This window comes from Sporosarcina sp. NCCP-2331, from assembly GCF_023707945.1.
Lineage (GTDB): Bacteria > Bacillota > Bacilli > Bacillales_A > Planococcaceae > Sporosarcina > Sporosarcina cascadiensis.
Map to the genome: position 1 here is coordinate 1 of NZ_BRCD01000020.1, position 55,399 is coordinate 55,399.

The 55,399-nt window shown below is 44.7% G+C and carries 68 protein-coding genes, 1 riboswitch and 2 other annotated features (1 of these 71 cut by a window edge); of the genes, 1 reads left to right on the forward strand and 67 read right to left on the reverse strand.

What is annotated here, in order from left to right; translation table 11 throughout:
* Positions 1-189 precede the first annotated feature (189 nt).
* The 67 genes from rpsI to NCCP2331_RS12405 all read right to left on the reverse strand — a co-directional run bounded on the left by rpsI (position 190) and on the right by NCCP2331_RS12405 (position 54,822).
* Positions 190-582: a 30S ribosomal protein S9 gene (rpsI, locus tag NCCP2331_RS12075; protein ID WP_153722588.1), complete on the reverse strand. Its 393-nt coding sequence runs from the start codon at positions 580-582 to the stop codon at positions 190-192.
* A gap of 19 nt (positions 583-601) precedes the next feature.
* Positions 602-1,039: a 50S ribosomal protein L13 gene (rplM, locus tag NCCP2331_RS12080; RefSeq protein WP_251671019.1), complete on the reverse strand. Its 438-nt coding sequence runs from the start codon at positions 1,037-1,039 to the stop codon at positions 602-604.
* Between the two features lie 173 nt (positions 1,040-1,212).
* Positions 1,213-1,950 (reverse strand): tRNA pseudouridine(38-40) synthase TruA, encoded by a 738-nt coding sequence (gene truA / locus NCCP2331_RS12085; protein WP_251671020.1) that lies wholly within the window; start codon positions 1,948-1,950, stop codon positions 1,213-1,215.
* 5 nt (positions 1,951-1,955) lie between these two features.
* Positions 1,956-2,753: an energy-coupling factor transporter transmembrane component T family protein gene (locus NCCP2331_RS12090; protein ID WP_153722585.1), complete on the reverse strand. Its 798-nt coding sequence runs from the start codon at positions 2,751-2,753 to the stop codon at positions 1,956-1,958.
* Positions 2,747-3,622: an energy-coupling factor ABC transporter ATP-binding protein gene (locus NCCP2331_RS12095; RefSeq protein ID WP_153722584.1), complete on the reverse strand. Its 876-nt coding sequence runs from the start codon at positions 3,620-3,622 to the stop codon at positions 2,747-2,749. Before NCCP2331_RS12095 ends, NCCP2331_RS12090 begins: the two co-directional genes overlap by 7 nt.
* Entirely contained in the window at positions 3,598-4,455 is an 858-nt protein-coding gene (locus NCCP2331_RS12100) for an energy-coupling factor ABC transporter ATP-binding protein (protein ID WP_251671021.1), read from the reverse strand. The genes NCCP2331_RS12095 and NCCP2331_RS12100 overlap by 25 nt, the downstream gene beginning before the upstream one ends.
* 250 nt (positions 4,456-4,705) lie before the next feature.
* Entirely contained in the window at positions 4,706-5,086 is a 381-nt protein-coding gene (rplQ, locus tag NCCP2331_RS12105) for a 50S ribosomal protein L17 (RefSeq protein ID WP_009499029.1), read from the reverse strand.
* 31 nt (positions 5,087-5,117) lie between these two features.
* Entirely contained in the window at positions 5,118-6,062 is a 945-nt protein-coding gene (locus tag NCCP2331_RS12110; RefSeq protein WP_009499030.1) for a DNA-directed RNA polymerase subunit alpha, read from the reverse strand.
* Positions 6,063-6,186: 124 nt separating this feature from the next.
* Positions 6,187-6,576: a 30S ribosomal protein S11 gene (gene rpsK, locus NCCP2331_RS12115; protein WP_009499031.1), complete on the reverse strand. Its 390-nt coding sequence runs from the start codon at positions 6,574-6,576 to the stop codon at positions 6,187-6,189.
* Positions 6,577-6,601: 25 nt separating this feature from the next.
* A complete protein-coding gene (gene rpsM, locus NCCP2331_RS12120) occupies positions 6,602-6,967 on the reverse strand; it encodes a 30S ribosomal protein S13 (protein WP_153722582.1) in 366 nt (121 codons plus the stop codon).
* Between the two features lie 24 nt (positions 6,968-6,991).
* Positions 6,992-7,105 (reverse strand): 50S ribosomal protein L36, encoded by a 114-nt coding sequence (gene rpmJ, locus NCCP2331_RS12125; RefSeq protein ID WP_076758849.1) that lies wholly within the window; start codon positions 7,103-7,105, stop codon positions 6,992-6,994.
* 39 nt (positions 7,106-7,144) lie between these two features.
* Positions 7,145-7,363, reverse strand: coding sequence for a translation initiation factor IF-1 (gene infA, locus NCCP2331_RS12130; protein ID WP_040759924.1), 219 nt, complete (start codon positions 7,361-7,363; stop codon positions 7,145-7,147).
* Between the two features lie 346 nt (positions 7,364-7,709).
* Entirely contained in the window at positions 7,710-8,363 is a 654-nt protein-coding gene (locus tag NCCP2331_RS12135) for an adenylate kinase (protein WP_153722581.1), read from the reverse strand.
* Between the two features lie 48 nt (positions 8,364-8,411).
* Complete coding sequence (gene secY / locus NCCP2331_RS12140; RefSeq protein ID WP_153722580.1) at positions 8,412-9,704, reverse strand: preprotein translocase subunit SecY; 1,293 nt, start codon at positions 9,702-9,704, stop codon at positions 8,412-8,414.
* On the reverse strand, positions 9,704-10,144 hold the full coding sequence (rplO, locus tag NCCP2331_RS12145) for a 50S ribosomal protein L15 (RefSeq protein WP_153722579.1): 441 nt from the start codon (positions 10,142-10,144) through the stop codon (positions 9,704-9,706). Before rplO ends, secY begins: the two co-directional genes overlap by 1 nt.
* Positions 10,145-10,176: 32 nt before the next feature.
* Positions 10,177-10,359: a 50S ribosomal protein L30 gene (rpmD, locus tag NCCP2331_RS12150; RefSeq protein WP_251671022.1), complete on the reverse strand. Its 183-nt coding sequence runs from the start codon at positions 10,357-10,359 to the stop codon at positions 10,177-10,179.
* Between the two features lie 13 nt (positions 10,360-10,372).
* Positions 10,373-10,873 carry a 30S ribosomal protein S5 gene (rpsE, locus tag NCCP2331_RS12155; protein ID WP_153722577.1) on the reverse strand — a complete coding sequence of 167 codons (501 nt, stop codon included), beginning with the start codon at positions 10,871-10,873 and terminating at the stop codon, positions 10,373-10,375.
* Positions 10,874-10,895: 22 nt separating this feature from the next.
* Entirely contained in the window at positions 10,896-11,258 is a 363-nt protein-coding gene (gene rplR, locus NCCP2331_RS12160) for a 50S ribosomal protein L18 (protein ID WP_153722576.1), read from the reverse strand.
* Positions 11,259-11,291: 33 nt separating this feature from the next.
* Positions 11,292-11,831: a 50S ribosomal protein L6 gene (gene rplF, locus NCCP2331_RS12165; protein ID WP_153722575.1), complete on the reverse strand. Its 540-nt coding sequence runs from the start codon at positions 11,829-11,831 to the stop codon at positions 11,292-11,294.
* A 30-nt stretch (positions 11,832-11,861) separates the two neighbouring features.
* The gene (rpsH, locus tag NCCP2331_RS12170; RefSeq protein ID WP_153722574.1) at positions 11,862-12,260 is read right to left on the reverse strand and encodes a 30S ribosomal protein S8; all 399 of its coding nucleotides are present in this window, start codon (positions 12,258-12,260) and stop codon (positions 11,862-11,864) included.
* 30 nt (positions 12,261-12,290) lie between these two features.
* Positions 12,291-12,476 (reverse strand): type Z 30S ribosomal protein S14, encoded by a 186-nt coding sequence (locus NCCP2331_RS12175; RefSeq protein ID WP_008298870.1) that lies wholly within the window; start codon positions 12,474-12,476, stop codon positions 12,291-12,293.
* Positions 12,477-12,496: 20 nt separating this feature from the next.
* Positions 12,497-13,036 (reverse strand): 50S ribosomal protein L5, encoded by a 540-nt coding sequence (rplE, locus tag NCCP2331_RS12180; RefSeq protein ID WP_153722573.1) that lies wholly within the window; start codon positions 13,034-13,036, stop codon positions 12,497-12,499.
* Positions 13,037-13,062: 26 nt separating this feature from the next.
* Positions 13,063-13,374, reverse strand: coding sequence for a 50S ribosomal protein L24 (gene rplX / locus NCCP2331_RS12185; RefSeq protein WP_153722572.1), 312 nt, complete (start codon positions 13,372-13,374; stop codon positions 13,063-13,065).
* Positions 13,375-13,410: 36 nt separating this feature from the next.
* Positions 13,411-13,779, reverse strand: a complete 369-nt coding sequence (rplN, locus tag NCCP2331_RS12190; RefSeq protein WP_153722571.1) for a 50S ribosomal protein L14 — start codon at positions 13,777-13,779, stop codon at positions 13,411-13,413.
* 38 nt (positions 13,780-13,817) lie between these two features.
* The gene (gene rpsQ / locus NCCP2331_RS12195; RefSeq protein ID WP_153722570.1) at positions 13,818-14,081 is read right to left on the reverse strand and encodes a 30S ribosomal protein S17; all 264 of its coding nucleotides are present in this window, start codon (positions 14,079-14,081) and stop codon (positions 13,818-13,820) included.
* A 17-nt stretch (positions 14,082-14,098) separates the two neighbouring features.
* On the reverse strand, positions 14,099-14,299 hold the full coding sequence (gene rpmC, locus NCCP2331_RS12200) for a 50S ribosomal protein L29 (protein WP_025783856.1): 201 nt from the start codon (positions 14,297-14,299) through the stop codon (positions 14,099-14,101).
* Positions 14,289-14,723 (reverse strand): 50S ribosomal protein L16, encoded by a 435-nt coding sequence (gene rplP / locus NCCP2331_RS12205; RefSeq protein ID WP_153722569.1) that lies wholly within the window; start codon positions 14,721-14,723, stop codon positions 14,289-14,291. The genes rpmC and rplP overlap by 11 nt, the downstream gene beginning before the upstream one ends.
* A gap of 1 nt (position 14,724) precedes the next feature.
* A complete protein-coding gene (rpsC, locus tag NCCP2331_RS12210; RefSeq protein ID WP_153722568.1) occupies positions 14,725-15,381 on the reverse strand; it encodes a 30S ribosomal protein S3 in 657 nt (218 codons plus the stop codon).
* A gap of 3 nt (positions 15,382-15,384) precedes the next feature.
* Positions 15,385-15,729 (reverse strand): 50S ribosomal protein L22, encoded by a 345-nt coding sequence (rplV, locus tag NCCP2331_RS12215; protein WP_037561627.1) that lies wholly within the window; start codon positions 15,727-15,729, stop codon positions 15,385-15,387.
* 20 nt (positions 15,730-15,749) lie between these two features.
* Positions 15,750-16,028 carry a 30S ribosomal protein S19 gene (gene rpsS, locus NCCP2331_RS12220; RefSeq protein ID WP_081243208.1) on the reverse strand — a complete coding sequence of 93 codons (279 nt, stop codon included), beginning with the start codon at positions 16,026-16,028 and terminating at the stop codon, positions 15,750-15,752.
* A 60-nt stretch (positions 16,029-16,088) separates the two neighbouring features.
* Complete coding sequence (rplB, locus tag NCCP2331_RS12225; RefSeq protein WP_153722567.1) at positions 16,089-16,919, reverse strand: 50S ribosomal protein L2; 831 nt, start codon at positions 16,917-16,919, stop codon at positions 16,089-16,091.
* Between the two features lie 33 nt (positions 16,920-16,952).
* A complete protein-coding gene (gene rplW, locus NCCP2331_RS12230) occupies positions 16,953-17,237 on the reverse strand; it encodes a 50S ribosomal protein L23 (RefSeq protein ID WP_153722566.1) in 285 nt (94 codons plus the stop codon).
* Positions 17,237-17,860 (reverse strand): 50S ribosomal protein L4, encoded by a 624-nt coding sequence (rplD, locus tag NCCP2331_RS12235; protein WP_153722565.1) that lies wholly within the window; start codon positions 17,858-17,860, stop codon positions 17,237-17,239. Before rplD ends, rplW begins: the two co-directional genes overlap by 1 nt.
* A gap of 25 nt (positions 17,861-17,885) precedes the next feature.
* Positions 17,886-18,515 carry a 50S ribosomal protein L3 gene (gene rplC, locus NCCP2331_RS12240; RefSeq protein ID WP_153722564.1) on the reverse strand — a complete coding sequence of 210 codons (630 nt, stop codon included), beginning with the start codon at positions 18,513-18,515 and terminating at the stop codon, positions 17,886-17,888.
* 35 nt (positions 18,516-18,550) lie between these two features.
* A complete protein-coding gene (gene rpsJ, locus NCCP2331_RS12245) occupies positions 18,551-18,859 on the reverse strand; it encodes a 30S ribosomal protein S10 (protein WP_153722563.1) in 309 nt (102 codons plus the stop codon).
* Between the two features lie 802 nt (positions 18,860-19,661).
* A complete protein-coding gene (gene tuf, locus NCCP2331_RS12250) occupies positions 19,662-20,849 on the reverse strand; it encodes an elongation factor Tu (RefSeq protein ID WP_153722562.1) in 1,188 nt (395 codons plus the stop codon).
* Positions 20,850-20,969: 120 nt separating this feature from the next.
* Complete coding sequence (fusA, locus tag NCCP2331_RS12255) at positions 20,970-23,048, reverse strand: elongation factor G (RefSeq protein WP_153722561.1); 2,079 nt, start codon at positions 23,046-23,048, stop codon at positions 20,970-20,972.
* Positions 23,049-23,095: 47 nt separating this feature from the next.
* Positions 23,096-23,566 carry a 30S ribosomal protein S7 gene (gene rpsG / locus NCCP2331_RS12260; RefSeq protein ID WP_153722560.1) on the reverse strand — a complete coding sequence of 157 codons (471 nt, stop codon included), beginning with the start codon at positions 23,564-23,566 and terminating at the stop codon, positions 23,096-23,098.
* A 34-nt stretch (positions 23,567-23,600) separates the two neighbouring features.
* Positions 23,601-24,020: a 30S ribosomal protein S12 gene (rpsL, locus tag NCCP2331_RS12265; RefSeq protein WP_153722559.1), complete on the reverse strand. Its 420-nt coding sequence runs from the start codon at positions 24,018-24,020 to the stop codon at positions 23,601-23,603.
* A 398-nt stretch (positions 24,021-24,418) separates the two neighbouring features.
* Positions 24,419-28,015 (reverse strand): DNA-directed RNA polymerase subunit beta', encoded by a 3,597-nt coding sequence (gene rpoC / locus NCCP2331_RS12270; RefSeq protein WP_153722558.1) that lies wholly within the window; start codon positions 28,013-28,015, stop codon positions 24,419-24,421.
* 421 nt (positions 28,016-28,436) lie between these two features.
* Complete coding sequence (rpoB, locus tag NCCP2331_RS12275; RefSeq protein ID WP_194841146.1) at positions 28,437-31,982, reverse strand: DNA-directed RNA polymerase subunit beta; 3,546 nt, start codon at positions 31,980-31,982, stop codon at positions 28,437-28,439.
* A 221-nt stretch (positions 31,983-32,203) separates the two neighbouring features.
* A complete protein-coding gene (locus NCCP2331_RS12280) occupies positions 32,204-32,806 on the reverse strand; it encodes a class I SAM-dependent methyltransferase (RefSeq protein WP_153722556.1) in 603 nt (200 codons plus the stop codon).
* Positions 32,807-32,936: 130 nt separating this feature from the next.
* Positions 32,937-33,299, reverse strand: a complete 363-nt coding sequence (gene rplL, locus NCCP2331_RS12285; RefSeq protein WP_153722555.1) for a 50S ribosomal protein L7/L12 — start codon at positions 33,297-33,299, stop codon at positions 32,937-32,939.
* Between the two features lie 66 nt (positions 33,300-33,365).
* A complete protein-coding gene (gene rplJ, locus NCCP2331_RS12290; RefSeq protein ID WP_153722554.1) occupies positions 33,366-33,866 on the reverse strand; it encodes a 50S ribosomal protein L10 in 501 nt (166 codons plus the stop codon).
* 30 nt (positions 33,867-33,896) lie between these two features.
* Positions 33,897-34,034, reverse strand: a sequence feature (ribosomal protein L10 leader region).
* Between the two features lie 43 nt (positions 34,035-34,077).
* A complete protein-coding gene (rplA, locus tag NCCP2331_RS12295) occupies positions 34,078-34,776 on the reverse strand; it encodes a 50S ribosomal protein L1 (RefSeq protein ID WP_153722553.1) in 699 nt (232 codons plus the stop codon).
* Positions 34,777-34,895: 119 nt separating this feature from the next.
* On the reverse strand, positions 34,896-35,321 hold the full coding sequence (rplK, locus tag NCCP2331_RS12300; protein WP_029053289.1) for a 50S ribosomal protein L11: 426 nt from the start codon (positions 35,319-35,321) through the stop codon (positions 34,896-34,898).
* A 174-nt stretch (positions 35,322-35,495) separates the two neighbouring features.
* Entirely contained in the window at positions 35,496-36,032 is a 537-nt protein-coding gene (nusG, locus tag NCCP2331_RS12305) for a transcription termination/antitermination protein NusG (RefSeq protein WP_153722552.1), read from the reverse strand.
* A gap of 108 nt (positions 36,033-36,140) precedes the next feature.
* Positions 36,141-36,326 carry a preprotein translocase subunit SecE gene (gene secE, locus NCCP2331_RS12310; RefSeq protein ID WP_153722551.1) on the reverse strand — a complete coding sequence of 62 codons (186 nt, stop codon included), beginning with the start codon at positions 36,324-36,326 and terminating at the stop codon, positions 36,141-36,143.
* Positions 36,327-36,382: 56 nt separating this feature from the next.
* On the reverse strand, positions 36,383-36,529 hold the full coding sequence (rpmG, locus tag NCCP2331_RS12315) for a 50S ribosomal protein L33 (RefSeq protein ID WP_153722550.1): 147 nt from the start codon (positions 36,527-36,529) through the stop codon (positions 36,383-36,385).
* 79 nt (positions 36,530-36,608) lie between these two features.
* Entirely contained in the window at positions 36,609-37,247 is a 639-nt protein-coding gene (sigH, locus tag NCCP2331_RS12320; protein ID WP_153722549.1) for an RNA polymerase sporulation sigma factor SigH, read from the reverse strand.
* Between the two features lie 82 nt (positions 37,248-37,329).
* The gene (locus NCCP2331_RS12325) at positions 37,330-37,845 is read right to left on the reverse strand and encodes an NYN domain-containing protein (protein ID WP_251671029.1); all 516 of its coding nucleotides are present in this window, start codon (positions 37,843-37,845) and stop codon (positions 37,330-37,332) included.
* Positions 37,842-38,597 (reverse strand): 23S rRNA (guanosine(2251)-2'-O)-methyltransferase RlmB, encoded by a 756-nt coding sequence (gene rlmB, locus NCCP2331_RS12330; protein ID WP_251671031.1) that lies wholly within the window; start codon positions 38,595-38,597, stop codon positions 37,842-37,844. Before rlmB ends, NCCP2331_RS12325 begins: the two co-directional genes overlap by 4 nt.
* The gene (locus NCCP2331_RS12335; protein WP_251671033.1) at positions 38,594-39,013 is read right to left on the reverse strand and encodes a Mini-ribonuclease 3; all 420 of its coding nucleotides are present in this window, start codon (positions 39,011-39,013) and stop codon (positions 38,594-38,596) included. The genes rlmB and NCCP2331_RS12335 overlap by 4 nt, the downstream gene beginning before the upstream one ends.
* A 4-nt stretch (positions 39,014-39,017) precedes the next feature.
* The gene (gene cysS / locus NCCP2331_RS12340; protein ID WP_251671036.1) at positions 39,018-40,418 is read right to left on the reverse strand and encodes a cysteine--tRNA ligase; all 1,401 of its coding nucleotides are present in this window, start codon (positions 40,416-40,418) and stop codon (positions 39,018-39,020) included.
* The gene (cysE, locus tag NCCP2331_RS12345; RefSeq protein ID WP_251671038.1) at positions 40,399-41,073 is read right to left on the reverse strand and encodes a serine O-acetyltransferase; all 675 of its coding nucleotides are present in this window, start codon (positions 41,071-41,073) and stop codon (positions 40,399-40,401) included. Before cysE ends, cysS begins: the two co-directional genes overlap by 20 nt.
* Positions 41,074-41,529: 456 nt before the next feature.
* Positions 41,530-41,743 (reverse strand) — a binding site (T-box leader).
* 55 nt (positions 41,744-41,798) lie between these two features.
* Positions 41,799-43,259: a glutamate--tRNA ligase gene (gene gltX / locus NCCP2331_RS12350; protein ID WP_251671040.1), complete on the reverse strand. Its 1,461-nt coding sequence runs from the start codon at positions 43,257-43,259 to the stop codon at positions 41,799-41,801.
* Positions 43,260-43,323: 64 nt separating this feature from the next.
* Positions 43,324-43,803, reverse strand: coding sequence for a 2-C-methyl-D-erythritol 2,4-cyclodiphosphate synthase (gene ispF / locus NCCP2331_RS12355; RefSeq protein WP_251671042.1), 480 nt, complete (start codon positions 43,801-43,803; stop codon positions 43,324-43,326).
* 13 nt (positions 43,804-43,816) lie between these two features.
* Entirely contained in the window at positions 43,817-44,497 is a 681-nt protein-coding gene (gene ispD / locus NCCP2331_RS12360; RefSeq protein WP_251671045.1) for a 2-C-methyl-D-erythritol 4-phosphate cytidylyltransferase, read from the reverse strand.
* Positions 44,498-44,524: 27 nt separating this feature from the next.
* On the reverse strand, positions 44,525-45,616 hold the full coding sequence (locus NCCP2331_RS12365) for a PIN/TRAM domain-containing protein (RefSeq protein WP_153722540.1): 1,092 nt from the start codon (positions 45,614-45,616) through the stop codon (positions 44,525-44,527).
* Between the two features lie 129 nt (positions 45,617-45,745).
* Positions 45,746-47,116 (reverse strand): DNA repair protein RadA, encoded by a 1,371-nt coding sequence (radA, locus tag NCCP2331_RS12370; RefSeq protein ID WP_251671047.1) that lies wholly within the window; start codon positions 47,114-47,116, stop codon positions 45,746-45,748.
* Between the two features lie 82 nt (positions 47,117-47,198).
* Positions 47,199-49,646: an ATP-dependent Clp protease ATP-binding subunit gene (locus tag NCCP2331_RS12375; protein WP_153722538.1), complete on the reverse strand. Its 2,448-nt coding sequence runs from the start codon at positions 49,644-49,646 to the stop codon at positions 47,199-47,201.
* A gap of 185 nt (positions 49,647-49,831) precedes the next feature.
* Positions 49,832-50,920: a protein-arginine kinase McsB gene (mcsB, locus tag NCCP2331_RS12380; protein ID WP_251671049.1), complete on the reverse strand. Its 1,089-nt coding sequence runs from the start codon at positions 50,918-50,920 to the stop codon at positions 49,832-49,834.
* On the reverse strand, positions 50,910-51,461 hold the full coding sequence (locus NCCP2331_RS12385) for a UvrB/UvrC motif-containing protein (protein WP_251671051.1): 552 nt from the start codon (positions 51,459-51,461) through the stop codon (positions 50,910-50,912). Before NCCP2331_RS12385 ends, mcsB begins: the two co-directional genes overlap by 11 nt.
* A gap of 11 nt (positions 51,462-51,472) precedes the next feature.
* Entirely contained in the window at positions 51,473-51,943 is a 471-nt protein-coding gene (locus NCCP2331_RS12390) for a CtsR family transcriptional regulator (protein ID WP_153722535.1), read from the reverse strand.
* Positions 51,944-52,859: 916 nt separating this feature from the next.
* Complete coding sequence (gene bioB, locus NCCP2331_RS12395; protein WP_251671052.1) at positions 52,860-53,864, reverse strand: biotin synthase BioB; 1,005 nt, start codon at positions 53,862-53,864, stop codon at positions 52,860-52,862.
* Positions 53,861-54,460, reverse strand: a complete 600-nt coding sequence (locus tag NCCP2331_RS12400; protein WP_251671053.1) for a biotin transporter BioY — start codon at positions 54,458-54,460, stop codon at positions 53,861-53,863. Before NCCP2331_RS12400 ends, bioB begins: the two co-directional genes overlap by 4 nt.
* Before the next feature lie 164 nt (positions 54,461-54,624).
* The gene (locus NCCP2331_RS12405) at positions 54,625-54,822 is read right to left on the reverse strand and encodes a hypothetical protein (RefSeq protein ID WP_153722532.1); all 198 of its coding nucleotides are present in this window, start codon (positions 54,820-54,822) and stop codon (positions 54,625-54,627) included.
* 162 nt (positions 54,823-54,984) lie between these two features.
* A riboswitch (SAM riboswitch) is annotated at positions 54,985-55,094 on the forward strand.
* Between the two features lie 80 nt (positions 55,095-55,174).
* Here NCCP2331_RS12405 and NCCP2331_RS12410 point away from each other — a divergent pair.
* A protein-coding gene (locus NCCP2331_RS12410; protein ID WP_153722531.1) for a bifunctional homocysteine S-methyltransferase/methylenetetrahydrofolate reductase crosses the window boundary here: on the forward strand, positions 55,175-55,399 show its start. 1,635 nt of this gene lie beyond the right edge of the window; the window shows 225 of its 1,860 coding nt (coding positions 1-225); the start codon lies at positions 55,175-55,177; its stop codon lies beyond the right edge, outside the window.

A 55,399-nucleotide genomic window follows, 5' to 3' on the forward strand; every position in this document is an offset into this window, starting at 1 on the left:
ATGACTGGACTCTTTTGTTTGTTTCAAGATCTCTTTTAAAAAACCTATGAATACATTTAATTCTCTGTACAGATTTAGCCATCCTTTTTAACAATCCAAATTCAGTGATTTTACTTTTTGAATTAGGAATGCAGGATATTAAAAAACCTCTCCTCGAAAATTCGGGGAGAGGCTGTACTAATAGATAAATTAACGCTTCGAGAACTGAGGTGCACGACGAGCGCCGCGAAGACCTGGCTTCTTACGTTCTTTCATACGTGGGTCACGTGTTAAGAATCCTGCAGATTTAAGTGCCGGACGGAAATCAGGATCTACTGTAAGCAATGCACGGGCAACGCCGTGACGGATTGCGCCAGCTTGACCAGTGTAACCTCCACCGTTAACGTTAACGTGGATATCGTAGCTTCCAAGTGTTTCAGTTGTAACCAGTGGCTGTTTGATGATTTCACGCAGTGTTTCGAATGGTACGTAGTCTTCTACGTCACGGTTATTGACGGTAATTTTACCTTCGCCAGGAACTAGACGTACACGAGCTACTGAACTTTTACGACGGCCAGTGCCGATATATTGTACTTGTGCCAAGTGTGTTTCCTCCTCTTAATTATCCGCGAAGCTCATAAGCTTCAGGTTTTTGTGCTGCATGCTGATGTTCTGCTCCAGCATAAACGTGCAATTTTTTGAATGTCTGACGGCCTAGAGGACCATTTGGAAGCATTCCTTTGATTGCAAGTTCAAGCATTTTAACAGGGTAGTTTGTACGCATTTCAAGCGCTGTGCGTGACTTGATGCTGCCTGTATACCCTGAATGACGGTAATAAATTTTATCTTTCAATTTGTTACCTGTTAATTGAATTTTCTCAGCGTTGATGATGATGACGTGGTCACCTGTATCAACATGTGGTGTGAACGTTGGTTTATGTTTACCACGTAAAAGTGATGCAACCTCTGAAGCAAGACGTCCAAGCGTTTGTCCTTCAGCGTCGACAACAAGCCAATTACGTTCTACTTCGTGACCTTTAGCCATGAATGTTGTGCGCATATTGTAATCCTCCTAAAAATATCAATCTGTTCCGTTGTTTTCTCTATCCCTAAACACAAATAAACTTCCGGGGCTTGTTTGTGGGGTTATTGAAATACCATTTATCATCTTACCTTCTAATCCACTAAAAGTCAAGCGTTTTTATGAAAACGCCAGGATTAGTTGCCATGACCTTAATACGTCACTTCCAGCAGGTACAAACCGTGTGCAGGCGCTGTTTTGCCTGCACTTTTCCGATCTTTTGTATCCAGAATCCTCTTGACGTCTTCCGGCTCATCCCAGCCGATCCCGACTGCCAGTAAAACACCTGCAATCGTGCGTACCATATTGTAAAGAAAACCGTCGCCTTCCACTTCCATCAGCAAGTGATCACCTTGCCGTTTAAGTGTCAGCTTGCGGATTGTCCGGACTTTATTCGACGTCGCAGTTTTTGCAGAACAAAAACTTGTAAAATCATGCGTGCCAATTAAATACTGCGCAGCTTCTTGCATCCGCTCAATATCAGGATCCCATCTTCCCAAATGAACCGCAAAATTTCGTTCAAACGGGCTTTGCACTTCATTGTAAGTCCATCTATATTGATACGTTTTCCCCGCTGCGCTATAGCGTGCATGAAAATCGGCTGCTGCTTCCTCTACCTCGACTACGCGCACATCTTTTGGCAGCAGCACATTCAGTGCCATCCGCCAGCGGTTGCCAAGATCAAGCGGCGTATCAAAATGGATGACTTGTCCGAGCGCATGAACGCCGGAATCTGTGCGGCCGCTCGCTACTGAGTGCACCGATGGATCTTTATGCAGTTTAACGAGCGCTTTATCAATTTCCGATTGTACTGTGCGCATATTCGGCTGCGACTGATAGCCCGCAAAATCGGTTCCATCATAGGATACCTTTGCTTTCATTCGTTTCAATGTGTTCACTTCCTAACCCAAGCCAAAACGGCCACTAATACAATAAACGCAATCATAACCGACGTATCTTTCATTTGCCACGACAACTGACGGAACCTCGTCCTTCCCTCTCCCCCGCGGTAGCCTCTCACTTCCATAGCGACAGCCAGATCCTCAGCCCGTTTAAACGCACTGACGAACAGCGGGACGAGCAGCGGGATAACAGCCTGTATCCGCTCCTTTATCGAGCCTGTGCTCAAATCGGAGCCTCTTGCCAGCTGAGCCTTCAGGATTTTATCCGTCTCATCCATCAAAGTCGGAATGAAACGAAGTGCAATCGACATCATCAGGGCCAGCTCGTGCACCGGTAGTTTCAACTTTTTGAATGGGTTCAGAAGTGTTTCCAGACCGTCTGTAATGGATATCGGTGAAGTGGTCAATGTCAGCACAGTGGTAATCAGCACCAGCACCAGGAACCTGATGGAAATGAAAATACCCATCCGTAATCCTTCTTCATAGATCTTGATGAATTTCCATTCAAATATAATCGGGCCTTCACGAGTGAAAAAAATATGCAGTAAAAGCGTGAAAACAATTAAAAACAGCACCGGCTTCAAGCCATTCACTAAAAAATACGGCTTAATTCGCGCCAATGCAATCACAAAAGCAGTGAAAACGAGCAGCACAGCATAAGAGGCGACATTATTCGCCAGAAACACGGCAATGACAAACAGGAAGACAAAAAGCAGCTTCGAGCGCGGATCTAGTCGATGCACGATCGTATTGCCGGGGATATAGCGGCCGATGATCATTTTTTCTAACATGGCCTATCTCCCTTTCCCCGCACAGCAGCAGCCAATTCCTGTGCCAGTAATTCTTCCGTTAATGCCAGCCTTCCGAGTTTCCGGCCAATCAGTTTTTCCATTCTATGCTGAAAACGTACCGAACGGGGAATGCCTAAACGATAGGAGTGCAGTATCTCCTGCTGACTGAAAATCTCTTCAGGGGTTCCTTCCATAACAGATGTTCCTTCATGCATCACAACAATGCGGTCACTATAGCGTGCAGCATCTTCCATACTATGGGTAACTAAAATAGTCGTCAGATTCTCCGTATCATGAAGACGGTGAAACAGCTCCATTATTTCTTTGCGTCCTCTTGGATCCAGCCCTGCTGTCGGTTCATCTAGCACCAACACAGACGGTTTGAATGCAAGTACACCGGCAATTGCCACACGGCGCATTTGACCTCCAGACAGCTCAAAAGGCGATTTCTGCAGGACCTCTTCCGGCAAGCCAAGCAGCTTCACTAGCTCATGTGCCCGGTCGCGAGCAATCTCTTTCGGCACACCGAAATTAATTGGTCCAAACATAATATCCTTTTCAACCGTTTCCTCGAACAGTTGATGTTCGGGAAATTGGAAAACGATGCCTACCCTGTGACGAACGTCCTTCAGCTGCTTTCCTTTCGTCTGTGCAGTAATGGTGGTATCACCGATCTTCACGATACCTTCAGAGGGTTTCAGCAGACCGTTCAAATGAAGGAGTAGAGTCGACTTGCCTGACCCTGTATGGCCGATGACCGACGTATAAGAGCCTGAAGGAATTGTAGCTGTCACATCTTGTAATGCCCTCTTTTCAAACGGCGAATCTTTTGCATATAAATACCCTACTTGCTGAAGTGAAATGTCCACAATTCATTCACCAACTCTTCTTCTGTCATATGATTCCCCTGAATATCCACGTTTGCCTGGCGAAGCAATTCTGAAACACGCAAAGCAAATGGAAGATCGAGGCCGATCGATTCCAATTCGGCTCCTTTTCGGAATATCTCTTCAGGTGTTCCGGTCATCAGGACGTTTCCTTCATTCATTACAAGGACTCGATCTGCCAGCAATACTTCTTCCAGATCGTGTGTAATAGAAATCACGGTAAGTCCAAATTCAGCTCTGAGTTTTTTTACAATCTCAATGACTTCTTCTCTGCCTTGAGGATCGAGCATAGAAGTCGCTTCATCTAATATTAAGAGCTCAGGCTGCAGAGCCAATGCGCCTGCAATCGCTACACGCTGCTTTTGACCGCCCGATAAATGATGCGGCTCATGATTGATATAACCTGTCATCTTTACCTGTTCAAGCGCCTCGTGCACGCGTCTCACCATTATCTCATGAGGAACGCCGTTATTTTCCAGCGCAAACGCGACATCATCCTGAACAGTGGAACCGACAAATTGATTATCAGGATTTTGAAACACGATACCCATTCGGGAACGGGTCTCCCATAAATTCTCTTCACTTAACTGTTCTAAAAAGAGATTCACTTCACCTGACGAAGGAAACAGCAAACCGATCAGCAGTTTTGCCAGCGTCGATTTACCTGAACCATTATGACCGACAACAGCCAGCCACTCGCCTTCATACAAAGTAAAAGAGACATCATCCAAAGCCTTGGGATGAATTTCTTTCGACTCTTCCTCGACAGATTCATATGAAAACGTCACCTGATGCATCGACGCGATTTCCTTCATTAAGTACACTCCTTTTACTATGCTAGATATTCTTATGTATAAAAAAAAAGCGCGTACCTCATCTAAGGAATGCGCCTTTCAAAACGTAAATGCCGGGTGCTCATGCCGACATCTCAGATGAGGTACGTAGAGCTAGACCAGTCGATTGCCCGCTGATCGTAACACTCAGCTTTTCAGTCGTATAAATCTTATATGTTTATAAAAGAGGGTGTGGCTGTGCATGACAGACACACCCTCGAAGTGTATGGAATTACACTAATTCGATGATAACTACTGGTGCGCCATCGCCGCGGCGAGGACCCATCTTCATTATACGTGTATAACCGCCTTGGCGGTCTGCATAGCGAGGTGCCACTGTATCGAAAAGTTTTTGAAGTGCAAACACAGTTGCTTCTTCGCCTTCTTCGTTTTCAACTGTCACCGTTTCACGACGGATATATTCAGCAGCCTGACGACGTGCATGAAGATCTCCACGTTTACCAAGAGTGATCATCTTTTCAACTACTGAACGCAATTCTTTCGCACGTGCTTCAGTTGTCTGGATGCGCTCGTGGACGATTAAATCAGTTGTCAAATCGCGTAGCATAGCTTTACGTTGTGAACTTGTGCGTCCAAGTTTTCTGTATCCCATTTGAAGTTTCCCTCCTTCAAGTATATGTCAGTTATTCTTCCGAGCGCAACTCAAGGTTTAGCTCATCTAGTTTAGCCTTCACTTCTTCAAGTGATTTGCGGCCAAGGTTTCGCACTTTCATCATTTCGTCTTCGGACTTATTAGCAAGTTCTAAGACTGTATTGATTCCCGCACGTTTCAGGCAGTTGTAAGAGCGAACAGAAAGGTCCAGCTCTTCGATAGTCATCTCAAGAACCTTTTCTTTTTGGTCTTCTTCTTTTTCTACCATGATTTCTGCAGTCTGTGCTTCGTCAGTCATACCAACGAATATATTAAGGTGTTCTGTAAGAATTTTAGCTCCAAGAGATACTGCCTCTTTAGGACCGATGCTGCCATCTGTCCACACATCAAGTGTCAACTTATCAAAGTTGGTACTTTGACCGACGCGAGTGTTCTCCACTTGGAAGTTGACGCGTGATACCGGAGTGTAAATTGAGTCGATCGGAATTACACCAATCGCTAGATCCTCACGTTTGTTTTGATCGGAAGGAACATATCCACGACCGCGCACAGCATACATACGCATACGTAAATGTCCATTCTTGCCGAGAGTAGCAATCGGGAGATCTGGATTCAATACTTCGACATCACTATCATGAGTGATATCCGCAGCCGTCACGACGCCTTCACCTTTCACATCAATCTCAATTACTTTCTCATCATCTGAGTAAATCTTGAGAGCGAGTTTCTTCACATTCAAAATAACCGTCGATACGTCTTCAACGACACCTTCAATTGTTGAGAATTCATGAAGTACTCCATCGATCTGAATAGATGTCACAGCAGCTCCTGGTAATGAAGACAAGAGAATGCGACGCAAGGAATTCCCTAAGGTATTTCCGTATCCACGCTCAAGCGGTTCGATAATAAATTTACCAAACTGTGAATCTTCACCGATCGTAACTGTTTCAATCTTTGGTTTCTCAATCTCGATCATTTATTTACCCTCCTCAAAACGTCTTCTGTATTGGTTAAACCATATTGAATTCACTGATAATAGATAACCTATTTCAACAGTATTAACAAAAAATGTCTTTCTTAATCCAATAGATTCAAACCTATTATACGCGACGACGTTTTGGCGGGCGGCAACCGTTGTGCGGAACCGGAGTTACGTCTCTGATTGCAGTAACTTCAAGACCAGCAGCCTGTAGTGAACGGATAGCCGCTTCACGACCAGCACCCGGGCCTTTAACTGTTACTTCCAATGATTTTAAACCGTGTTCCATAGCTGTTTTTGCTGCAGTTTCAGCAGCCATTTGTGCAGCAAATGGAGTGGATTTACGAGAACCTCTGAAGCCAAGTGCACCAGCACTAGACCATGAAAGTGCATTACCGTGGCTATCTGTAATTGTAACGATAGTATTATTGAACGTCGAACGGATATGTGCAATACCGGTTTCAATATTCTTTTTCACACGACGTTTACGAGTTTGTTGTTTACGTGCCATGTTGGAAAGAGCCCTCCTTTACCTATTATTTTTTCTTGTTAGCAATTGTACGTTTAGGACCTTTACGAGTACGAGCGTTATTTTTCGTGTTCTGACCGCGAACAGGCAATCCACGACGATGACGGATTCCACGGTTACTACCGATCTCCATCAAACGCTTGATGTTTAGAGAAGTCTCACGACGTAGATCTCCTTCTACTTTCAAGCCGTCAATTTGTTCACGAATTTTATCAAGTTCTGCGTCAGTTAAATCACGAACGCGAGTTTCTTCAGAAATATCAGCTGCAGTCAAAATACTTTTCGCAGTTGTTTTACCGATTCCATAAATATATGTCAATGAAATGACAACGCGCTTATCGCGCGGAACGTCTACACCAGCAATACGTGCCATATAAGTTGTGCACCTCCTTGTGTTTTAGCCTTGTCTTTGTTTATGTTTTGGATTTTCACAGATTACCATTACTCGGCCGCGTCTACGAATAACTTTACATTTTTCGCAGATCGGTTTTACAGATGGTCTTACTTTCATCCTGCCCAACCTCCTTCAATATTCCGGAGTGCAAAAGTTTTATTTAAAACGGTATGTGATACGACCACGTGTCAAATCATAAGGCGAAAGTTCCATTGTCACTTTGTCGCCAGGCAGAATACGAATAAAGTGCATACGAATTTTACCAGATACGTGTGCTAGCACCGTATGCCCGTTTTCCAACTCCACTTTAAACATCGCATTCGGCAACGTTTCAAGAACAGTTCCTTCAACCTCAATTACGTCGTCCTTCGCCATCAATCCTGTCTCCCTTCTATATCCAATAAAGGCTTTCACCATCGAGCGGCATCAGTCGCCTTCAAAAAAGCTTCCTTCAACATATGTCCAGTTTGCATGAGTGATGTTCGAAAGACGTCTGCCACATTTCGCTGTACGCATTGCTGCGAATGAGTTCCTTTATTGTTCTCACAGCAGTAACAACTACACATTATATCGTGTTTTACACGAAAATGCATGCAGGAACTACTGAAGAAGCAATCATACAAAACTCTCATTTGTCCTATACCGGGCACCTATGCTTTTGCAGCTCGTTTTCAACCATAACTTTCCGAACAGTGATGCAGCTGTGCCCGAAAAGGATTGATTACTTCGTGCTTTGTTGCAATACTGCATCCAAATCTTCGAATACAACATTGATGTCTTGTTGACCATCTATTTTAGTCAGTACACCTTTTTCGCCATAAAAGTCGAGTAAAGGAGCTGTCTGGTTCATATTTACTTCCAAACGATTCATGACAGTCTCAGGATTATCATCTGCACGCTGGTAAAGTTCGCCTCCGTCTTTATCACAGATATCTTCAACTTTTGGCGGGTTGAATAGTAAGTGATAAGATGTTCCGCATACTTTACAGATCCGACGTCCAGATAAACGAGCGACTAATTCTTCCGTATCGACTTCAATATCAATTACGTACTCGATTTTCTTCCCTAAGTCATCAAGCAAAGCATCCAATGCCTGCGCTTGAGGAACAGTTCTAGGGAATCCATCAAGAAGAAAGCCGTTATCGCAATCTGTTTTGCTCAATCGTTCACGTACGATACCAATGGTAACTTCATCAGGAACCAATGCTCCCTGATCCATGAACGACTTTGCTTTGACTCCAAGTTCCGTGCCTTCTTTAATGGCAGCACGGAACATATCGCCTGTAGAAATATGGGGGATTCCGTACTTTTCGACAATTTTGTCTGCTTGTGTACCTTTACCGGCACCAGGCAGACCCATTAATACGATATTCATACGTCGTTGCCCTCCATTTAGTTACACAATAGGTCAGGCTATTGCTTTTTATTTCATAAACCCTCTGTAATGTCTCTTCACTAACTGTGATTCCAGCTGCTTCATTGTTTCAAGGGCTACTCCAACCACGATGAGCAGGCTCGTTCCGCCGATTTGAGCGGATTGAGGAAGATTCGCCAGATTGATGAAGAAAATAGGCATAACAGCAACGACGGCAAGGAAGATCGAGCCGACGAATGTCAGTCTGTACAGAGTGCTGGTTAAGTACTTTTGAGTGTTTGCGCCTGGACGTATCCCCGGAATATACGCGCCTTGCTTTTTCAGGTTTTCAGCCATATTCTCTGGATTCACTTGAATGAATGCATAGAAGTATGTGAAAGCGATAATAAGTGTGACGTAAAGAATCATTCCAATTGGATTCGTGTAATCAAAAATCCGGATAATTGTTTTTGTCACGCTGTTCTCACCGAAAAATGGAGCGATTTGCTGTGGCGTTATGAAGAATGCCACTGCAAAGATTACTGGGATAACACCTGCAGCATTCAGTTTTAAAGGTAAGTGTGTTTGTTGACTTGCAACTGATTGATTACGTCCTGAAACACGTTTCGCATATTGAATCGGAATTTTTCGCAAGGCTTCTTGGAAATAAATAACTCCGACAACAATTGCTACTACCACGATCAGCAGTAGAATCATGGTGGCAATACGAATAAATAGTGCATCTCCAGCGTCTTGGATCTGCGTTACATACAATTGATTCACAGCATTCGGAATACCTGCGGCGATCCCCGCAAAGATAAGAATGGAAATACCATTTCCGACACCTTTAGCAGTGATTTGTTCGCCGAGCCATAATAGGAAAGCAGTTCCTGCAGTCAACACAATCGCAATCACGACATATGTAGACACACTGTTATCCGCGATCAATTTACCGCCGAACGTCTGGTTAAAACCAAACGACATGGCAATTGCCTGGATAAACGCAAGAACAATCGTGAAGTACCTTGTGAACTGTGCAAGCTTTCGTCTTCCAACGTCTCCTTGTTTAGACCACTCAGTGAACTTCGGCACTACATCCATCTGCAAGAGCTGCACAATGATGGATGCCGTAATATACGGCATAATCCCCATTGCAAAGATCGAGAAGTTGGAGAGCGCTCCCCCACCGAACGTATTCAAAAAACCAATGAATTGGTTATCTGATTGCTGTAAAGCAGTTGCATCAACGTTTGGAACCGGAACAAATGTCCCTAGTCTGAACACGATGAGCACTAGGAGGGTGAAAATTATTTTAGACCGGATCTCTTTCACACGCATGAAGTTAGAGATTGTCTGAAACATTATACCACCTCTGTTTGCCCGCCCGCTTTTTCGATTGCTTCTTTCGCAGAAGCGGAGAATTTATTAGCTTTCACTGTAATCTTTTTCTCAAGAGTCCCGTTACCAAGAATCTTGATACCCGATTTAGCGTTGCTGACAACTCCAGTTTCAATTAGCAGTTCCGGCGTTACTTCCGTGCCTTCTTCGAAACGATTCAATGTATCGAGGTTAACGATCGCATAATCTTTACGATTGATGTTCGTGAACCCGCGCTTAGGAAGTCGTTGGAAAAGGGGAATTTGGCCACCTTCAAAACCAAGACGTACACCGCCGCCTGAACGTGCGTTTTGACCTTTGTGACCTTTACCGGAAGTTTTACCAAATCCAGAACCAATCCCGCGACCAATACGCTTGCGATTTTTACGAGAACCTTCAGCTGGTTTTAACTCGTGTAATTTCATCTTATCGGCACCTCCTTATTCTAAAATAATACTTAAATTTCTTTAACGGTTACCAAGTGATTGACCTTTGTGATCATACCACGGATTGCGTCGTTATTTTGATGTTCAACTGTTTGATTTAACTTTCGAAGACCAAGTGCTTCAATTGTTTTACGTTGTGTTGGCTTAGAACCAATAACACTTTTCGTAAGGGTGACTTCAAGTTTGTTCGCCATTGTATTTCCCCCCTTAACCTAACAGTTCTTTTACGGATTTACCACGCAATTTTGCAATATCTTCTGCGCGTTTCAAATTCTGTAATCCTTCGATTGTTGCACGAACCATGTTGATTGGTGTGCTTGATCCAAGAGATTTTGAAAGGATATCCGTTATGCCTGCAAGTTCAAGTACCGCACGGACAGGTCCACCTGCAATTACTCCAGTACCTGGCGCTGCTGGTTTGATGAGGATTTGTCCTGCACCAAAACGTCCAATTACTTCGTGAGGTGTTGTACCTTTAACCATTGGCACTGTAACTAAGTTTTTCTTCGCATCTTCGATTGCTTTGCGGATTGCATCCGGAACTTCTTGTGCTTTACCAGTTCCAAAACCGACACGACCGTTTTTATCACCGACAACGACAAGTGCTGTAAAACGGAAACGACGTCCGCCTTTCACAACTTTCGCAACACGGTTGATCGTTACTACGCGTTCTTCAAACTCGCTTTTGTTCTGTTCATTACGACGCATGGAATATGTCCCTCCTTCTTAATTAAAATTCAAGTCCATTTTCGCGTGCTGCGTCAGCTAGAGCTTTTACACGGCCATGGAAAAGATATCCGCCACGGTCGAAAACAACCGACTTGACGTCTTTTTCAACAGCTTTTTTCGCAATTAGCTCGCCGACTTTAGCTGCAGATTCTGTGTTACCTGTAGATCCAGCATCAACATCTTTATCCATTGTTGAAGCACTAACGATTGTTACACCATTTGTGTCGTCAATCAATTGTGCATAGATGTGTTTGTTTGAACGGTAAACGTTTAGACGTGGACGCTCTGCAGTTCCGCTGATTTTCGTACGCACGCGTGCGTGACGTTTTTTACGGACAGCGTTTTTATCTTGTTTCGTGATCATCGTGGTCACTCCTTCCAAATACCTCAGGCGGTATTATTTACCTGTTTTACCTTCTTTACGACGAACAATTTCGCCTTCATATCGAATACCTTTGCCTTTATACGGCTCTGGCGGACGTACTTGACGGATGTTAGAAGCAAGAGCACCTACGTGTTCTTTGTTATAGCCGCGGACAATGATTTTCGTGTTCGCCGGCACTTCAACTTCTACACCTTCTTCTGGTGTGAATTCAACTGGATGTGAATATCCTACATTCAATACAAGTTTCTTACCTTGCATCTGTGCACGATATCCGACACCAACCAATTCTAGTGTGCGTTCGAATCCTGTTGATACTCCTACTACCATGTTGTTAAGCACAGAGCGAGTTGTACCGTGGATAGAACGATGATCTTTAGAATCAGAAGGACGAGTCAATGTGATGACGTTACCTTCTTGATTGATAGTGATTGCATGATCTAATTGTCTTGAAAGTTCACCTTTCGGACCTTTAACAGTTGCGAAGTTATCATCTGAAATTGTTACCGTAACACTTTCAGGCACTTCGATCTGACGATTACCAATACGGGACATTCTATTGCACCTCCATTCATTTGTCGCAAATTACCAAACGTAAGCGACGACTTCTCCGCCGATTTGTTTAGCGCGGGCTTCTTTATCAGTTACAACACCATTTGATGTTGATACTAGTGCGATACCTAAGCCGTTAAGTACTTTAGGTACTTCAGTTGACTTTGCATACACACGAAGTCCTGGTTTAGAAATACGTTTCAAACCATTGATAACACGTTCGTTATCCTGACCGTATTTAAGGAAAATGCGGATGATTCCTTGTTTGTTATCTTCTACGTATTCTACATCACGTACGAAACCTTCTCGTTTTAAGATTTCTGCGATTTCTTTCTTTACGTTTGAAGCAGGTACCTCAAGCTTCTCGTGGCGAACCATGTTCGCGTTACGGATGCGTGTAAGCATATCTGCAATCGGATCACTCATTGTCATTAGAATTAACCTCCTTCCCTAATTAGGGGTTTACCAGCTGGCTTTTTTGACGCCAGGAAGTTGTCCCTTATATGCAAGTTCGCGGAAACAAATACGGCAAAGTTTAAATTTGCGATATACCGAATGTGGACGGCCGCAGCGTTCGCAGCGTGTATATTCTTGAACTTTGTACTTTGGCGTACGTTTCTGTTTAGCGATCATAGATTTCTTAGCCACGTTTTCGCCTCCCTATTATTTTACTTTTGGAATGGCATGCCGCACTGTGTAAGCAACTCGCGTGCTTCTTCATCAGTGTTTGCAGTCGTCACGATGACGATGTCCATTCCACGTACTTTTGATACTTTATCGAAGTCAATTTCAGGGAAAATAAGTTGCTCTTTCACACCTAGTGTATAGTTGCCGCGGCCATCGAACGCTTTTTTAGAAACGCCACGGAAGTCACGTACACGTGGTAATGAGACAGATACTAATTTATCAAGAAACTCGTACATGCGCTCGCCACGAAGTGTTACTTTCGTTCCGATAGGCATTCCCTCACGCAAACGGAAACCAGCGATCGATTTCTTAGCTTTTGTAATAACGGGTTTTTGACCTGAGATAGTTGCAAGATCTTCAACAGCTGCGTCAAGTGCTTTTGTATTTTGTACAGCATCACCAACACCCATGTTGATAACGATCTTATCGACTTTAGGTACTTGCATTACAGATGTATATTCAAACTTGCTCATTAGAGCAGGAGTGATTTCTTTAGTAAATTTCTCTTTCAAACGACTCATCAGTCGGACCTCCTTTCATGCCTTACTTACTTGTCCAGTGCTTCGCCGGATTTTTTGGCAATACGTACTTTCTTACCGTCTTCCAATTTATAACCTACACGAGTCGGCTCGCCCGATTTCGGATCGATGACCATCACGTTTGAGACATGAATTGCAGCTTCTCGGCTTACAATTCCGCCTTGAGGGTTCTCTTGGTTCGGTTTTGTATGTTTCTTGACGATATTAATACCTTCAACAAGCACACGGTCTTTTTTGGGATAAGCAGTCAGGATCACACCTGTTTTGCCTTTATCTTTCCCAGAGATCACCATTACTTTGTCGCCTTTTTTAACGTGCATTCTATCGCACCTCCTTGACTGGCTCTGTCATTAGAATTAAAGAACTTCTGGAGCAAGTGAAATGATTTTCATGAAGTTGTTATCGCGCAATTCGCGAGCAACTGGTCCGAAAATACGTGTTCCGCGTGGTCCTTTGTCGTCACGGATGATAACGCAAGCATTTTCATCAAATGTAATGTAAGAACCGTCTTTACGACGAACTCCACTTTTCGTACGAACGATGACAGCTTTCACAACGTCACCCTTCTTAACAACGCCACCTGGTGTTGCTTTCTTAACTGTCACAACGACAACGTCTCCGATATTTGCTACTTTACGGCCTGAACCGCCAAGCACTTTAATCGTAAGTACTTCACGAGCACCAGAGTTGTCAGCAACTTTCATTCGAGTTTCTTGTTGAATCATCTAGGCTACCTCCTTCCGCAGTCTGCGTTAAAAACTTATTAGATGATGATCGCTTTTTCAACGACTTCTAGAAGACGGAAACGCTTAGTTGCGGATAATGGACGAGTTTCCATAATACGAACTACATCGCCAATTTTCGCTTCGTTTAGCTCATCATGTGCTTTCAACTTTTTAGAATACTTTACACGCTTACCGTATAAAGAATGTTTTTTGTATGTTTCTACCATTACCGTAACGGTTTTATCCATTTTATCGGAAACGACACGGCCTGTGTATACTTTGCGCTGGTTACGCTCAGTCATGGCTGCAACCTCCTTCATCAGTTATTTGCACTGATTTCTCTTTGACGTATTACAGTTTTCATGCGCGCAATCGATTTACGTACTTCACGGATGCGTGCAGTGTTTTCTAATTGACCTGTCGCTAACTGGAAGCGAAGGTTGAAAAGCTCTTCTTTCAGTGATTTCACTTTTTGCTCTATCTCTGCAGTTGTTAAGTCACGGATTTCATTAGCTTTCATTAGACTCACCACCAATTTCTTCACGTTTTACAAACTTGCTTGTTACTGGAAGTTTGTGCGATGCGAGTCGAAGCGCTTCACGAGCTACCTCTTCCGATACACCTGCAATTTCAAACATTACTCTACCGGGCTTTACAACAGCAACCCAGCCTTCTACAGCACCTTTACCGGAACCCATCCGGACTTCAAGAGGCTTCTTAGTATATGGTTTGTGCGGGAAAATATTGATCCAAACTTTACCGCCACGTTTCATATAACGAGTCATAGCAATACGAGCAGATTCAATCTGACGGTTCGTGATCCAACCTGATTCAAGAGCTTGAAGACCAAACTCACCAAATTGAACAGTAGCGCCACCTTTTGTTTCACCACGCATTTTCCCACGGAATACACGACGATGTTTAACACGTTTAGGCATTAACATATTATTTGCCTCCTTCCCCAGAGTTCTTCTTTACTGGAAGGACTTCACCACGATAAATCCATACCTTTACGCCAAGCTTACCATAAGTAGTATCAGCTTCAGCATGTGCATAATCTATATCTGCACGTAATGTATGAAGAGGGACAGTTCCTTCACTATAGTGTTCAGCACGAGCGATGTCAGCACCGCCAAGACGACCAGACACTTGTGTTTTAATTCCTTTAGCGCCAGAGCGGATTGTGCGTTGAATAGCTTGCTTCTGAGCACGACGGAATGATACACGGCTTTCTAATTGACGAGCGATTGATTCTGCAACTAGTTTAGCATCTAAATCAGCACGCTTAATTTCTACAATATTGATGTGTACACGCTTGCCTGTGATTTCGTTAAGCTGCTTACGAAGTGTTTCTACTTCAGAACCGCCCTTACCGATAACCATACCTGGCTTTGCAGTGTGGATTGTAATGTTAACACGCTTTGCAGCACGCTCAATTTCTACTTTTGAAACTGATGCATCTACTAGACGCTTTTCGATGTATTCACGAACTTTTAAGTCTTCATGCAGTAAGGACGCGTAATCTTTTTCCGCGTACCATTTTGAGTCCCAGTCACGGATGACACCGACACGAAGTCCATTAGGATGTACTTTTTGGCCCACTAATTACCCCTCCTTCTTCTCAGATACCACTAGTGTGATGTGGCTTGTACGTTTGTTGATCGCACTTGCACGACCTTGTGCACGTGGACGGAAACGTTTCATTGTTGGTCCTTCATCTACGAATACTTCACTGACAATTAAGTTCTCTGTGTCCATTTCGTAGTTATGCTCAGCATTTGCAATTGCTGATTTCAAAAGTTTCTCTACAACAGGAGATGCCGCTTTAGGCGTAAGTCGTAGAATAGCCATAGCTTCACCGATATTCTTGCCGCGAATAAGATCAACGACCAAACGAACTTTGCGAGAAGCGATACGGACTGTGCGTACAGATGCTTTAGCTTGTTGCATCAGAATAACCTCCTCTCAAATTAGCGTTTTGTTTTCTTATCGTCGGCACCATGGCCTTTGTATGTGCGCGTAGGTACGAATTCACCTAGTTTATGACCAACCATATCTTCTGTTACATATACAGGAACATGTTTGCGTCCATCATATACTGCAATCGTCAATCCGATGAAAGTCGGGAAGATTGTAGAACGGCGTGACCATGTTTTAATAACCTGTTTCTTTTCTGAATCTTTTTGTGCGTCAACCTTTTTTAGTAAATGGTCATCTGCAAAAGGTCCTTTTTTCAAGCTGCGGCCCATTCTGGAACCTCCTTCCAAGTATGTACTACGGTCCATCTGATGAACCGCAGTGCAATCACATTATTTTTTACGACGGCGAACGATAAGTTTATCTGATTTATTGTTCTTAGAACGAGTCTTGTAACCAAGAGTTGGTTTACCCCAAGGTGTAACAGGACTTGGACGGCCGATTGGTGTACGTCCTTCACCACCACCGTGTGGGTGATCGTTAGGGTTCATTACAGATCCGCGGACTGTCGGGCGCTTGCCTAACCAGCGTGAACGGCCTGCTTTACCAATATTGATTAATTCGTGCTGCTCGTTACCCACTTGACCGATTGTCGCGCGGCAAGTAGCAAGGATCATACGAACCTCTCCAGATTGTAGGCGGATGATGACATATTTGCCTTCACGGCCCAGTAATTGAGCTGAAGTTCCTGCAGAACGGACTAGCTGTCCACCCTTGCCAGGTTTCATTTCAATGTTATGGATTGTAGAACCCATTGGGATGTTTTCTAATGGCAGTGCATTCCCTACACGGATGTCCGCTTCAGGTCCTGACATAATTGTAGTCCCTACTGTTAATCCTTTTGGTGCAAGGATGTATTTCTTTTCTCCATCAGCATAGTTAATCAATGCGATGTTTGCAGAACGGTTCGGATCGTATTCGATCGTAGCAACGCGTCCTGGAATGCCATCTTTCCGACGTTGGAAATCGATGACGCGGTATTGGCGCTTGTGTCCTCCACCTTGGTGACGAACTGTCATTCTACCTTGGTTGTTACGTCCGCCTTTACGCTTGATTGGTTCAAGCAATGATCTTTCTGGCTTGTCTGTTGTAATCTCAGCAAAGTCAGAAGCGGTCATATTACGACGTCCGTTGGAGGTAGCTTTGTACTTCTTGATCGCCATTTGTGTTCCCTCCTTCATTTATTAGTGAAATAATTACATTTCAAAAAGTTCGATATCTTTGGAATCAGCTGTTAGCGTAACAATTGCTTTACGGCGCTTGTTAGTGTAGCCAGCATGTTTTCCCATACGTTTGAACTTGCCTTTGTAGTTCTGAACGTTTACTTTTTCAACTTGTACACCGAAGATTTCTTCAATAGCTTGTTTGACATGCGTTTTGTTCGCTCGCGTATCAACTTCGAATGTGTATTTTCTAAATTCCATTTGCTCAGAAGAACGCTCGGTAATGACCGGACGTTTCAAAATATCACGTGCTTCCATTAACCAAGCACCTCCTCTACTTTTTCAATTGCTGCTTTTGTCATAACGAGCTGATCATGTCCGACTAGGTCAAGGACATTGATGCCGTTCGCTGTAACAACGCTGACTCCAGGAATATTGCGGGCAGACAATGCTACCGTTTCTTCCATATCAGCTGTAACAAAAAGTGCTTTCTTAGTAATTGAAAGATCTTCAAGCACTTTAACAAAGCCTTTTGTTTTTGGTGCGTCAAATGCTAAGTTGTCTACAACGATTAATTCTTCATCGCGAACTTTCGTAGAAAGAGCTGAAAGAAGAGCTAAACGACGAACTTTCTTAGGCATTTTATAGCTGTAGCTGCGTGGTGTCGGACCGAATACGATACCGCCTCCGCGCCACTGTGGTGATCTGATAGACCCTTGACGAGCACGACCTGTGCCCTTTTGACGCCATGGTTTACGACCGCCGCCTGCTACTTCCGCGCGAGTTTTAACCTTGTGGTTACCCTGGCGTAAAGAAGCTTGTTGCTGAATAATTGCTTCAAATAATACTGCATCATTCGGCTCGATTCCGAAAATCGCATCGTTTAGTTCGATGTCGCCGACTGCAGAACCTGTTTGACTTACTACAGATACTTTAGGCATTCCTATTTCCTCCTTCCTCTTTTACTCAGTTCCCTTTGATTGCGCTTTTCACTTGAACAAGTGATTTGCGTGCTCCAGGAACGTTGCCTTTAACTAGTAACAAGTTGCGTTCTTCGTCAACTCGCACAATTTCCACGTTTTGAATCGTTACTGTTTTGCCACCAGTACGACCAGGTAATTTCTTCCCTTTGAATACACGCTGTCCGTCTACCGCACCTAGTGAACCTGGCGCGCGGTGGAAACGAGATCCGTGTGACATTGGTCCGCGTGAGAAACCGTGGCGCTTAATAACACCCTGGAATCCTTTACCTTTTGATACTCCTGTAATGTCTACTACTTCGCCTGCTGCGAATGTATCGACTTTGACTTCCTGACCAACTTCGTATGCACTAACGTCTGCTCCGCGAACTTCACGGATGAAGCGCTTAGGTGCCGTGTTAGCTTTTGCTACATGGCCTTGTTCAGGCTTATTTGAAAGCTTTTCACGTTTGTCATCAAATCCAAGTTGGATTGACTCGTAGCCGTCTGTTTCGATCGTCTTCTTTTGAAGAACTACGTTTGGAGCAGCTTCAATCACTGTTACTGGGATTAAATCACCGTTTTCAGCAAATACTTGCGTCATACCGACTTTTCTTCCTAAGATTCCTTTGGTCATTAGTCACACCTCCTGTAATATGTTTGTTTTATTTATTATAGTTTAATTTCGATGTCGACGCCTGATGGTAAATCAAGCTTCATTAACGCATCCACAGTTTGTGGAGTCGGATTTACGATATCGATTAAACGTTTGTGTGTACGCATTTCAAATTGCTCACGTGAATCTTTGTAGATGTGAACTGAACGCAATACCGTGTAAACTGTTCTTTCAGTCGGCAACGGAATTGGACCTGAAACACTAGCACCAGAACGTTTAGCCGTTTCAACAATCTTTTCAGCGGACTGATCTAACATTCTGTGATCATAAGCTTTCAATCGGATACGAATCTTTTGTTTTGCCATTACTTTCCCTCCCTTTCGCCTATTTTCTAGACAATTCTCCACGAAAATTTCCCATACACGCGCCATGGCAAAGCGGCCGGGTGTATCGGCAACCTCTCGCTTCATCGCAGTCAAAGACCAACATTCAACATTATACATAACTTAAGAGCTTCACGCAACCCTTTAGGAGAAATTTATCTGGGTTTTATAATCTTTTTTTAATCCGTTTATTATCTTAACAGTTTTTGCGTGCAGATGCACGTATAAAGAAGACCCGCCACAAAATCGGACTTGGTATTAGCTGAGAAATTGTGCGCCTGTGGAGAGATCCTCCCTGCGTTTAGGAAGATGCTTTCTGGAGTGCGGATAGCGAATCAACCACCGCACCGAGCCTGTCTAGCAAAGCGCGCATTTTTTAGTGATCATTTCCTCACCATTTGGGACCTTGCGCAATATACATCTCGCAAACCTACGAAGTGGCTGCAGTGTACGAATTCATCGCAGACTTTCTCGAGCATATGTCCGGTAAACAGGAACTTGAATGAGCGCCGGCATGGCTGCCGTGATCACTCGGCAAGAGTTTATAATCACTCGGACATGTTTAATGAGCGCTTGTGGGCTATTTATGTGTGCTTTTACTGTTTCATGAGCACTTGTATGGTTTGAATGATCAAAAGTAAATAAATTGACCCTCTAACTTCCATATCGCCTGGCCAGCAAAGCCTTTTTCAGTCTCACATATATTTGCTTAGCGTTATTTCTGATCCGCCGAGTTTGTCTCAACACAAAAAAATCCCGCCGGTTAGGGCGGGATTAAAATAAATTATTTTGTGATTGTTGCTACAACGCCAGCTCCAACTGTACGTCCACCTTCACGAATTGAGAATTTAGTACCTTCTTCAATCGCGATTGGAGAGATCAGTTCAACTGTCATTTCAACGTTATCCCCAGGCATAACCATTTCTACGCCTTCAGGAAGTTGGATGATGCCAGTTACGTCAGTTGTACGGAAGTAGAACTGAGGACGGTAGTTTGAGAAGAATGGAGTGTGACGTCCGCCTTCTTCTTTTGATAGAACATACACTTCAGATTTGAACTGAGTGTGTGGCGTGATTGTTCCCGGCTTAGCAAGAACTTGACCGCGCTCGATGTCTTCACGTGATACACCACGAAGAAGTGCACCGATGTTATCTCCAGCTTCCGCATAATCAAGAAGCTTACGGAACATTTCTACTCCTGTTACAGTAGTAGATTTTGGCTCTTCAGATAGACCAATGATGTCAATAACATCTCCGACTTTAACTACTCCACGCTCAACACGTCCAGTAGCAACTGTACCGCGTCCTGTGATTGAGAATACATCCTCAACAGGCATCATGAACGGCTTGTCAGTATCACGTTCCGGAGTTGGGATATAATCGTCAACAGCTTTCATTAGTTCCAAAATTTTCTCTTCCCACTCTGGCTCTCCTTCAAGAGCTTTAAGAGCTGATCCTTGGATAACAGGAATGTCATCGCCAGGGAAGTCATATTCAGATAGAAGTTCACGGATTTCCATTTCTACTAATTCAAGTAGCTCTTCGTCGTCAACCATGTCACATTTGTTCATGAAGACTACTAGGTAAGGAACACCTACTTGACGAGAAAGAAGGATGTGCTCACGAGTTTGTGGCATTGGGCCGTCAGCAGCAGATACTACTAGGATTCCGCCGTCCATTTGTGCAGCACCAGTGATCATGTTTTTAACATAGTCAGCGTGACCCGGGCAGTCAACGTGTGCATAGTGGCGCTTTTCAGTTTCGTACTCAACGTGTGAAGTACTGATTGTGATTCCACGCTCTTTTTCTTCAGGTGCGTTATCAACGTCAGCGTATGATTTCGCTTCTCCACCCATAGCTTTAGATAGAACTGTTGCGATAGCAGCAGTCAAAGTTGTTTTACCATGGTCAACGTGACCAATTGTTCCTACGTTTGCGTGCTCCTTGGAGCGGTCGAATTTTTCTTTACCCATTTTAGAGGTCCTCCCTTTAATTGAAAAGTTTAGTTTTTTTATAGTATAGAAGCCGAGAGCGTGCCCTCGACTATCCATATCTTACAAGCATTTACTTCAGGAAACAAGGATGAACCTTAATTATTCACCTTTGTTTTTCTTGATTACTTCTTCAGCAATGGACTTTGGAAGTTCTTCATAGTGATCGAACACCATAGAGAATACACCGCGGCCCTGTGTGTTTGAACGTAGAGATGTTGCATATCCGAACATTTCAGCAAGCGGAACCATTGCACGAACTACTTGTGCGTTACCGCGAGCTTCCATACCTTCTACACGGCCGCGGCGTGATGTAATATCACCCATGATATCGCCCATGTATTCTTCCGGAATGATAACTTCTACTCTCATTGTCGGCTCAAGGATTACAGGAGCACATTTTGATGCAGCATTTTTCAAAGCCATTGATGCAGCGACCTTAAATGCCATTTCGTTGGAGTCAACGTCATGGTAAGATCCGTCAAACAGGCGTGCTTTGACATCGATTAATGGATATCCAGCCAAAATACCGTTATCTAATGAATCACGAATTCCCGCTTCAACTGCTGGGATATATTCACGAGGAACAGAACCACCAACAATATTATTAACGAATTCGAATCCTTTTCCTTCTTCGTTTGGACCAAATTCAACCCATACGTGACCGAACTGTCCACGTCCGCCTGATTGACGAACGAATTTACCTTCAACTTCAGCCGACTGACGGAATGTCTCGCGGTAGGAAACTTGTGGCGCGCCCACGTTTGCTTCCACTTTGAATTCACGTCTTAGACGGTCAACAATGATGTCCAAGTGAAGTTCACCCATACCTGCGATGATTACTTCGCCTGTTTCCTGGTCTGTATGTGCACGGAACGTAGGATCTTCTTCTTGTAACTTACCAAGAGCTTGACCCATTTTATCTTGGTCCGCTTTTGTTTTCGGCTCGATAGCTACGGAGATAACCGGTTCAGGGAATTCCATTGATTCAAGGATGATCAATGCTTTCTCATCACAAAGTGTGTCACCAGTTGTCGTATCTTTCAAACCAACAGCAGCAGCGATTTCACCCGCATGCACTTCAGAAATCTCTTCACGGCTATTAGCATGCATCTGCAGAATACGACCTACACGCTCACGCTTGCCTTTTGTAGAGTTTGTAACATAAGAACCCGCCTGAAGAATTCCAGAGTAAATACGGAAGAACGTAAGTTTACCTACATAAGGGTCCGTCATTACTTTAAATGCTAGTGCAGAGAATGGCTCTTCATCGCTTGAATGACGCTCTTCCTCTTCTTCAGTATCAGGGTTTACTCCTACCATTGGAGGAATATCAAGAGGTGATGGCAAGAAGTCAATTACTGCGTCCAATACCAACTGAACCCCTTTATTTTTGAAAGCTGTCCCGCAGACTACAGGATAGAACTCAACTGCTAATGTTGCCTTACGAATAGCTGTTTTGATTTCTTCTACTGTAAGTTCTTCGCCGCTAAGATACTTTTCCATTAAGTCTTCATCAAAGTCTACGATTGCTTCGATCAACTTTTCACGGTATTCATTCGCCAGTTCCAGATGTTCAGCAGGGATATCTCCTACAGTTGTATCAGTACCTAGATCGTTTGGATACAATGTTGCCTTCATTTCGATTAAGTCGATAATTCCTGAGAAGTTATCTTCTGCACCGATCGGCAATTGGATAGGGTGTGCATTCGCTTGCAGGCGTTCACGCAGTGTGCCTACTGAATATAAGAAGTCAGCACCAGTTTTATCCATTTTGTTTACGAATACAAGACGTGGTACTTTGTAGTTTGTCGCCTGGCGCCAAACCGTTTCTGTTTGCGGCTCTACACCTGACTGAGCGTCAAGTACCGTAACAGCTCCATCCAATACACGCAATGAACGTTCAACTTCTACTGTGAAGTCTACGTGTCCCGGTGTATCGATGATGTTTACGCGGTGACCTTTCCATGCAGCTGTTGTAGCAGCTGATGTAATCGTGATTCCACGCTCTTGTTCTTGCTCCATCCAGTCCATTTGTGAAGCACCTTCGTGCGTTTCACCAATTTTGTGGATTTTACCTGTGTAAAAAAGGATCCGCTCAGTTGTCGTTGTTTTACCAGCGTCGATGTGAGCCATGATACCAATGTTACGAGTATTCTCTAAGGAGAAATCTCTACCCATTTTGTAAACTCCTTCCGTTTCGGATTACTCTTGTAGTGTATCCGGACTTACCAACGATAGTGAGCAAATGCTCTGTTGGCTTCAGCCATTTTATGCATTTCTTCACGGCGTTTAACAGAAGCACCAGTGTTATTAGAAGCATCAAGAATTTCGTTTGCAAGGCGTTCTTCCATTGTTTTCTCTCCACGTGTGCGTGAATAGTTAACCAGGTAACGAAGACCAAGAGTTGAACGGCGTTCAGGACGTACTTCCACCGGCACCTGATAGTTAGCTCCACCAACACGGCGAGCACGTACTTCAAGAACTGGCATTACATTATTTAGAGCAGCTTCGAATACTTCAAGCGGATCCTTACCAGAACGTTCTTGTACAAGTTCGAACGCTCCATAAAGAATTTTTTGAGAAGTACCTTTTTTACCGTCTACCATCATTTTATTGATAAGGCGGCTTACAAGCTTGGAATTATAAATCGGATCGGGTAACACATCGCGTTTTGCAACAGGACCTTTACGAGGCATAATTAGTTCCTCCTTTCGATATCATTAGTTTATATTACTTTTTTTCTTTTGGCTTTTTAGCACCGTACATCGAACGGCTTTGCATACGGCCGGTTACTCCAGCTGTATCAAGCGCTCCACGTACGATATGGTAACGAACACCCGGTAAGTCTTTTACTCGTCCTCCGCGGATCAGTACCACACTGTGTTCTTGCAGGTTATGGCCTTCACCAGGGATATACGCGTTAACTTCCAATGTGTTTGTCAAACGAACACGAGCATATTTACGTAACGCCGAGTTTGGTTTCTTAGGAGTCATTGTACCAACACGTGTACAAACACCTCTTTTTTGTGGTGAGTTCACGTTAGTCATTGACTTTTTAAAGCTGTTATAGCTTTTCCCCAGAGCCGGTGATTTAGAATTCTCCGATTTCGACTTGCGTGGGTTTCGGACTAATTGATTAATTGTAGGCATTAGGTTGTTCCTCCTTCCGAGCTTTTTGTAATACCACACATCCAGGTGGTTCATTTTTAAGTAAAAACAATGTTCTTGTGCGTGCACACACAAAAACGAATTAGTAAACCAGAGATCTCTGTTCACTGTTGTTTATATGATGATTGCTTCTCGTCGTGACTTATAAAAGTTCCGGGCGACAACTATCAACCTTTTGTATATTATCATCTGCAGGAAGACTTGTCAACAAGTTTAGATAAAATCATTTGAGGCCAGTTTCATTGCTTGCAGATTCCCTTCAGGATGTCTGAAGCTCTCTTTTGCAAACTTCTGATCTCCGATAAAGGCTTTATCTGTATTCAACGGGTGCTTGAACACCCGATGAAAACAGATAAACGGGAACGATGTCCCGTTTATTCTTATTCCACTGTAATTGTATCTTCTTCGAACTCTTCATGCTGCATTTTGATTTGACGGTATCTTTGCATACCAGTACCCGCAGGCACAAGTTTACCGATAATGACGTTTTCTTTCAGGCCGAGCAATTCATCAGTTTTTCCTTTGATTGCTGCGTCGGTAAGAACTCGTGTCGTCTCCTGGAATGATGCAGCTGACAAGAAGGATTCCGTTTCAAGCGACGCTTTGGTAATACCAAGAATAACCGGGCGTGACGTAGCCGGCGCTTTGCCTGCTTTTAATACTTTGCCATTCGCTTCAGCGAACTGATGAATATCCAATAAAGAACCAGGAAGGAGATCCGTATCTCCCGCCTCGATTACACGAACTTTGCGGAGCATTTGGCGAACCATTACTTCCACGTGCTTATCGCCGATTTCAACACCCTGCATCCGGTAAACTTTCTGTACTTCCTTCAACAGATATTCTTGTACAGTCGCTACATCTTTGACTATAATCAATTCTTTCGGATCAATAGAACCTTCTGTAATGCTTTGACCGCGTTCAATTTTATCGCCTTCTTCAACTTTCAAGCGGCCATTGTACGGTGCCAAGTATTTACGCGTTTCTACTTCTCCTTCAATTGTAATTTCTTTCTGACCTTCACGGATCTCATCAATTTCGATTACGGTACCGGCAATTTCTGAAATAACCGCTTGCCCTTTCGGATTACGAGATTCGAAAATCTCCTGAATCCGCGGAAGACCCTGTGTAATATCGTCTCCGGCAACACCGCCTGTGTGGAATGTACGCATCGTCAGCTGTGTACCCGGTTCTCCGATAGATTGAGCCGCAATAATACCTACTGCTTCTCCTACTTCTACCGCTTCTCCTGTAGCCAAGTTGATGCCGTAACATTTCTTACAGACGCCGTGCTTTGTATTACAAGTAAACGCAGAGCGGATTGTTACTTGTTCAATCCCGGCACCAATAATGATATTGCCGATATCCGCCGTGATCAGACCATCTCTTTCGAGAATCACTTCCCCTGTTTCCGGATGAGTGATTGTCTTCTTCGTATGGCGTCCTTCAATACGTTCCTGCAATGTTTCAATCATTTCATTTCCTTCAGTAAGAGCAGCAATCTCAAGACCGCGATCTGTTCCGCAATCGTCTTCGCGAACGATGACATCTTGTGCAACGTCTACAAGACGGCGAGTCAAGTAACCTGAGTCAGCTGTCTTCAGTGCTGTATCAGCAAGACCTTTACGCGCACCGTGAGTGGAAATGAAGTACTCGAGTACAGTCAGTCCTTCACGGAAGGATGACTTGATCGGAAGTTCGATAATACGTCCGGCCGGGTTGGCCATTAGTCCCCGCATACCTGCGAGCTGTGTAAAGTTAGATGCGTTACCACGCGCTCCGGAGTCACTCATCATGTAAATCGGGTTTTCACTATCCAATGAATCCATCAATTTATTTTGAATGACATCTTTGGCATGACTCCAGTAAGAAATAACACGGTCATAGCGTTCTTCTTCAGTAATTAAACCGCGGCGGAACTGCTGTGTAACTTTATCTACTTTGTCTTGTGCTTCATGTAAAATATCTGCTTTATTCGGAAGTACGACAATATCGGAAATACCGATCGTTATTCCTGCACGAGTAGAATATTTAAAACCAAGATTCTTCATCCGGTCCAGCATGCGTGATGTTTCTGTAATATGGAATCGTTTAAAAATTTCTGCGATGATGTTCCCCAAAATACCTTTCTTGAACGGTGTAATGAGTTCAGCATCCTTCAAGTGTTCCTTTATATTTACTGTACCGTCCACGAAATACTTGGCAGGGGTTTCCACTTGCAAGTTATCCATTGTAGGTTCGTTAATATACGGGAATGACTCAGGCAGAATTTCGTTGAAAATAATCTTACCTACCGTTGTCAGAAGAAGTTTTTTGTTCTGTTCTTCTGTAAACGTCGGATTATTTATGCTTCCAGCCTGTATCGCAATACGGGAGTGTAAGTGAACATGACCTGTCTGATAAGCAATCAATGCTTCATTCGGATCACTGAACACAGCTCCTTCACCCGCAGCGTTTTTCCGTTCAACAGTTAAGTAATAGTTACCCAGAACCATATCCTGTGAAGGTGTTACAACTGGTTTTCCATCTTTCGGATTCAAGATGTTTTGTGCGGCAAGCATCAATAGACGCGCTTCCGCTTGTGCTTCTGCAGATAGCGGTACGTGAACAGCCATTTGGTCACCGTCAAAGTCTGCGTTATATGCGGTACAAACAAGCGGGTGCAATGTGATGGCGCGTCCTTCTACCAGCATCGGTTCAAACGCCTGGATTCCCAAACGGTGAAGCGTCGGTGCTCGGTTAAGTAATACCGGGTGTTCTTTGATAACATCTTCAAGAACATCCCATACTTCGGAATGAAGACGCTCAATTTTTCGTTTTGCACTCTTGATATTGTGAGCCAAATTACGTTCTACCAATTCTTTCATAACGAACGGCTTAAACAGCTCAATCGCCATTTCCTTCGGCAGCCCGCACTGGTACATTTTAAGATTTGGTCCTACAACGATAACGGAACGACCAGAGTAGTCAACACGTTTTCCAAGCAAGTTTTGACGGAAACGGCCCTGTTTACCTTTCAGCATATGAGAAAGAGATTTCAACGGGCGGTTACCTGGACCGGTTACCGGTCTTCCGCGTCGTCCGTTATCTACTAATGCATCTACAGCTTCCTGTAGCATGCGTTTCTCGTTCTGAACAATGATTCCGGGTGCTCCTAAATCCAAAAGGCGCTTCAAACGGTTATTCCGGTTAATTACCCGGCGGTACAAGTCATTTAAGTCAGAAGTCGCAAAACGTCCGCCGTCCAGCTGTACCATGGGACGCAATTCAGGAGGAATAACAGGAAGTACTTCTAATACCATCCATTCCGGACGATTACCGGAGTTACGGAATGATTCAACTACTTCCAGACGTCTGATTGCCCGTGTACGACGCTGGCCCTGGACAGTCTTCAGTTCTTCTTTCAATGAATCTGTCTCTTTGTCCAGATCGATCGCCCGCAATAGCTGTTCAATCGCTTCTGCACCCATAGCCGCCTGGAATTTAGAACCGTACTTTTCACGATAAAGACGATATTCTTTTTCTGACAGCAATTGTTTACGCTCAAGCGGTGTATCAGCCGGTTCGACTACTACGTATGAAGCAAAGTAAATAATTTCTTCCAATGCACGCGGCGTCATGTCTAAAATCAAGCCCATTCGGCTAGGGATTCCTTTGAAATACCAAATATGTGTAACAGGTGCCGCCAATTCAATATGCCCCATACGTTCCCGGCGCACTTTCTGACGTGTGACTTCTACGCCGCACCGATCACAAACGACGCCTTTGTAACGTACCCGTTTGTACTTTCCGCAGTGACATTCCCAGTCTTTTGTAGGTCCGAATATTCTTTCACAGAACAATCCGTCCTTTTCCGGTTTTAACGTGCGGTAGTTGATAGTTTCAGGTTTTTTTACTTCTCCGTATGACCAAGAACGGATCTTGTCTGGTGAAGCCAGGCCAATTTTCATATACTCAAAATTATTAACATCAATCAAGGAGCCTACCTCCCTTTTGTCTAATCGCCACAACGGCTCGTCAGGCAACTTTACTTGTATTAGTGCATTCAGTCAGAAGTGATTCGTAAACTGAATAGAATAGAAGAGGGTGCTCGAAGCCCTCTTCTATTCGGTTGTAGAATTCTTATTTATGTTATTCAGATCAGCGCTTTCCGCTTTAGGTTCCTCTAGCTCCAAGCGCCAGCCTCTCGGGTCGTTTCGGTCTTAAAGATAAAGGCAAAATGCGCCTTTATTTTAAGTCCTCCAACGCCTGTCGAGGCTGAACGGCGCTTTCCGCTTTAGGTTACATCCAGCTCCAACGGCTAGAGGCTCGGGTCATAAGGCAAAGCTGCTGTGTGGCAAAGAACGCCACTTCGCAGCTTCGCCTTATGCCTGCCGCCTCTGGACAGCCGTTTCCGCTTTAGCTTATCGGCTGATCTTCTTTCATTAGGTTTAATGCGTCAGTTGGCTGCAGATCTTCTTCGTCGTCCAGGTCGCGCAGTTCGATTTCTTCCAGGTCTTCTGTAAGCATTTTGACGTCTAATCCCAAACTTTGAAGTTCTTTGATTAGTACTTTGAATGATTCAGGTACGCCCGGCTGCGGTACGCTGTCGCCTTTGACAATCGCTTCGTATGTTTTCACACGGCCCACGACGTCATCGGATTTGACTGTTAAGATTTCCTGCAATGTATAAGCAGCACCGTATGCCTCAAGTGCCCATACTTCCATCTCTCCGAAACGCTGTCCGCCGAACTGCGCTTTACCGCCCAGTGGCTGCTGTGTAACGAGTGAGTATGGTCCGGTAGAACGTGCGTGAAGCTTATCGTCTACCATGTGTGCAAGTTTGATCAAGTACATGACACCGACTGATACTCGGTTATCAAATGGTTCACCCGAACGGCCGTCATACAATACGGTTTTACCGTCTCGATTCATGCCTGCTTCTTCCATGGTGGACCAAACGTCTTCTTCATTCGCTCCGTCAAAGACAGGGGAAGCGGTATGAATGCCAAGACTGCGTGCTGCCATACCCAAGTGCATTTCCAGAACCTGTCCGATGTTCATTCGTGATGGAACCCCAAGCGGATTCAACATGACATCGATCGGTGTGCCGTCCGGCAGATAAGGCATTTCAGATTCAGGTAAGATTCTGGAAATTACCCCTTTGTTTCCGTGGCGTCCAGCCATTTTATCTCCAACAGAGATTTTACGCTTCTGTACAATGTACACACGTACTAACTGATTAACGCCTGGAGACAATTCATCGCCGTCTTCACGGTTAAACACTTTCACGTCCAATACGATTCCGCCTGCTCCGTGAGGAACTTTCAATGACGTATCCCGGACTTCCCGTGCCTTTTCTCCAAAGATTGCGTGCAGGAGACGTTCTTCAGCAGTCAATTCCGTTACCCCTTTAGGAGTTACTTTACCAACTAAGATATCGCCGTCGCGCACTTCTGCACCCACCCGTATAATTCCTCTGTCGTCCAGATTGCGCAATGCATCTTCTCCGACGTTTGGAATATCACGTGTGATTTCTTCAGGTCCAAGCTTTGTATCACGTGCTTCTGACTCATATTCTTCAATATGGACAGATGTGAATACATCATCTTTCACGAGGCGCTCACTCATAATGATCGCATCCTCGTAGTTATAACCGTCCCATGTCATGAATGCCGTCAGAACATTACGGCCAAGCGCAAGTTCTCCTTGCTCCATTGACGGGCCGTCCGCTAAAATATCCAGCGGCTTCACACGGTCGCCGACTTTCACAATCGGACGCTGATTATAGCAAGTTCCTTGGTTGGAACGAATGAATTTCGACAGTCGATAAATAACCAGATCGCCCTTCACTTCTTTGCCGTCTACTTCTTCAATACGGCGGATACGGACTTCTCTCGCTTCCACATGCTCGACGATACCAAGATGTTTAGACACAACGGCAGCACCTGAGTCACGTGCGGAGATATGCTCCATACCTGTCCCGACCAGTGGAGATTCAGGGTTCAATAAAGGTACCGCTTGTCGTTGCATGTTCGCACCCATCAATGCACGGTTCGAGTCATCGTTTTCCAAGAATGGAATACAAGCAGTCGCCGCAGAGACAACTTGCTTAGGCGAAACGTCCATGTAATCAATTTGATCTCTTCTGAAGACCGTGTTGTCACCCTGGAAACGCCCTACTACTTCTTCGTTAACAAATGAACCATCGTCACCCAGCACTGCGTTTGCTTGTGCTACAACGTAGTTATCTTCAATATCTGCTGTCAGATAATCAATTTGCGCTGTTACGTGACCTGTTTCAGGATCTACTTTACGATAAGGTGTTTCGATGAAGCCAAAACGATTCACCTTTGCAAATGTAGAAAGCGAGTTGATCAGCCCGATGTTCGGACCCTCCGGCGTCTCAATCGGACACATACGACCATAGTGAGAGTAGTGAACGTCCCGCACTTCCATGCCTGCACGCTCACGAGTTAATCCACCCGGTCCTAATGCGGACAGACGGCGTTTGTGTGTCAGTTCAGCCAGTGGATTTGTTTGATCCATGAACTGAGAAAGCTGAGAACTGCCGAAGAACTCTTTAATTGATGCAATTACTGGCCGTATATTGATCAATTGCTGAGGCACGATAGATTGCGTGTCATTGATCGACATGCGCTCTTTTACTACTCGCTCCATACGTGAAAGACCGATGCGGAATTGATTTTGCAGCAATTCACCGACAGAACGTAAACGACGGTTCCCAAGGTGGTCTATATCATCTGTATTTCCTACACCGTGCAGCAGGTTAAAGAAATAACTGACGGAAGCAACAATATCTGAAGGGGTAATATGTTTGACAGACTCGTCTACTTCAGCATTTGAAATAACGTTGATTACTTGTTTCTCTTCACTCTTCGGCGCATAAATTTTCAGCACCTGAATCGTCATCGGCTCTTCTAAAACAGATCCCGCATGTTCGATTGACTGCGAATTAATACCAGCCGTCAGGAATGGAAGTAATCTGTCAAGTGTACGGCGGTCGATCAATTGGTCTTTTTCAACTAGAATTTCTCCAGTTTCCGGATCAACCAGTGTCTCGGCAGCCGTTTGGTTGAATAAGCGATTTTGCAAATGAAGTTTCTTATTCATTTTATAGCGCCCAACATTCGCTAAATCATAGCGTTTCGGGTCAAAGAAGCGGGAATACAACAGACTTCTCGCGCTATCCAGCGTTGGCGGTTCACCCGGTCGCAGACGCTCATAAATTTCAAGCATTGCTTTTTCGGTAGTTTCGGTATTATCTTTATCAAGCGAATTACGTAAATACTCGTTATCACCGATTAAATCGATAATCTCTTGATCCGTCGAAAAGCCCAGTGCACGAAGTAAAACAGTGATTGGCAATTTACGAGTCCGATCAATCCGTACGTGTACAACGTCTTTTGCATCTGTTTCATACTCAAGCCATGCACCGCGATTCGGTATTACAGTTGCCCCGAAACCACGCTTACCATTCTTGTCTGTTTTATCATTGTAATAGACACTTGGCGAACGAACGAGCTGCGAAACGATAACGCGCTCTGCTCCATTAATAATGAATGTGCCGTTTTCTGTCATAAGAGGGAAATCCCCCATGAAAACGTCCTGTTCTTTTACATCGCCAGTTTCTTTGTTATGAAGACGTACTTTTACACGAAGTGGTGCTGCGTATGTCACATCGCGCTCTTTTGATTCGTCCACTGGATATTTCGGCTCACCCAGCTGGTAGTCGATAAATTCCAAAGAAAGATTTCCAGTGAAATCTTGGATAGGAGAAATATCACGGAACATTTCCCGTAATCCTTCTTCCAAGAACCACTCATACGACGCCGTTTGAATTTCAATCAAATTAGGCAGATCGAGCACTTCGTTGATTCGCGCGAAACTCCTACGCTGACGATGTTGACCATACTGAACTAAATGACCTGTCAACTCATTCACCCCTCATTAAGACAATATTAGTTTTTGCAAAATCAGAAATTCAGCTGTGACTTCGAAAAAACAAAAAGAAAACGAGTTCCGACTAGAGCTCATTTTCGATTTCACAATCTTTTATCCAAACATCAGTATGCCTTTTTTTCTGATGTTTCAGTCAAAAGGGCATACAGCTGCAATATAATTATTTATGCATTTAATAATGCTACTATAAACATATCCCACTGTCAACCTTTTTTTGCTAACAGAATGAAATACCCTTTTCTCTTAGCGGCCGTTTCGACATTTCCAAACAGCTTTTTCAAGTATTCAATAGTAGAAGGTGCACCCTGTTTCTTCTGGATCACGACCCACAGCTCTCCGCCCTGGGCAAGTTTCTCAAAAGCCCCTTGATAAAATGAAAAAACGGTTTGTTTACCCGCCCGGATTGGCGGATTCGTCACTACAGCCGCAAACTGACCGGCACCTACCCGTTCAACACCGCTGCTTTCATAGATCTTCACATTACGTATTCCATTAATTTCCGCATTCGTTCCCGAGAGAGCAAGGGCCCGTTCATTGACATCAACCATATGAACAATTCGTTCAGGAAAAGAAGCAGCAATCGAAAGAGCAACCGGCCCGTAACCACAGCCAATTTCCAGGAAGTCTCCCCTAATCCCCGGCTCTTTAAACGTTTCAGCCAATAATTGCGAACCTTCGTCAATACCATTTTTACTGAATACACCCGAATCTGTCGAAAATGTAAAAGACCGATCGCGGATCTCCGCCTTCCACCTTTTTGGCGCACTGGTGACCTGAGGGTTTTTTGAGTAATAATGTTCGCCCATATTCACACCTCCTTGAATGATGTTAAATGATTCATGCCACACAGGGAATCGCTGATAAACTTTTAGAAAATCACTCTAGATGAAGAAAAAAGCCCGTCAAATAGACGGGCTTTTCTCCAATAAGCAGAAATTACTTAACTTCTACAGATGCGCCAACTTCTTCAAGTTTAGCTTTCATTTCTTCAGCTTCTTCTTTAGCTACGCCTTCTTTAAGAGCTTTAGGAGCTTCGTCTACTAGAGCTTTAGCTTCTTTCAAGCCTAATCCAGTGATTTCACGAACAGCTTTGATTACTTTAATCTTTTCAGCACCCGCTGATGCAAGGATTACGTCAAATTCTGTTTGCTCTTCAGCTGCGTCTCCGCCGCCTGCTGCAGCTGCTGCAACCGGTGCTGCTGCTGTTACGCCGAATTCGTCTTCGATTGCTGTAACAAGTTCATTTAGTTCAAGAACTGTCATTTCTTTAATTGCGTCTAGGATTTGTTCTTTAGTCATTTTAAGTTCCTCCTGGAAAGTTGTATTAGCCGGTATATATGATCCGGCGGTCATTAAGATGCGGTATTATGCACCTTGTTCTTCTTTTTGTTCTGCAACTGCTTTTGTAGCAAGCGCGAAGTTGCGCACTGGTGCTTGAAGAACGCTGAGTAGCATAGACAATAGTCCTTCGCGTGAAGGCAGAGTAGCCAATGCTTTAACATCTGCTTCTGATGCGACTGTTCCTTCGATCACACCTGCTTTGATTTCAAGCTTTTCGTTCTTTTTCGCGAAATCATTAAGGATTTTCGCTGGCGCTACTACATCTTCATTAGAGAATGCAATAGCATTCGGGCCTGTAAGGTGTTCATTCAAGCCTTCAAGTCCTGCTGATTCTGCCGCACGGCGAGTCATTGAGTTTTTGTAAACTTTAAATTCAACGCCTGCATCACGTAGTTGTTTACGCAATTCTGTTACTTGTGAAACCGTAAGACCACGGTAGTCCACAACTACTACAGAAGCTGCTTCTTTCAACTTATCAGCGATTTCTGTTACAACCGCCTGTTTAGCTTCTAAAACTTTGCTCATGTTGACACCTCCTGAAAATTAGGGTCACTTATACCGATATAAAAAGCCCTCAATGTCTAAGACATGAGGGCTGAAAGTCGTCATCTTTAAAAAAGAGCGTCTTGTCCTCGGCAGGAACATTAAGCGGCAAGCCACCCCTGCTGTCTTCGGTACAAATGGTTATATCATAACAAGCGTAATCTTAGCAGATTACTTGTTGCCTGTCAATGAATTATTTTACAGTTACGCTGGACGGATCAACTTTTACAGCAGGACCCATAGTTGTCGTAACGTTTACTGATTTCATGAAAGTTCCCTTTGATGAAGCAGGTTTCGCTTTTTGAATCGTATCAAAGATTGTAGTGAAGTTTTCTTCAAGCTTCTCGTTATCAAAAGATGCTTTTCCGATTGGCGCGTGGATGATTCCAGCTTTGTCCGCACGGTATTCAACTTTACCAGCCTTGATTTCTTCAACAGCTTTTGTTACATCAAATGTAACTGTGCCTGTCTTCGGGTTCGGCATAAGACCTTTTGGTCCCAATACGCGTCCGATTTTACCAACTTCACCCATCATGTCCGGTGTAGCTACGATTACATCAAAATCGAACCAGCCTTGTTGAATTTTAGCGATATATTCTGCATCGCCTACATAGTCTGCTCCTGCAGCTTCTGCTTCTTTTAACTTTTCACCTTTTGCGAATACCAATACACGCTGAGTTTTACCAGTTCCGTTTGGAAGCACTACTGCTCCGCGGATTTGCTGATCATTTTTACGAGTATCAATACCAAGACGGAAAGCTACTTCAACTGTTGCGTCAAAGTTTGTTGTAGTTGTTTTTTTAGCAAGTTCAATTGCTTCTTTCACAGAGTACGTAGCTGTACGATCGACAAGCTTCGCTGCTTCCGTGAACTTTTTACCTCTTTTAGCCATGTGAATTTTCCTCCTTCTGTGGTTTTAACGGATTAAACCTCCCACTTAATGAAGGCTGCGAATCTCACTCGACCGCAGCCTTCACCTTTAAACCATTGCTTTATCAAGAAGATACAAAATCAGTCTTCGATTTTGAATCCCATACTGCGAGCAGTACCTTCGACCATTGCCATCGCCGCTTCTACTGACGCCGCGTTTAAGTCCGGCATCTTTTGTTCAGCAATTTCTCTAACTTTATCACGCTTAACTGTAGCAACTTTGTTCTTATTCGGCTCACCAGAACCCTTCTGAACGTTTGCTGCAACCTTCAGCAATACTGCTGCGGGTGGAGTTTTTGTGATGAATGTAAATGAACGGTCCTCAAATACAGAAATTTCAACAGGAATAATCAAACCTGCTTGATCAGCTGTACGAGCGTTAAATTCTTTACAGAATCCCATGATATTAACACCTGCTTGACCTAATGCCGGCCCTACTGGTGGTGCTGGATTTGCTTTACCAGCTGGAATTTGCAACTTCACTACTTTAGTAACTTTTTTAGCCACGAGACACACCTCCTTAAGTCCGTGATGTGGTAATTGGGTTGCCCCTCCCACTCAAATATGTGCCTGCCGACGAATGTCGGTAGAATTGGTTAATCCGTGCAGACTTTACGTCTGACCTTTGAAATGATACCACCATTACACACATTTTGCAAGAGGAAATATATCAACTGCACATCAATCCATTTTTTCAACTTGGTCAAATGAAAGTTCCATTCTTGTTTCGCGTCCAAACATATCGACGGTAACGGTAACTTTTCCTTTGTCCATTTCGATCTCTTCCACTTTACCTTCAAAGTGAGCAAATGGCCCTTCAAGAACAGTAACACTTTCGCCGACTTCAAAGTCGATATCAATGCGCTGCTCTTTCATTCCCATTTGTTTCAGGATGAATTCTACTTCTTCCGGCAGTAATGGAGTAGGTTTTGCTCCACCGCCTGAAGAACCGATAAATCCTGTGACGCCAGGTGTATTGCGTACAACATACCAAGAGTCATCAGTCATGATTAATTCCACCAGCACATAACCGGGGAACGTTTTACGCATGACTGTTTTTTTCTTGCCTTCTTTTATGTCAGTCTCTTCTTCTTCCGGAATGACGACACGGAAAATTTTATCTTGCATGCCCATTGTTTCAACACGTTTTTCAAGATTGGCTTTTACTTTATTTTCATATCCTGAGTATGTATGAACTACATACCAATTTTTCTCCATCTCCATCACATGTAGGACTGCGCGTCCGTCCCTCCCTTATAATTAAAACTGAAAAAACCCGTTTATTCATCAAAACGGGATATTCTCTAGCTATTCATACTTACCTTATTATAAACCAGTATACCATTTCATGACCTCTGAAATACCCATGTCTACCAGCCCAAAATAAACAGCCATAAAAATGACAGTCGAAATAACAACTATCGTATACTTTGTCAGTTCCTTACGCTTCGGCCAACTGACCTTCCGCATTTCCGAAACAACTTTTTTCAAAAAATCGCTGATCTTGCTCATTCTTCTCCAACCCTTCCGAATGACACAGCGTCCATTACCGGACTCTATGTAACTGGTCAAATGGTTTGTTTATGCAACGTATGGGCGTTGCAATGACTGCAAAACTTTTTGACGGCAAGCCTTTCCCGACTTTGATTACTGGCCGGCAGCGTATAGTTTCGCGAACCACAATTCTCACAGCATATGATTATTTTTTTCACCATTTGGATTCACCTATTCAAGACAATAGTCTTGCTAAAGAGTACCACCTTACCAACAACATGTCAATTCACTGCAGATGAATTAACGTACTAAATCCACTGCCATCGAATGCTCCAGCTTGCGCTTTATCCGCTGCAGCGCATTGTCAATGGACTTCACTTGCCGATTCAGCACTTCTGATATTTCACGGTACGACTGACCTTCCAAATAAAGTGTCAGCACTTCTTTTTCCAAGGCACTCAGTACTTTATTCATCTCTTCTTCCATGAAAGAAAAGTTTTCTTTATGAATCATCAGGTCCACAGGATCATCAAGCGTCGACCCTGATATGATATCTAGCAGTGTACGTTCCTGATCCTCATCGTACATAGGCTTGTCCAAAGATATAGAAGTATTCAGCGGAATATGTTTTTGCCGGGTAGCTGTTTTGATAGCTGTAATGATCTGCCGCGTAATGCAAAGCTCAGCGAACACCTTGAAAGAACTCAACCGGTCGGGACGATAATCACGAATCGCTTTATACAGCCCGATCATTCCTTCTTGAACAATATCTTCCCGGTCCCCGCCAATAATAAAGTACGTCCGAGCTTTCATACGGACAATCGGCTGAAACTTCGTAATCAAATATTCCAGCACATCCGAATTTCCCTGGTGAATCTGCTCAATCATTTCTTCATCCGATATTGCAGAAAGTTCATTTTTTCTATTCCGAATTTCCATGTTCCGCACCAACCTCTCCACCCCAGAGTCTTATTGGTATATTAACGACAGTATAGACGCGGGATTTTTTTACGTCAACCGTTCATTGGCTGCCGCGTCTCATTTTTTCAAAAGCCGCTGCCACGTCATCACTCAGCGGGATTTTCGAAAAAGGCCTGTCCTCTTGGATTTTTCTGACTCTCTGCGCAATCAATCGATCGACTTCCTTCATTTCTATTTCAAGCTCTCTGGCTGATACCCGCAAGGCCCCTTGCGCAAATACCACCCATTGCTCCACTAAATCTGAAGTTGCCACATGGATCTGCGTTAGTCGATCAGCGAGTTCGGATACAAGTTTTTCTATCCGTTCATCCGCAGTTTCGTTTTCCCTGGTAAAAAAAACTTCCACTCGATATTGCTTTTTACGTTTCTCAATACCGGGCACCAAGTGTGCATCAAAAACGACAATGACACGCCAGCCTTTATGTGCCTGATATTCAGCCATCCTTTCAATCAGACGGTCTCTCGCTTGTGCAAAATCTTCTTTTTTCAGCTCCTGCAGTTCAGGCCACGCACCGATAATATTGTAGCCATCAACGAGCAGCACGTCTTTTTTCATGACGTCGTCTGATCTTGACGCTTCCGTAAAACTTCATACATTAGCAATGCCGCTGCCACAGAAGCATTCAGCGAGGTAACGTGGCCTGTCATTGGCAAGCTATACAGGAAATCACACTTTTCACGTAAGATTCGCGACATGCCCTTTCCTTCACTGCCAATAATTACAGCTAAAGGCAACGTTGCGTCCATACGGCGATAATCCGTCGAGTTGGATGCATCTGTTCCCGCAATCCATATATTTCGCTTTTTCAAATCATCGACAGTCTGCGATAAATTATTGACACGCACGACAGGGACATGCTCGATGGCACCCGTTGAAGCTTTCGCCACTATTCCTGTCAGCCCCACCGATCTCCGTTTCGGAATAATGATCCCATGAGCGCCGGCCGCATCGGCAGTACGTAAAATCGACCCCAAGTTATGCGGATCTTCGAGTTCATCCAAAATGATAAAGAAAGGATCTTCCTGTCTGTTTTTCGCAACTTCAAACAAATCATCAAGCTCCGCATAGTCATATGCCGCCACAGAAGCGACAATCCCCTGATGCGTCAGCTCTGTCATGCCGTCCAGCTTTTGTTTCGGTGCCGTCTGGATGACTACACCCGCTTCTTTCGCGAGCTTCATAATCTCGCCGATGCTTTTCTTATTTACACCTTCCGCCACCCAGATCTTATTCAATTGTCTTCCAGAACGCAATGCTTCTACTACAGGGTTCCTGCCGCCAATCAGTTCTACTTCTTCCGCCGTCATGCCATTTCCTCCTCAGGATGTTCCACAAAATGAATTGCTTTTCCTATTAGCTCGGCAAGCCGTTCCTGCCTGCCTAATAAATAGACATAGCCAAGAACCGCCTCAAACGCCGAACTGTAATTATAGGTCGTCACATCCGTGTTTTTAGGGACAGAGCCCGACTTCGCATTGCGGCCGCGGCGCATGACGGCACTTTCTTCCTCTGTCAGCAAGTTTTTTTCTTTCATTGTGATGATTATCTGCGCCTGCGCTTTCGCAGATACGAAGCGCGTTGCTTCCTTATGCAGAACTTGCGGCTTTACACGTCCGCACTGCAGTAAATGTTCTCTCACTGCCTGTTCGTAAACCGCATCACCCATATAAGCAAGTGCAAGCGCGTTAAGCTGTTTTACATCTATGTCACGCAAAGAGCCCATGAAATTACCCTCTTTTCCAGCGAGTTCCTTGTGCTGTATCTTCCAGCACAATACCCTTCGCCTTCAGTTGATCTCGGATTTCATCTGATCTTGCGAAGTCGCGATTTTTTCTGGCTTCTAAACGTTCCTGAATCAATGCGTCTACTTCTGCATCCACCAGTTCTTCCACATCTGCAAACGGCAAACCGAGAACGCCCATTAGTTGATCAAACGTCTCAATGAATTTCTGCAAAACTTGACGGTCCGTATTTTTCTCCAATAAATATACGTTCGCCTGTTTCGTCAGTTCAAATACAGCCGCAATCGCATTCGCTGTATTGAAGTCGTCATCCATAGCCGTTTCAAATGCAGTCACTTGTTCCTGAATAGTGTTCAGCCAGGACTGCTGACCCTCAGCTAAATCAGCTGAAATTGTCAGGCGGTGCTTGAGATTCGCATATGCCGTCTCAATGCGTTCCAGTCCGTTTGCAGCACTTTCCACTAATTCCTGCGCAAAGTTGACAGGGTGCCGATAGTGGACAGACAACATAAAGAATCGAAGTATTTTCGGATCAATTTGTTTACGGATATCGTGAACGAAAATGAAGTTCCCAAGTGACTTTGACATCTTTTCATTGTCAATATTGATATATCCGTTATGCATCCAATAGTTCGCAAACGTCTTGCCTGTAGCTGCTTCCGACTGCGCGATTTCGTTTTCGTGATGAGGGAATGTTAAATCCTGACCGCCGGCATGGATATCGATTGTATCTCCCAGCAACTCTCTCGCCATGACGGAACATTCAATATGCCAGCCCGGACGCCCTTCCCCCCATGGACTGCTCCAGGATATTTCTCCTTCTTTCGCTGATTTCCACAGTGCAAAGTCCAGAGGATCGGTCTTAATAGCATTTTCTTCCACTCTGGCTCCAACCTTTAACTCATCTATCGATTGATGGGACAGCTTGCCATAGCCGTCAAACTCCCGCGTATGGAAATAGACATCCCCATTTGATTCGTAAGCAAAGCCTTTATCGATCAGAATCCCAATAAACTCTACGATTTCATCCATATGCTCTGTAACGCGAGGGTGCGCAGTCGCTCTTTCGCAGCCAAGTGCGCCTACATCTTCAAAATAAGCTTCGATGAACCGCTCTGTTAATTCGCCTACTTCTTCATTTAACTCTTTTGCGGCATTGATGATTTTATCGTCTACATCTGTGAAATTTGAAACATAATTCACTTCATATCCGCGGTATTCTAAGTAGCGGCGGACTGTGTCAAATGCGATAACCGGACGAGCGTTTCCGATGTGAATATAGTTGTACACTGTCGGGCCGCAGACGTACATCTTGACCTTTCCTTCTTCAATCGGAACAAACTTTTCTTTCTTGCGCGTCAACGTATTATAAAGTTGTATGCTCATGTAAATCTCCCTTTTTTCCATTAGTTGATTCCAGCTCTTGTGTCCGCAGCTGCAATTCTTCTATTTTTTTCTCCAGCCGCTTAAACTCATCTGCCACCGGGTCGGGCAGACTGTGGTCTAACCGCTCTTTCATTCTGACACCGTTGGAAATGACAACTTTACCCGGTATTCCCACTACAGTGGAATTCGGCGGAACTTCTTTCAAAATAACCGAACCTGCACCTACCTTGCTGTTTTCACCAATCGTGATCGAACCAAGAACTTTCGCACCGGATGCCACCAGTACATTATTCTCCAAAGTCGGATGGCGCTTCCCGCCTTCTTTCCCGGTTCCGCCCAGCGTAACTCCTTGATACAGGGTAACGTCATCGCCGATTTCACAAGTCTCGCCGATAACTATACCCATCCCGTGGTCAATAAAAAGACGTCTGCCAATCACGGCGCCGGGATGAATTTCGATTCCTGTAAAAAACCTGCTTGCCTGAGATACGACTCTTGCCAGAAAACGAAGATTTCTCTTATAGAGAGCATGCGCGATGCGATGTGCCCAAATTGCATGCAAACCCGAATATGTCAGCACTACTTCAAATGTGCTGCGGGCAGCTGGATCCTGCCCGAAAATGCAATGGATATCTTCTTTCATACGTTTGAACAATGAACTTCCCCCTTTTTCTTCTTTATTGAATATATCTGGCTGTCAGCGGTTTTATACTTTATACGTTTTGTTTCTTCGCAAGCGGCTAGAGGCTCGGGTCATAAGTCAAAGCTGCTGTGCGGCACAGAACGCCGCTTCGCATCTTCGTCTTATGCCTGCCGCCTCTGGACAGCCGCTTTCCGCTTTTGTTTCATCCAGCTGCAAGCGCCAGCCTCTCGGGTCGTTTCGGTCTTACCAGAAAGGCAAAGGACACCTTTTTGGTAAGACCTCCAACGCCTGTCGAGGCTAAGCGGCGCTTTCCGCTTTTGTTTCATCCAGCTGCAAGCGCCAGCCTCTCGGGTCGTTTCGGTCTTACCAGAAAGGCAAAGGACGCCTTTTTGGTAAGACCTCCAACGCCTGTCGAGGCTAAGCGGCGCTTTCCGCTTTTGCAAATAAAAAACGCCCCTGTCAATTGATGACAGAGACGCATTGGTTGCGTGGTTCCACTCCGCTTGGAAGATTGTATCTTCCCGCTTAAAGTCTTTAACGCAGACAAAACGTATGGCCTACTCAAATTTCAGCTCATCGCTCAAAGGTGCATTTCCATTTTGAATTTACTCAGGTCACTTGCAGCCTTGGTGACCCTCTCTGCAGAGCATTCAACATGTACTTTCCTTCTCAACGCTTTACTATGAAGTTTCATATTATGTCCATTTTACACAAAACAGAAGAAATGTCAATATTGATTATTTTGCAAATTTTTCGACACGCTGAAGGATTTTTTCTTTTCCGATCAGCGCAATTGCGTCGGGCAGCTCAGGTCCTGATGTCTGGCCTGTAGCTACGACACGGACCGGCATGAATAAATTCTTGCCTTTATGACCCGTTTCTTTTTGAACTGCTTTAATGGCTGCCTTAATAGACGGCGCATCGAATACTTCTAAAGCCTCTAATTGATTCTTCAATGAAGCCATGACTTCAGGTACTTGTTCACCCGACAAAATTTCAGTCGCTTGTTCATCATATTCAACAGTGTCCTGGAAGAACTGGGCGGATAAGTCGACGATTTCAGCGCCAAAACTTAATTGGCCTTGATATAACGCAATCAAGTCATGTACCCATGTCTGTTCTTGTTCCGACATTTTCTCTGGCACAAGACCTGCAGCCTGCAAGTGAGGCAGCGTTAGATCGATCACTTCTTCCAGCGACAGCTTTTTAATGTATTGGTTGTTCACCCATGTCAGTTTATTCGTATCAAACATAGATGGTGATTTAGAAAGACGGGTTTCATCAAAGAGTCTCACTAATTCATCATGTGAGAAGATCTCTTCCTCACCACCCGGAGACCAGCCAAGCAGAGCGAAGAAGTTGAACATCGCTTCTGGCAAATAGCCTAACTCTTTATATTGCGAAATGAACTGAATGATCGATTCATCACGTTTTGAGAGCTTCTTACGGTCTTCATTAACGATCAGCGTCATGTGGCCGAACTGAGGATGTTCCCAGCCGAATACATCAAAGATCATCAGCTGTTTCGGTGTATTCGTTAAATGTTCCTCACCACGGAATACATGGGAAATCTTCATCAGGTGATCATCCACTACTACTGCAAAATTATACGTAGGGATACCGTTTGTCTTGACCATTACCCAGTCGCCGATATCTTTAGATTCAAACGTTACTACACCGCGGACCAAATCTTCAATCGTATATGTTATATTTTCCGGCACACGCATACGGATGCTGTATGTCATTCCAGCCGCTTCTTTCTCCGCAACTTCTTCAGCTGTCAGATGTCTGCACGTTCCATCATACATTGGCGCTGCAATACCGGAAGCTTTTTGTGCGTCACGTTTTGCTTCAAGCTCTTCAGGCGTACAGAAACATTTATAGGCATGACCTTTTTCAAGCATTTCATCTGCATATTTCTTATAAAGATCCAGACGTTCTGTTTGGCGGTACGGACCGTATTCTCCACCGATATCAATCGATTCATCATGATGGATGCCGAGCCAAGTCAGATTTTCAAGCTGTGACAGCTCACCGCTCTCGATATTGCGCTCCGTATCTGTATCCTCAATTCGAATAATAAATTTGCCGTCGTAATGGCGGGCATATAAATAATTAAATAACGCAGTCCTTGCACCGCCGATATGTAATTGGCCTGTTGGACTCGGCGCATAACGCACTCTCACTTCTTGTGTCATATTGTACCTCTCCGTTCTGGATTAATTGCTTATTATTTTATCATCGTCATCTCTATTTTGAAAGTCAATCGTTTTTCATTAACAGGATCGTCGCCATTGCAGCGATCCCTTCTTCACGCCCGGGGAAACCTAAACGTTCAGTAGTGGTTGCTTTCACATTGACCTGTGACAGATCTGCTTCGAGCAATTCCGCTACGCGCGTTCGGATGTCACCGATATACGGAGCCATCTTCGGTTTTTGGGCAATGATCGTACAGTCAATATTACCAAGGCGATAGCCTTCTTCTTTGACCATCTGCCATACCTTTTCCAGAAGCAAAGCTGAATCTGCATCTTTAAATGCGTCGTCTGTATCAGGGAAATGCGTCCCGATATCCACTTTCCCGATCGCTCCAAGCGCCGCGTCCGTTACCGTATGCAGCAGAACATCTGCGTCAGAGTGGCCGATTAAACCTCTTGTATGCGGGATCGTAATGCCTCCGACAATGAGTGGTCTGCCTTCCGCGAATGCGTGTACATCAAAACCTTGTCCAATTCGAAACATGAGGTGATTCCTCCTACTTTCTTCTTGCCAGCAGGATTTCGCCGATTGCGAGATCTTCCTGGGTTGTCATTTTTACATTATCATACGAACCTTCCACAACACTCACCCCGTGACCGGACCGTTCCACCAGCATCGACTCATCCGTTCCCAAAAAGCCGTCGTGAATCGCAGAGTCTGAGGCATTTTTCAGCACGTCATACTGAAATGCCTGCGGTGTCTGTACAAGCCAGAGATTTTCACGGTTCAAAGTTTGCTGCACCGTGCCGTTTTCAGCTAGTTTAATGGTATCTTTCGCCCGGACAGCCGCGATGGCCGCTCCCGTTTCATTCGCTGTGCTGACCAGCTCCCGAATAACAGAAGAATCAAGGAAAGGTCTGGCGGCATCATGGACGAGCACAATGCCGTTGCCTTTATAAGCTGCTATACACGCCGCTACGCTGTCTTGCCGTTCGCCGCCGCCTTCTGCAAAGGTAATAGCTTTTACACTGCCATTGCATTCGAGTATCTCTTGAATTGCCGCCTGTTCGTCGGGTTTCACCGCAATGATGATTTCCTCACAGTGCGGATCTTCCTGAAAAACGCTGACTGTATGATAGAGAATGGATTTTCCGCCAATCTCCAAAAAGAGTTTGTTTTGTCCGGCTCCCATCCGCTTGCCGCTTCCTGCAGCCGGAATCATTACGGTATAGTTCACATTTTCCCTCTGCTTTCTGCAGCCGGATTACCGGCCCTTCGGTTTTGCAAAAATCATTCTTCCGGCAGATGTCTGAAGAACGCTTGTCACCACGACATCTATTGCCTGACCAATATACGATCTGCCGTCTTCGATGACAATCATCGTGCCGTCATCCAGGTACGCGACCCCCTGATTATGCTCTTTGCCGTCTTTAATGACGACCACATGCATTTCTTCTCCCGGAATAACCACAGGCTTTACCGCGTTGGCGAGATCATTGATATTCAATACCGCCACACCGTGCAGATCCGAAACTTTATTCAGGTTAAAGTCGTTTGTCACGACAAGGCCTTCCATTTTCTTTGCCAGTTTCACTAATTTCAAGTCTACTTCCGCCACGTCATTGAAATCTTCATCCGTAATCAAGACTGTCGGTCCATCGTCGTTTTGCAGCCGTTTCAGAATATCCAGACCGCGTCTTCCTTTTGTACGTTTCAGCGTATCCGAGGAATCTGCAATATGCTGAAGCTCTGTCAGTACGAACTGAGGCACAACCAGTATTCCCTGCAAAAAACCTGTCGCCGCGATATCTGCAATGCGTCCGTCAATGATGACGCTTGTATCAAGCAGTTTATAGACGTCCTTCTGCGGCGCAGGAGCATCAGCTGCATCTGCCGCTTCTTTCTTCTTTGTATTGGTGCTGCGCAGATTGGAGAATGCGTTGATGAACTCCTCCCACTTTTTAAAGCCGACCTGGAAACCCAAATAGCCTAGAAGAATCGACAGCAAGATAGGAAGTACCGCAGAAAAAACAGGTATTTCCATTGCGTTCAGGCCAAAACTTACTAAGAATGCCACACTCAGTCCCACGATGAGCCCGACCGTTCCGAACAATAAGTCCATAATCGGTGCTTTCAATAGTCTTTCTTCTATCCATTTAATAAAGTTCACAATCGGCTCGGTTAAAAATAAGCTGAATAAAAATAGAATGACCGCTCCTAAAATCGCTTCTACATATGCGTTTTCTATCATAGGACGCGACGTGAATGCAAACATGGCAAATAAGTACGGTAAAAATAATACACCGAGTGTTCCTCCGATTAGCAAGAAAGATAATTGGACTACTCTTTTCAACATTTTCTTCCACCTCCTTTTCCTTTCTACATAGTATACAACGAATTGCAGCAAGCCGCTTAGGTTAAGTGAGGAATTTCTGATAATTCCTCACTCCTCTTACTAGGACAATTTATACGGATAAAAGTTTCTTTACTTAAATGCCATCCCAAGTGCTTCCGATATCGTTTCTACACCTACCACCTGAATACCCGACGGAATATCCCAGCCGCCCATATTGGAAGCGGGCATAATCACGCGGTCAAATCCAAGTTTCGCAGCCTCCGTAACTCGCTGTTCTATTCTCGATACCCTTCTAACCTCACCCGTTAACCCCACTTCTCCAATAAAACAATCACCAATGCCGACCGCAGTATCCCGATAGCTTGAGACGATGCTCAGCAAGACTGCCAAATCAATGGCGGGCTCGTCTAATTTCACCCCGCCCGCAACCTTAATATACGCGTCCTGCGTCTGCAGCATCATGCCGGCTCGCTTTTCCAGTACCGCCATTAGCAGCGACACACGGTTTTGGTCGATTCCGGTCGCCATCCGTTTTGGATAATTGAAGCTTGAAGGTGTAATCAGTGCCTGAATTTCCACTAATATCGGCCGCGTCCCTTCCATTGAAGCAACAACCGTTGAACCGCCCCCACCCTGTGACCTTTCACGTAAAAATAGTTCCGACGGATTCAGCACTTCTTTTAAACCGGACTGCAGCATTTCAAAAATTGCAATTTCATTGGTTGAACCAAAACGGTTTTTCACACTGCGCAAAATCCGGTATGTGTGATGGCGCTCGCCTTCGAAATACAAAACGGTATCCACCATATGCTCCAGCAGACGCGGACCTGCAATCTGTCCATCTTTCGTTACGTGTCCCACAAGGAAGATGGCGATGTTCTGCGTTTTCGCAATACGCATCAGTTCGGCTGTACACTCCCTGACCTGTGACACACTGCCCGGTGCTGAAGTTACTTCGGGATGATGCACCGTCTGGATGGAGTCCACAATGATGAATTTTGGTTTTACATCATCTATTGTTTCGTGGATCATGCCGAGATCTGTTTCAGCGTAAATATACAGTTCATCCGATTTAACACCCAGTCTCTCGGCACGCAGTTTCGTCTGCCTGATCGACTCCTCACCCGATATATACAGCACACGCTCTTGCTGATTAGCGAGCAAGGAAGACACTTGCAGCAAAAGCGTAGATTTTCCTATCCCCGGATCTCCGCCAATTAAGATGAGCGAACCCGGGACAATCCCTCCGCCTAATACGCGGTTCAGTTCATTCAGCTCTGTCTTCACACGAGGTTCTTCCACTGTTTCGACCGCGCTGATCGGGAGCGCTTTTTGCTTCACTCTGTCCCCATGCTGGAACGCAGCGCGCGGTCCTTTCTGTACGATTTCTACTTCTTCATCCATCGTGTTCCATTCACCGCAGCCCGGACAGCGGCCCATCCACTTCGGTGATTCATAGCCGCAGGAGCGGCACATAAATTTCGATTTGCGTTTAGCCATATGTTCTCTCCCCATACGAAAAGGACAGCTCGCTGCGCTTTTAAAAAACTAAGCGAGCGAGCTATCACAATTTTTCTTTACATTAATTTTGTACAACTTCGGTCTTATTTTCAGTCCGCACAATGAATTTATCATCTTCTACATCAATGACGACTTTTTCGCCTGTCAGCACTTTTCCTTCAAGTAATTCTTCAGACAATCGGTCCTCGACATGTTTCTGCAAAGCACGGCGCAATGGACGGGCTCCGTATTCCGGATCATATCCTTCCTCCGTGATCTTGTCTTTCGCAACTTCCGTCAAGACTAATTCGATATCCTGTTCAGCGAGCCGCTTCGCAAGATCATCAGACATTAAGCTGACAATCTGACGCAAGTGATCTTTTTCTAATGAATGGAAAACAATCATGTCATCTACACGGTTAAGGAATTCAGGTCTGAATGTTTTCTTCAGTTCAGCAAGCATCTTTTCCTTCATATCCGCGTAATCAGATTCTCCGCCATTTATATTAAAGCCGACATAACGATTTTTCTTCAACTCCGTAGCCCCGACATTTGATGTCATAATCATAACGGTGTTGCGGAAGTCTACTGTACGGCCTTTAGAATCGGTTAAGCGTCCGTCTTCCAATACTTGAAGCAAGATATTAAAAACATCCGGGTGCGCTTTTTCAATTTCATCGAGCAGTACAACGGAGTATGGCTTGCGGCGAACTTTCTCTGTCAGCTGGCCGCCTTCTTCATAACCTACATAACCCGGAGGTGAACCAACCAAACGGGACGTCGCATGTTTTTCCATATACTCGGACATATCGATGCGAATCATCGCATCTTCATCTCCGAACATCACTTCAGCGAGCGCACGGGCCAATTCCGTTTTACCTACACCGGTTGGACCGAGGAAGATAAAGGAACCAATCGGACGTTTCGGGTCTTTCAAACCGGCGCGCGCACGGCGGATCGCTTTCGAAATCGCCACGACCGCTTCGTTCTGGCCGATAACCCGCTCATGCAGAATCTCTTCCATTTTCAGAAGTTTGGCTGACTCGGTTTCGGCGATCTTATCGACCGGGATACCCGTCCACATAGCGACAACTGCCGCAATATCATTGACTGTAACTTCAGACTCGGTCTGGCCTTGCTTTTCTTTCCAAGCCGCTTTCGTCGTCTCCAGCTCTTCCTTCATCTTTTGCTCCGTATCACGGTAAGATGCTGCTTTTTCAAACTCTTGGCTTTGAACCGCCGCATTCTTCTCGGAGCGGATTGCTTCCAGCTTCACTTCCAGCTCTTTCAGGTTTGGAGGTGTTGTATAGGAGCGAAGACGGACTTTTGATCCTGCTTCATCGATAAGATCAATCGCTTTATCTGGTAAGAAACGGTCAGAAATATAACGGTCTGACATTTTTGCAGCCGCTTCCACTGCCTCATCCGTAATTTTCACACGGTGATGTGCTTCATAGCGATCGCGAAGTCCTCTGATGATCAGGACAGTCTCTTCTACAGACGGCTCATCTACTTGGATCGGCTGGAAGCGTCGTTCAAGGGCTGCATCTTTTTCAATATATTTACGGTATTCATCTAAGGTTGTGGCTCCAATACACTGAAGTTCTCCCCGTGCAAGAGAAGGTTTTAGAATATTCGATGCATCAATTGCACCTTCCGCTCCGCCTGCGCCGATCAATGTATGCAATTCGTCGATGAACAGAATGATATTTCCTGCCTGGCGAATCTCTTCCATCACCTTTTTCATGCGGTCTTCAAATTCTCCGCGGTATTTCGTACCCGCAACGACTGTCCCCATATCCAAGGTCATGACACGCTTATCACGAAGAATTTCCGGCACTTCATTGTTGACGACCTGCTGCGCCAATCCTTCTGCGATAGCTGTTTTACCGACGCCCGGTTCACCGATAAGTACGGGGTTGTTTTTCGTACGGCGGGCCAGCACTTCAATCACACGTGTAATTTCTTTGCTTCGTCCGATCACCGGATCCAGCGTACCTTCACGTGCAATTTCTGTTAAGTCCCTTGCCAGACCGTCAAGCGTTGGTGTTGCCGCTGAAGCAGTCCCTGCATTATTCGCAACTGAACTTTCATCATTGCCGAGCAATTGGAGCACTTGCTGACGTGCTTTATTGAGACTGACGCCTGCATTGTTCAGAACGCGGGCTGCAACGCCTTCTCCTTCACGAATGAGGGCCAATAAAATGTGTTCTGTACCGATGTAGGAATGACCTAATTTACGTGACTCATCGACTGACAGTTCAATGACGCGTTTCGCACGCGGTGTATAATGAACGATGGGCCCCACATCTTTTGAGCCTACGCCTACGAGCACTTCCACTTCTCTTTCAATCGTATCCGCATTTACATTAATCGCTTCCAGTGCCTTCGCAGCGATGCCGCCGCCTTCTCGGATTAAACCAAGTAAAATATGCTCTGTCCCGATAGATTCATGTTTTAAACGGATAGCCTCTTCCTGAGCCAATTGCAAAACTTTTTGCGCACGTTGTGTAAATCGATTAAACATCATATTCATTCCCCTCTTTCCTTCATAAGTAAAAGATATTGTATATTATGCCACATATAGCATCCTTGCTTTACTGCCTACTACTATACCTATTCAATACATTTCCTAAAAAACCGTATTTCATGCATTGACTTTGACTATATTTGATTAATTGTAAATCGTTATCTGTGTTCTTGCAAAAGTTTTGCTTACGTTTCATTGGTGTCCGACTCAGCAGTTTGTGACCTTTCAATACTCAGTCGGTCACGGAATAATTGAGCACGGAAAACATCACGTTCGTCAGATGTCAGCTCTGTGCCCGCGTACTGCTGAAGGAAACCCGGCTGCATAAATATCATCAACTCATTCAAAATCGTCATATCGATATTTTTAATGATATCTAAATCAATACCCAAACGGACGTCAGACAAACATCTCGCCGCTTCTGCTGTCGGCAGGATCCTGGCATGTGTGATTGTGCCGAGCGAACGATACAGGCGATTCTCCAAGTGAACTTGTGATTTCGCCAGCAGCAGCTCACGTGATTTCTTTTCGTGACCAATTAAACGTTTTGAAATATTCTCGAGATCCTTCAGCACTTCCTCTTCTGATTTACCGAGTGTCGTTTGATTGGAAATCTGATAAATATTACCGAGCGCTTCACTGCCTTCGCCATAACTCCCGCGCACTACCATGCCGAGCCTGGAGATAGCCGGGACAATCCGCTCAATCTGTTTAGTGATTGTCAGAGCCGGCAGATGCATCATGACAGAGGCACGCATGCCCGTACCTGTATTGGATGGACAGCTCGTCAGATAGCCGAATGTCTCATCAAATGCGTAGTCCAGATTATTTTCGATTTCACTGTCTACTTTATCCGCCTGTTCATAAGCCTTTTCGATTTGAAATCCGGGATAAATACATTGAATGCGAATATGGTCTTCTTCATTCACCATGATACTGATCGTTTCATCTTCAGAAAGCAGAACAGAACCGTATTTTTCGGGATTAATCAGTTGCGGGCTCACCAAATGTTTTTCTACAAGTATTTGCCGTTCCAGCAATGTCAGATCAGACATGCTTGTGCCAGCAAAATGCAGTTCTTCCATTGAAGACACCGCCTGGTCGACAGCTTCATTGACCTGTTTCGCATCTTCTGCGGATGCACAGATCGGAAACAGCTGACTTTGTAAATTGCGCGCTAAACGGATTCGCGTAGAGAGCACAATATCCGAATGCTCACCTTTCGCCACCATCCAGCCGGTCAGCTCTTGATTAATAAATTTTTCAAATGACATGCTGATCGTCACCCCCGTCAGCCAGTTGCTGTTTCACCTGATTGGCTTCATCTCTCAGCTCGGCAGCTTCTTCAAACCGTTCTGCTTCGACTGCATCCTTCATTTTCGAACGAATGTCTTCCAGCTGTTTTTTTAAGGCAAAACGTTCATTGAAGGAAACAGGGATTTTTCCGCCATGGCTCGCATTGCCGTTGTGCAGTTTAGCAAATACTCTCGGCAGCTGTTCACGAAATGCGTCGTAGCATGTCGCACAGCCAAATTTACCGATGTCCAGAAAGCTGTGGAATGTGAGTCCGCAATTTGGACATTTCGGACCCTCCGGCATCGTTTCATTTGATTTTTGTTCCTGCAGCAAGTCCGAACCGCCCAGCCAATGAGCTAAAAACTGCTGGATGGATAAAGGTTCCTGATCCGGACTGAATGAAAATGTCTGAGAATAAAACGCGCATTTATCGCATAGATGCCGTTCGGTCACACCGTTCATCGTTTCCTGTTTGAAAACTACGGTAGCCGGCCGCTCTTTACAGTTTTCACATAGCATGTATATCCACCTCAATCCACTTCTTCATAAATTAACGTCACTAACATGGCACGAAGGATACGCGAACGCAATGCATCGCGCTCAGGAAGCATATAGCGCAATGTATTGCGGCCGACAGCTGCCAGCATGAGCTTCGCTTCGCGCTCGTTAATCACTTCTTCTTCAATTAATCGATAAATTACGTCTTCCGCCATTGTGGAGGACGCTTCATCTTCCAGACTTTCCACTGCTTGTTCGAGTAAATCTTTACGGGAGTTCGTCTTCACCCGATAGATCCGGATATAACCGCCGCCGCCCCGTTTCGATTCCACTGCATAGCCTCTTTCGACTGTAAAACGGGTTTTGATTACATAATTGATCTGTGAAGGAACACATTGGAATTTCTCAGCCACTTCATTCCGTTTGATTTCAACAGAAGCACTACCTTCCTCTTCGATGATCGCCTTCAAATATCCTTCTATAATGTCAGAAATATTCCGCATCTCGTCACCTCGTTTCTGCTCGTTCGTCTAGTTGACTTTGACTATCTTTGACTTGATTGTATCGCAGAAAACGGGTCGGATGCAATTGATATGTTTTGTACGGACGGCAGTTTTTGCCAATCCTGCTAGCGCTAGGCTTTCACTCTCTGCGTCCGATTATTCATGAATTTACTACCTTTTCTTCGACATAAAAAACCGCACAGTAAGATCTGCACGGTTTTCATTCGTTTATATATAAGTTGTGTTAATAAATAAGCATTCTATAAGTTACCTAGTACCGTTGATTTCCGTTCTAGGCGGACGCGTTCTGGAGGGCCCGCGGTGAGCCAACTTGAAGTGCAAAGATGTGCTCCTAACGCTTCGCTTTTACTCGCAAAAGCCGTTCTTCGTGACGGCTCTCGCTGCGCTCCCGCAAGTTGGCTCACCTGTCGGGCTGATCCTCCCAGAGTCGCCGCCTTCCACTTCGGTACACTGGCTGGTGTTTCAAGACTTTTTGTGTGAGCAGGCAGTATGAGCACACGATTTGGGGCTATTACAATGGGTAAGGTTTTTCATGCAATACTTATCATCCTGCAAAGGCTTAGATTCTTGTGATCGATGCATTTCCAAACTCGAGATACAGAACAAGACAAGCTAATTCATACTCTGCAAAAAAATCAGTACATTGTACTTTCTCCCACACCAGCGCTGGCGCAACTGCGGGGTCGGCCGTTGCTGTGAGACTGCTGGCACGTTCTTCGCCAGTAGGCTCATAGCGTAAGGCAATCCCCCAGCGCCGAAGCGGGTTTAAACTGCAAACTCACACTTCAATTAAAATCCCTACAAAGTCGAGAAACGAAATCCGCACATAGTAAATCCACACACTGCCAACATGCACGTGACGGGTTGTCAAGCACATGTTTTGGTGAAGAGCCACTTATATAGATACTTTTTCTTTTTTCAGCGGTTCCAGATCGACTTCAAAGCCCATGTCTTCAAGCATCTGGCGGTCTTTGTCATTCTCTTGCCCCGCAGTTGTCAGATAGTCGCCAATGAAAATGGAGTTGGCTGCATATAAACCAAGGGGCTGCAGACTGCGCAGATTCACTTCACGTCCGCCTGAAATCCGAATTTCTTTCGTCGGATTAATATAGCGGAACAGGCTGAGCACTTTCAGACAATAGCGCGGGTCCAATTCAGATGTGCCTTCAAGCGGCGTCCCGTCCACCGCATGCAGAAAGTTCACCGGAATAGAATCTGCATCTAGAACCCGCAGGCTGTGCGCCATCGAAATGACATCTTCTTTCGTCTCACGCATCCCGACAATGACGCCGGAACAAGGGGATATACCTGCTTCTTTCGCATGGCCTACTGTGTTTACACGGTCATCATACGTATGCGATGTCGTAATGCTTTCATGATGCTCGGCAGACGTGTTTAAGTTGTGGTTATAACGATCCACGCCTGCCTCTTTCAAACGTACTGCCTGCTCCGGCTTCAAGATGCCGAGACATGCACAGACCGTCATTCCTTCATGCTTTTCTTTGATTTTCTTCACCGAATCAATCACGATTTCAAGCTCACTGTCACGGGGTCCGCGTCCACTCGCCACGATGCAGTAGGTACCCGCTTTATTAGCAGCAGCGCGCTCTGCCCCTTCCAGAATTTCTTCCGATTTCATCATGGCATACTTTTCAACAGGCGCTTTTGATATGATCGACTGCGCACAATAGCCGCAGTTTTCGGGACAAAGCCCTGACTTTGTATTAATAATCATATTGAGCTTCACTTTGTTTCCATAGTAATGAGAGCGAATGGAATACGTTGCGTGAAGAAGCATCAATAAATCCTTGTCGGGACTATTTAGAATGGACAGCGCTTCCTCGTCCGTCAGTACATGCCCCTCCAAGACTCTATCAGCCAGCAGTTGATAATTCGTCATAATGTCCGCCTCACTTTCAAGTGTTTTGAAATTCTAAATGCAAAGACTCCTGCAAGCACAGCCAGTATAATATCTTTCGGCAGCGGCGGAACCATCCAAATCCACGCAATCTTATAGGTGAATACTTCCGGTGCCGCAGCCCACATTTTATAGGCAGCGTACATCAGGTTTGTTCCGATTAGGTAGTTAATTGCCGTCCCGATGAGTGCTGCTGTAATAAAAGCCGGCAGCGTGTTTTTCCGCTCTACGATCTTTCCCGCAACATAGGCAACGAGAATAAATGAAACGATAAAGCCGAAAGTCGGGCTTAAAATCTGACCGAACCCTCCTGAGAATCTGGCAAATACCGGTGCTCCCGCAAGACCGACCAGCATATACACAGTCATCGACAGCGCCCCTAGACGGCTGCCAAGCAATAATCCAGACAAGACCGCAAAGAACGTCTGAAGTGTGATGGGTACATTCATGACTACCAGGAATGGCAGAATGGATGTAATATTGGCTCCTATCATCATAAGTGCCGCGAACATTCCGCTGTATACAACTGCCAGCGCCCCCAGCTGATTTTTCGTACGTCCTTCTGTAATTGTTGTCATCCTTACACCCCTTAACTTTTTGGTTACTATAAAAATAGTAATAGTTAACTCATTTTATGTCAACCGGATTTTTATTTAGGTTAACAATAAAAAAGACCAGCAGCGAATTGCTGTCGGTCTTGACTTTTATCTTATTTTAGCTGTTCAAACGAATTAACCACAATTTACTTCTTCTTATCAATCTTCTCTTCTTTTTCTTTCCGGAACAAAAAGAAAGCGAGAATGCCGCTTATGGCTGCTGCTCCGAATGTAATCCATACGCGTGTGTCCCATGCCACTTCAGAATAATTATTATCAAGCATGATCCAAGCAATTGTGGCAACAATGGCCGCTATTGGAACGGAATATTTAAAAAACTGCATAATACCTCACCTTTTCCTTTTATTCATTTAATTTTATCATAGTGTTACTCTTTTCTCTATGCGGCCGGGCGCCGCCAACTTCACCAAACGTTCACTTGACGAATGCCGACAAAGCCGCTATGATTATGATTAGAATTATCGAAATAATTTAATAAGAAACATATCTTATCCAGAGAAGCTGAGGGACTGGCCCTATGACGCTTCAGCAACCAGCCCTATCGGCAAGGTGCTACTTCCAGCGTTATGCTCCACAGCATGCGGAAAGATGAGAGGGAACTAATCATTTTGATTACAAAGCCTTCTTTAATTGAAGGCTTTTTTTTATTAGACAAAGCAAAGGGGAGATTTGACGATGTCATTACTGGAGAAACTTCAAACAAATGTCCTGACAGCTGACGGGGCAATGGGTACTATCCTGTATTCCTACGGGATTGATTACTGTTATGAAGAATTAAATATAGAAAAACCGGAAATTGTACAGAAAATTCATCAGGATTATATAGAAGCGGGCGCAGATATTATTCAGACGAATACGTACAGTGCGAACGCTGTGAAACTGGCTCGTTATGGTTTAGAA

What these genes read in the sequence shown, in the direction of transcription:
- rplM (WP_251671019.1), bottom strand. Translation starts at nt 1,039, where the DNA reads ATGCGCACAACATTCATGGCTAAAGGTCACGAAGTAGAACGTAATTGG.
- NCCP2331_RS12090 (WP_153722585.1), bottom strand. Translation starts at nt 2,753, where the DNA reads ATGTTAGAAAAAATGATCATCGGCCGCTATATCCCCGGCAATACGATC.
- NCCP2331_RS12100 (WP_251671021.1), bottom strand. Translation starts at nt 4,455, where the DNA reads ATGAAGGAAATCGCGTCGATGCATCAGGTGACGTTTTCATATGAATCT.
- rplQ (WP_009499029.1), bottom strand. Translation starts at nt 5,086, where the DNA reads ATGGGATACAGAAAACTTGGACGCACAAGTTCACAACGTAAAGCTATG.
- NCCP2331_RS12110 (WP_009499030.1), bottom strand. Translation starts at nt 6,062, where the DNA reads ATGATCGAGATTGAGAAACCAAAGATTGAAACAGTTACGATCGGTGAA.
- rpsK (WP_009499031.1), bottom strand. Translation starts at nt 6,576, where the DNA reads ATGGCACGTAAACAACAAACTCGTAAACGTCGTGTGAAAAAGAATATT.
- rpsM (WP_153722582.1), bottom strand. Translation starts at nt 6,967, where the DNA reads ATGGCACGTATTGCTGGTGTAGACGTTCCGCGCGATAAGCGCGTTGTC.
- rpmJ (WP_076758849.1), bottom strand. Translation starts at nt 7,105, where the DNA reads ATGAAAGTAAGACCATCTGTAAAACCGATCTGCGAAAAATGTAAAGTT.
- infA (WP_040759924.1), bottom strand. Translation starts at nt 7,363, where the DNA reads ATGGCGAAGGACGACGTAATTGAGGTTGAAGGAACTGTTCTTGAAACG.
- NCCP2331_RS12135 (WP_153722581.1), bottom strand. Translation starts at nt 8,363, where the DNA reads ATGAATATCGTATTAATGGGTCTGCCTGGTGCCGGTAAAGGTACACAA.
- secY (WP_153722580.1), bottom strand. Translation starts at nt 9,704, where the DNA reads ATGTTTCAGACAATCTCTAACTTCATGCGTGTGAAAGAGATCCGGTCT.
- rplO (WP_153722579.1), bottom strand. Translation starts at nt 10,144, where the DNA reads ATGAAATTACACGAGTTAAAACCAGCTGAAGGTTCTCGTAAAAATCGC.
- rpmD (WP_251671022.1), bottom strand. Translation starts at nt 10,359, where the DNA reads ATGGCGAACAAACTTGAAGTCACCCTTACGAAAAGTGTTATTGGTTCT.
- rpsE (WP_153722577.1), bottom strand. Translation starts at nt 10,873, where the DNA reads ATGCGTCGTAATGAACAGAACAAAAGCGAGTTTGAAGAACGCGTAGTA.
- rplR (WP_153722576.1), bottom strand. Translation starts at nt 11,258, where the DNA reads ATGATCACGAAACAAGATAAAAACGCTGTCCGTAAAAAACGTCACGCA.
- rplF (WP_153722575.1), bottom strand. Translation starts at nt 11,831, where the DNA reads ATGTCCCGTATTGGTAATCGTCAGATCGAAGTGCCTGAAAGTGTTACG.
- rpsH (WP_153722574.1), bottom strand. Translation starts at nt 12,260, where the DNA reads ATGACAATGAGTGATCCGATTGCAGATATGCTTACACGCATCCGTAAC.
- rplE (WP_153722573.1), bottom strand. Translation starts at nt 13,036, where the DNA reads ATGAGTCGTTTGAAAGAGAAATTTACTAAAGAAATCACTCCTGCTCTA.
- rplX (WP_153722572.1), bottom strand. Translation starts at nt 13,374, where the DNA reads ATGCACGTTAAAAAAGGCGACAAAGTAATGGTGATCTCTGGGAAAGAT.
- rplN (WP_153722571.1), bottom strand. Translation starts at nt 13,779, where the DNA reads ATGATTCAACAAGAAACTCGAATGAAAGTTGCTGACAACTCTGGTGCT.
- rpsQ (WP_153722570.1), bottom strand. Translation starts at nt 14,081, where the DNA reads ATGACTGAGCGTAACCAGCGCAAAGTATACACAGGCCGTGTCGTTTCC.
- rpmC (WP_025783856.1), bottom strand. Translation starts at nt 14,299, where the DNA reads ATGAAAGCTAATGAAATCCGTGACTTAACAACTGCAGAGATAGAGCAA.
- rplP (WP_153722569.1), bottom strand. Translation starts at nt 14,723, where the DNA reads ATGTTAATGCCTAAACGTGTTAAACATCGTCGTGTATTCCGTGGGAAA.
- rplV (WP_037561627.1), bottom strand. Translation starts at nt 15,729, where the DNA reads ATGCAACAAGCTAAAGCATCTGTACGCACAGTCCGTATCGCTTCTCGC.
- rpsS (WP_081243208.1), bottom strand. Translation starts at nt 16,028, where the DNA reads ATGGGCCGCAGCTTGAAAAAAGGACCTTTTGCAGATGACCATTTACTA.
- rplB (WP_153722567.1), bottom strand. Translation starts at nt 16,919, where the DNA reads ATGGCGATCAAGAAGTACAAAGCTACCTCCAACGGACGTCGTAATATG.
- rplW (WP_153722566.1), bottom strand. Translation starts at nt 17,237, where the DNA reads ATGGAAGCACGTGATATTTTGAAACGTCCGGTCATTACCGAGCGTTCT.
- rplD (WP_153722565.1), bottom strand. Translation starts at nt 17,860, where the DNA reads ATGCCTAAAGTATCTGTAGTAAGTCAAACAGGTTCTGCAGTCGGCGAC.
- rplC (WP_153722564.1), bottom strand. Translation starts at nt 18,515, where the DNA reads ATGACCAAAGGAATCTTAGGAAGAAAAGTCGGTATGACGCAAGTATTT.
- rpsJ (WP_153722563.1), bottom strand. Translation starts at nt 18,859, where the DNA reads ATGGCAAAACAAAAGATTCGTATCCGATTGAAAGCTTATGATCACAGA.
- tuf (WP_153722562.1), bottom strand. Translation starts at nt 20,849, where the DNA reads ATGGGTAAAGAAAAATTCGACCGCTCCAAGGAGCACGCAAACGTAGGA.
- fusA (WP_153722561.1), bottom strand. Translation starts at nt 23,048, where the DNA reads ATGGGTAGAGATTTCTCCTTAGAGAATACTCGTAACATTGGTATCATG.
- rpsG (WP_153722560.1), bottom strand. Translation starts at nt 23,566, where the DNA reads ATGCCTCGTAAAGGTCCTGTTGCAAAACGCGATGTGTTACCCGATCCG.
- rpsL (WP_153722559.1), bottom strand. Translation starts at nt 24,020, where the DNA reads ATGCCTACAATTAATCAATTAGTCCGAAACCCACGCAAGTCGAAATCG.
- NCCP2331_RS12280 (WP_153722556.1), bottom strand. Translation starts at nt 32,806, where the DNA reads ATGGGCGAACATTATTACTCAAAAAACCCTCAGGTCACCAGTGCGCCA.
- rplL (WP_153722555.1), bottom strand. Translation starts at nt 33,299, where the DNA reads ATGACTAAAGAACAAATCCTAGACGCAATTAAAGAAATGACAGTTCTT.
- rplJ (WP_153722554.1), bottom strand. Translation starts at nt 33,866, where the DNA reads ATGAGCAAAGTTTTAGAAGCTAAACAGGCGGTTGTAACAGAAATCGCT.
- rplA (WP_153722553.1), bottom strand. Translation starts at nt 34,776, where the DNA reads ATGGCTAAAAGAGGTAAAAAGTTCACGGAAGCAGCGAAGCTTGTCGAT.
- nusG (WP_153722552.1), bottom strand. Translation starts at nt 36,032, where the DNA reads ATGGAGAAAAATTGGTATGTAGTTCATACATACTCAGGATATGAAAAT.
- secE (WP_153722551.1), bottom strand. Translation starts at nt 36,326, where the DNA reads ATGAGCAAGATCAGCGATTTTTTGAAAAAAGTTGTTTCGGAAATGCGG.
- rpmG (WP_153722550.1), bottom strand. Translation starts at nt 36,529, where the DNA reads ATGGTGAAAAAAATAATCATATGCTGTGAGAATTGTGGTTCGCGAAAC.
- sigH (WP_153722549.1), bottom strand. Translation starts at nt 37,247, where the DNA reads ATGGAAATTCGGAATAGAAAAAATGAACTTTCTGCAATATCGGATGAA.
- NCCP2331_RS12325 (WP_251671029.1), bottom strand. Translation starts at nt 37,845, where the DNA reads ATGAAAAAAGACGTGCTGCTCGTTGATGGCTACAATATTATCGGTGCG.
- rlmB (WP_251671031.1), bottom strand. Translation starts at nt 38,597, where the DNA reads ATGACGGCGGAAGAAGTAGAACTGATTGGCGGCAGGAACCCTGTAGTA.
- NCCP2331_RS12335 (WP_251671033.1), bottom strand. Translation starts at nt 39,013, where the DNA reads ATGGGCTCTTTGCGTGACATAGATGTAAAACAGCTTAACGCGCTTGCA.
- cysS (WP_251671036.1), bottom strand. Translation starts at nt 40,418, where the DNA reads ATGAGCATACAACTTTATAATACGTTGACGCGCAAGAAAGAAAAGTTT.
- gltX (WP_251671040.1), bottom strand. Translation starts at nt 43,259, where the DNA reads ATGACACAAGAAGTGAGAGTGCGTTATGCGCCGAGTCCAACAGGCCAA.
- ispF (WP_251671042.1), bottom strand. Translation starts at nt 43,803, where the DNA reads ATGTTTCGAATTGGACAAGGTTTTGATGTACACGCATTCGCGGAAGGC.
- NCCP2331_RS12365 (WP_153722540.1), bottom strand. Translation starts at nt 45,616, where the DNA reads ATGTTGAAAAGAGTAGTCCAATTATCTTTCTTGCTAATCGGAGGAACA.
- radA (WP_251671047.1), bottom strand. Translation starts at nt 47,116, where the DNA reads ATGGCTAAACGCAAATCGAAATTTATGTGCCGCTCCTGCGGCTATGAA.
- NCCP2331_RS12375 (WP_153722538.1), bottom strand. Translation starts at nt 49,646, where the DNA reads ATGATGTTTAATCGATTTACACAACGTGCGCAAAAAGTTTTGCAATTG.
- mcsB (WP_251671049.1), bottom strand. Translation starts at nt 50,920, where the DNA reads ATGTCATTTGAAAAATTTATTAATCAAGAGCTGACCGGCTGGATGGTG.
- NCCP2331_RS12385 (WP_251671051.1), bottom strand. Translation starts at nt 51,461, where the DNA reads ATGCTATGTGAAAACTGTAAAGAGCGGCCGGCTACCGTAGTTTTCAAA.
- NCCP2331_RS12390 (WP_153722535.1), bottom strand. Translation starts at nt 51,943, where the DNA reads ATGCGGAATATTTCTGACATTATAGAAGGATATTTGAAGGCGATCATC.
- bioB (WP_251671052.1), bottom strand. Translation starts at nt 53,864, where the DNA reads ATGACGAATTATCAACTGCTGGCTGATAGAGTCTTGGAGGGGCATGTA.
- NCCP2331_RS12400 (WP_251671053.1), bottom strand. Translation starts at nt 54,460, where the DNA reads ATGACAACAATTACAGAAGGACGTACGAAAAATCAGCTGGGGGCGCTG.
- NCCP2331_RS12405 (WP_153722532.1), bottom strand. Translation starts at nt 54,822, where the DNA reads ATGCAGTTTTTTAAATATTCCGTTCCAATAGCGGCCATTGTTGCCACA.